At 52.4% G+C, this 57671-nt stretch carries 52 protein-coding genes, 1 tRNA gene and 1 pseudogene; 25 read left to right on the top strand and 29 right to left on the bottom strand.

The genetic code is table 11. From position 1 onward, the window contains the following. Positions 1-17 precede the first annotated feature (17 nt). The 5 genes from argP to FDW97_RS21525 all read left to right on the top strand — a co-directional run bounded on the left by argP (position 18) and on the right by FDW97_RS21525 (position 6564). On the top strand, positions 18-911 hold the full coding sequence (argP, locus tag FDW97_RS21545; protein WP_032940465.1) for a DNA-binding transcriptional regulator ArgP: 894 nt from the start codon (positions 18-20) through the stop codon (positions 909-911). Between the two features lie 233 nt (positions 912-1144). Then, positions 1145-3289, top strand: coding sequence for a methylmalonyl-CoA mutase (gene scpA, locus FDW97_RS21540; protein WP_087856782.1), 2145 nt, complete (start codon positions 1145-1147; stop codon positions 3287-3289). Then, on the top strand, positions 3282-4277 hold the full coding sequence (meaB, locus tag FDW97_RS21535; RefSeq protein WP_038633531.1) for a methylmalonyl Co-A mutase-associated GTPase MeaB: 996 nt from the start codon (positions 3282-3284) through the stop codon (positions 4275-4277). Before scpA ends, meaB begins: the two co-directional genes overlap by 8 nt. A 10-nt stretch (positions 4278-4287) precedes the next feature. Then, the gene (gene scpB, locus FDW97_RS21530; protein WP_110496893.1) at positions 4288-5073 is read left to right on the top strand and encodes a methylmalonyl-CoA decarboxylase; all 786 of its coding nucleotides are present in this window, start codon (positions 4288-4290) and stop codon (positions 5071-5073) included. 24 nt (positions 5074-5097) lie between these two features. After that, on the top strand, positions 5098-6564 hold the full coding sequence (locus FDW97_RS21525; protein ID WP_038633535.1) for an acetyl-CoA hydrolase/transferase family protein: 1467 nt from the start codon (positions 5098-5100) through the stop codon (positions 6562-6564). On the opposite strand, the gene FDW97_RS21520 is transcribed toward FDW97_RS21525, so the two are convergent. From FDW97_RS21520 to tkt, 9 genes are all read right to left on the bottom strand, one after another. Beyond that, entirely contained in the window at positions 6561-7457 is an 897-nt protein-coding gene (locus tag FDW97_RS21520) for a LysR family transcriptional regulator (RefSeq protein ID WP_038633537.1), read from the bottom strand. The genes FDW97_RS21525 and FDW97_RS21520 overlap by 4 nt on opposite strands. A 123-nt stretch (positions 7458-7580) precedes the next feature. Continuing rightward, positions 7581-8327 carry an oxidative stress defense protein gene (locus tag FDW97_RS21515; RefSeq protein ID WP_003027002.1) on the bottom strand — a complete coding sequence of 249 codons (747 nt, stop codon included), beginning with the start codon at positions 8325-8327 and terminating at the stop codon, positions 7581-7583. Between the two features lie 93 nt (positions 8328-8420). Further along, positions 8421-9056, bottom strand: coding sequence for an arginine exporter ArgO (argO, locus tag FDW97_RS21510; RefSeq protein WP_038642859.1), 636 nt, complete (start codon positions 9054-9056; stop codon positions 8421-8423). Positions 9057-9264: 208 nt separating this feature from the next. After that, positions 9265-10125, bottom strand: coding sequence for a small-conductance mechanosensitive channel MscS (locus tag FDW97_RS21505; protein ID WP_038633539.1), 861 nt, complete (start codon positions 10123-10125; stop codon positions 9265-9267). A gap of 192 nt (positions 10126-10317) precedes the next feature. Continuing rightward, a complete protein-coding gene (gene fbaA, locus FDW97_RS21500; RefSeq protein WP_038633542.1) occupies positions 10318-11397 on the bottom strand; it encodes a class II fructose-bisphosphate aldolase in 1080 nt (359 codons plus the stop codon). A gap of 88 nt (positions 11398-11485) precedes the next feature. Further along, on the bottom strand, positions 11486-12649 hold the full coding sequence (pgk, locus tag FDW97_RS21495) for a phosphoglycerate kinase (RefSeq protein WP_006686863.1): 1164 nt from the start codon (positions 12647-12649) through the stop codon (positions 11486-11488). A 39-nt stretch (positions 12650-12688) separates the two neighbouring features. Further along, a complete protein-coding gene (epd, locus tag FDW97_RS21490; RefSeq protein WP_038633548.1) occupies positions 12689-13717 on the bottom strand; it encodes an erythrose-4-phosphate dehydrogenase in 1029 nt (342 codons plus the stop codon). Positions 13718-14028: 311 nt separating this feature from the next. Beyond that, positions 14029-14898, bottom strand: a complete 870-nt coding sequence (locus FDW97_RS21485; RefSeq protein ID WP_085048756.1) for a glycerophosphodiester phosphodiesterase family protein — start codon at positions 14896-14898, stop codon at positions 14029-14031. Positions 14899-15209: 311 nt separating this feature from the next. Further along, positions 15210-17201 carry a transketolase gene (gene tkt / locus FDW97_RS21480; RefSeq protein WP_085048755.1) on the bottom strand — a complete coding sequence of 664 codons (1992 nt, stop codon included), beginning with the start codon at positions 17199-17201 and terminating at the stop codon, positions 15210-15212. Between the two features lie 279 nt (positions 17202-17480). Between tkt and FDW97_RS21475 the strand changes: the two genes are divergently transcribed. Then, positions 17481-18239: a M48 family metallopeptidase gene (locus FDW97_RS21475; RefSeq protein ID WP_137351599.1), complete on the top strand. Its 759-nt coding sequence runs from the start codon at positions 17481-17483 to the stop codon at positions 18237-18239. 189 nt (positions 18240-18428) lie between these two features. Here the strand turns inward: FDW97_RS21475 and speB are convergent, their stop codons facing one another. The 4 genes and pseudogenes from speB to FDW97_RS23735 all read right to left on the bottom strand — a co-directional run. Beyond that, the gene (speB, locus tag FDW97_RS21470; RefSeq protein ID WP_003027056.1) at positions 18429-19349 is read right to left on the bottom strand and encodes an agmatinase; all 921 of its coding nucleotides are present in this window, start codon (positions 19347-19349) and stop codon (positions 18429-18431) included. Between the two features lie 163 nt (positions 19350-19512). Further along, positions 19513-21489, bottom strand: a complete 1977-nt coding sequence (gene speA / locus FDW97_RS21465) for a biosynthetic arginine decarboxylase (RefSeq protein ID WP_072014782.1) — start codon at positions 21487-21489, stop codon at positions 19513-19515. Positions 21490-21497: 8 nt separating this feature from the next. Beyond that, the gene (gene yqgB / locus FDW97_RS21460; protein ID WP_064507034.1) at positions 21498-21629 is read right to left on the bottom strand and encodes an acid stress response protein YqgB; all 132 of its coding nucleotides are present in this window, start codon (positions 21627-21629) and stop codon (positions 21498-21500) included. Positions 21630-21887: 258 nt separating this feature from the next. After that, positions 21888-21989, bottom strand: a pseudogene (locus FDW97_RS23735) (hypothetical protein); the annotation flags it as partial. A gap of 417 nt (positions 21990-22406) precedes the next feature. Between FDW97_RS23735 and metK the strand changes: the two are divergent. The 8 genes from metK (at position 22407) to ruvX (ending at position 29593) form a co-directional block, all read left to right on the top strand. Next, on the top strand, positions 22407-23561 hold the full coding sequence (gene metK / locus FDW97_RS21455; protein WP_006686850.1) for a methionine adenosyltransferase: 1155 nt from the start codon (positions 22407-22409) through the stop codon (positions 23559-23561). 402 nt (positions 23562-23963) lie between these two features. Next, positions 23964-25358: a galactose/proton symporter gene (galP, locus tag FDW97_RS21450; protein ID WP_069324803.1), complete on the top strand. Its 1395-nt coding sequence runs from the start codon at positions 23964-23966 to the stop codon at positions 25356-25358. 78 nt (positions 25359-25436) lie between these two features. Then, positions 25437-25934, top strand: a complete 498-nt coding sequence (locus tag FDW97_RS21445) for a SprT family zinc-dependent metalloprotease (protein WP_137351598.1) — start codon at positions 25437-25439, stop codon at positions 25932-25934. Between the two features lie 94 nt (positions 25935-26028). After that, entirely contained in the window at positions 26029-26736 is a 708-nt protein-coding gene (gene endA, locus FDW97_RS21440) for a deoxyribonuclease I (RefSeq protein WP_137351597.1), read from the top strand. A gap of 74 nt (positions 26737-26810) precedes the next feature. Beyond that, complete coding sequence (gene rsmE / locus FDW97_RS21435) at positions 26811-27542, top strand: 16S rRNA (uracil(1498)-N(3))-methyltransferase (RefSeq protein ID WP_038633593.1); 732 nt, start codon at positions 26811-26813, stop codon at positions 27540-27542. Positions 27543-27554: 12 nt separating this feature from the next. Further along, on the top strand, positions 27555-28502 hold the full coding sequence (gshB, locus tag FDW97_RS21430) for a glutathione synthase (protein ID WP_038633598.1): 948 nt from the start codon (positions 27555-27557) through the stop codon (positions 28500-28502). 111 nt (positions 28503-28613) lie between these two features. Then, positions 28614-29177 carry a YqgE/AlgH family protein gene (locus FDW97_RS21425; RefSeq protein ID WP_032940453.1) on the top strand — a complete coding sequence of 188 codons (564 nt, stop codon included), beginning with the start codon at positions 28614-28616 and terminating at the stop codon, positions 29175-29177. Further along, the gene (gene ruvX / locus FDW97_RS21420; RefSeq protein ID WP_038633601.1) at positions 29177-29593 is read left to right on the top strand and encodes a Holliday junction resolvase RuvX; all 417 of its coding nucleotides are present in this window, start codon (positions 29177-29179) and stop codon (positions 29591-29593) included. The genes FDW97_RS21425 and ruvX overlap by 1 nt, the downstream gene beginning before the upstream one ends. Here the strand turns inward: ruvX and FDW97_RS21415 are convergent. Then, positions 29590-30570, bottom strand: a complete 981-nt coding sequence (locus tag FDW97_RS21415) for a type IV pilus twitching motility protein PilT (RefSeq protein ID WP_137351596.1) — start codon at positions 30568-30570, stop codon at positions 29590-29592. The two genes, ruvX and FDW97_RS21415, sit on opposite strands and share 4 nt — an antisense overlap. Before the next feature lie 17 nt (positions 30571-30587). Between FDW97_RS21415 and FDW97_RS21410 the strand changes: the two genes are divergently transcribed. Genes FDW97_RS21410 through hemW form a run of 5 tightly spaced genes read left to right on the top strand, consistent with a single transcriptional unit; the run spans position 30588 to position 33894 of the window. Further along, positions 30588-31292: a YggS family pyridoxal phosphate-dependent enzyme gene (locus FDW97_RS21410; RefSeq protein ID WP_038633606.1), complete on the top strand. Its 705-nt coding sequence runs from the start codon at positions 30588-30590 to the stop codon at positions 31290-31292. Positions 31293-31310: 18 nt separating this feature from the next. Next, on the top strand, positions 31311-31877 hold the full coding sequence (locus FDW97_RS21405; RefSeq protein WP_038633609.1) for a YggT family protein: 567 nt from the start codon (positions 31311-31313) through the stop codon (positions 31875-31877). Further along, entirely contained in the window at positions 31874-32164 is a 291-nt protein-coding gene (gene yggU, locus FDW97_RS21400; RefSeq protein ID WP_003027101.1) for a DUF167 family protein YggU, read from the top strand. Before FDW97_RS21405 ends, yggU begins: the two co-directional genes overlap by 4 nt. Positions 32165-32171: 7 nt before the next feature. Further along, positions 32172-32765 (top strand): XTP/dITP diphosphatase, encoded by a 594-nt coding sequence (locus FDW97_RS21395; RefSeq protein WP_137351595.1) that lies wholly within the window; start codon positions 32172-32174, stop codon positions 32763-32765. Further along, positions 32758-33894: a radical SAM family heme chaperone HemW gene (gene hemW / locus FDW97_RS21390; RefSeq protein ID WP_137351594.1), complete on the top strand. Its 1137-nt coding sequence runs from the start codon at positions 32758-32760 to the stop codon at positions 33892-33894. The genes FDW97_RS21395 and hemW overlap by 8 nt, the downstream gene beginning before the upstream one ends. Before the next feature lie 116 nt (positions 33895-34010). On the opposite strand, the gene ansB is transcribed toward hemW, so the two are convergent. The 4 genes from ansB to trmB form a co-directional block, all read right to left on the bottom strand. Beyond that, complete coding sequence (ansB, locus tag FDW97_RS21385; RefSeq protein ID WP_038633619.1) at positions 34011-35057, bottom strand: L-asparaginase 2; 1047 nt, start codon at positions 35055-35057, stop codon at positions 34011-34013. Positions 35058-35245: 188 nt separating this feature from the next. Next, positions 35246-35965 (bottom strand): DUF2884 domain-containing protein, encoded by a 720-nt coding sequence (locus tag FDW97_RS21380; protein ID WP_038633622.1) that lies wholly within the window; start codon positions 35963-35965, stop codon positions 35246-35248. A 49-nt stretch (positions 35966-36014) separates the two neighbouring features. Next, on the bottom strand, positions 36015-36341 hold the full coding sequence (locus FDW97_RS21375; RefSeq protein ID WP_038633626.1) for a YggL family protein: 327 nt from the start codon (positions 36339-36341) through the stop codon (positions 36015-36017). Then, entirely contained in the window at positions 36341-37060 is a 720-nt protein-coding gene (gene trmB / locus FDW97_RS21370) for a tRNA (guanosine(46)-N7)-methyltransferase TrmB (RefSeq protein WP_038633629.1), read from the bottom strand. The genes FDW97_RS21375 and trmB overlap by 1 nt, the downstream gene beginning before the upstream one ends. A 160-nt stretch (positions 37061-37220) precedes the next feature. Between trmB and mutY the strand changes: the two genes are divergently transcribed. The 4 genes from mutY (at position 37221) to FDW97_RS21350 (ending at position 41209) form a co-directional block, all read left to right on the top strand. Continuing rightward, the gene (mutY, locus tag FDW97_RS21365) at positions 37221-38273 is read left to right on the top strand and encodes an A/G-specific adenine glycosylase (RefSeq protein ID WP_085048925.1); all 1053 of its coding nucleotides are present in this window, start codon (positions 37221-37223) and stop codon (positions 38271-38273) included. A 27-nt stretch (positions 38274-38300) separates the two neighbouring features. Next, positions 38301-38570, top strand: coding sequence for an oxidative damage protection protein (locus FDW97_RS21360; protein ID WP_003027126.1), 270 nt, complete (start codon positions 38301-38303; stop codon positions 38568-38570). A gap of 86 nt (positions 38571-38656) precedes the next feature. Further along, positions 38657-39742 (top strand): membrane-bound lytic murein transglycosylase MltC, encoded by a 1086-nt coding sequence (gene mltC / locus FDW97_RS21355; RefSeq protein WP_129694833.1) that lies wholly within the window; start codon positions 38657-38659, stop codon positions 39740-39742. Between the two features lie 210 nt (positions 39743-39952). After that, on the top strand, positions 39953-41209 hold the full coding sequence (locus tag FDW97_RS21350) for a nucleoside permease (protein WP_069324795.1): 1257 nt from the start codon (positions 39953-39955) through the stop codon (positions 41207-41209). 56 nt (positions 41210-41265) lie between these two features. Here FDW97_RS21350 and FDW97_RS21345 read toward each other — a convergent pair whose 3' ends face one another. Then, positions 41266-43401, bottom strand: coding sequence for an ornithine decarboxylase (locus tag FDW97_RS21345; RefSeq protein WP_087856921.1), 2136 nt, complete (start codon positions 43399-43401; stop codon positions 41266-41268). Between the two features lie 467 nt (positions 43402-43868). Here FDW97_RS21345 and FDW97_RS21335 point away from each other — a divergent pair, with 467 nt between their 5' ends. Both FDW97_RS21335 and FDW97_RS21330 read left to right on the top strand, forming a co-directional pair. Continuing rightward, on the top strand, positions 43869-44576 hold the full coding sequence (locus FDW97_RS21335) for a DUF554 domain-containing protein (protein WP_038633642.1): 708 nt from the start codon (positions 43869-43871) through the stop codon (positions 44574-44576). Positions 44577-44681: 105 nt separating this feature from the next. After that, positions 44682-44757 (top strand) — tRNA-Phe (locus tag FDW97_RS21330). Positions 44758-44972: 215 nt separating this feature from the next. Here the strand turns inward: FDW97_RS21330 and FDW97_RS21320 are convergent. From FDW97_RS21320 to FDW97_RS21275, 10 genes are all read right to left on the bottom strand, one after another. Further along, positions 44973-46313: a VasL domain-containing protein gene (locus tag FDW97_RS21320; protein ID WP_137351593.1), complete on the bottom strand. Its 1341-nt coding sequence runs from the start codon at positions 46311-46313 to the stop codon at positions 44973-44975. 1 nt (position 46314) lies between these two features. Then, complete coding sequence (gene tssE / locus FDW97_RS21315; RefSeq protein WP_085048745.1) at positions 46315-46758, bottom strand: type VI secretion system baseplate subunit TssE; 444 nt, start codon at positions 46756-46758, stop codon at positions 46315-46317. Further along, positions 46758-47291 carry a type VI secretion system lipoprotein TssJ gene (gene tssJ / locus FDW97_RS21310; protein WP_137351592.1) on the bottom strand — a complete coding sequence of 178 codons (534 nt, stop codon included), beginning with the start codon at positions 47289-47291 and terminating at the stop codon, positions 46758-46760. The genes tssE and tssJ overlap by 1 nt, the downstream gene beginning before the upstream one ends. Further along, positions 47266-48354: a type VI secretion system baseplate subunit TssG gene (gene tssG, locus FDW97_RS21305; RefSeq protein ID WP_121529533.1), complete on the bottom strand. Its 1089-nt coding sequence runs from the start codon at positions 48352-48354 to the stop codon at positions 47266-47268. Before tssG ends, tssJ begins: the two co-directional genes overlap by 26 nt. Beyond that, positions 48315-50081: a type VI secretion system baseplate subunit TssF gene (gene tssF, locus FDW97_RS21300; RefSeq protein WP_137351591.1), complete on the bottom strand. Its 1767-nt coding sequence runs from the start codon at positions 50079-50081 to the stop codon at positions 48315-48317. Before tssF ends, tssG begins: the two co-directional genes overlap by 40 nt. Before the next feature lie 22 nt (positions 50082-50103). Next, positions 50104-51702 carry a type VI secretion system protein TssA gene (gene tssA, locus FDW97_RS21295; protein WP_137351590.1) on the bottom strand — a complete coding sequence of 533 codons (1599 nt, stop codon included), beginning with the start codon at positions 51700-51702 and terminating at the stop codon, positions 50104-50106. Beyond that, positions 51699-55076 carry an ImcF-related family protein gene (locus FDW97_RS21290; RefSeq protein WP_212734251.1) on the bottom strand — a complete coding sequence of 1126 codons (3378 nt, stop codon included), beginning with the start codon at positions 55074-55076 and terminating at the stop codon, positions 51699-51701. The genes tssA and FDW97_RS21290 overlap by 4 nt, the downstream gene beginning before the upstream one ends. Further along, positions 55048-56232 (bottom strand): hypothetical protein, encoded by a 1185-nt coding sequence (locus tag FDW97_RS21285; RefSeq protein ID WP_137351589.1) that lies wholly within the window; start codon positions 56230-56232, stop codon positions 55048-55050. The genes FDW97_RS21290 and FDW97_RS21285 overlap by 29 nt, the downstream gene beginning before the upstream one ends. A 4-nt stretch (positions 56233-56236) precedes the next feature. Continuing rightward, positions 56237-56503, bottom strand: a complete 267-nt coding sequence (locus FDW97_RS21280; RefSeq protein WP_110496860.1) for a PAAR domain-containing protein — start codon at positions 56501-56503, stop codon at positions 56237-56239. Between the two features lie 161 nt (positions 56504-56664). After that, positions 56665-57462 carry a hypothetical protein gene (locus tag FDW97_RS21275; RefSeq protein ID WP_137351588.1) on the bottom strand — a complete coding sequence of 266 codons (798 nt, stop codon included), beginning with the start codon at positions 57460-57462 and terminating at the stop codon, positions 56665-56667. Positions 57463-57671: the final 209 nt, after the last annotated feature.

Genomic DNA, 57671 nt, shown 5'->3' with positions numbered 1-57671 from the left:
AGGAGTGCGCCAAAGCAATGAAACGTCCGGACTACAGAACACTACAAGCACTGGATGCGGTTATTCGTGAACGAGGATTTGAGCGCGCGGCGCAAAAGCTGTGCATCACGCAATCCGCCGTTTCACAGCGCATAAAACAGCTTGAGAATATGTTCGGACAGCCGCTGCTGGTGCGTACCGTACCGCCTCGCCCTACTGAACAAGGGCAGAAACTCCTGGCGCTCTTACGCCAGGTTGAACTGCTGGAAGATGAGTGGCTGGGTGATGAGCAAACTGGCTCCACGCCACTGCTGCTTTCGCTGGCGGTGAACGCCGACAGTCTGGCAACCTGGTTGCTTCCGGCGCTGGCCCCGGTACTGGCTAATTCACCGATTCGGCTGAACCTGCAGGTTGAGGATGAAACGAGAACGCAGGAACGTCTGCGCCGTGGTGAAGTGGTCGGTGCGGTGAGTATTCAACATCAGGCGCTGCCAAGCTGTCTGGTGGATAAACTTGGCGCGCTGGATTACCTGTTTGTGGGTTCAAAAGCGTTCGCCGAGCGCTATTTCCCGAACGGCGTCACTCGCTCTGCCCTGCTGAAAGCCCCGGCGGTCGCGTTTGACCATCTTGATGATATGCATCAGGCGTTCCTGCAACAAAACTTCGATCTGCCGCCAGGCAGCGTGCCGTGCCATATCGTTAACTCATCAGAAGCCTTCGTCCAGTTGGCCCGTCAGGGCACGACCTGCTGCATGATCCCGCACTTACAGATAGAAAAAGAGCTGGAAAGCGGTGAGCTCATCGACTTGACGCCGGGCCTGTTCCAGCGTCGGATGTTGTACTGGCACCGTTTTGCGCCGGAAAGCCGCATGATGCGCAACGTTACCGACGCGCTGCTGGCTTACGGTCACAACGTACTGCGTCAGGATTAAACTGTTTGTAGCCTCTGAGTGCCGGATGGCGGCGTAACGCCTTATCCGGCCTACCCCCTCTTACCGCTTTTTCATGTTATTCCCGCCACGTCTTTGAAATACATCACAAAATAAAACATACCACGCGGCAAAAAACGACGCCCTGTTGGCTATTTTTTGCTGGCGACAAGCCAAATGAAAAAGCTCACCGTATCTCGTAAAGATTCAACTTATTGCGTAATACGGAGCAAAAAATGGCTAACGTGCAAGAGTGGCAAACACTTGCCAATAAAGAACTCAGTCGACGGGAAAAAACCGTTGAGTCGCTGGAAAGACAGACGGCGGAAGGGATTGTCATCAAGCCGCTGTACACCGAGGCTGACCTCGATAATCTGGAAGTCACGGGCACCCTGCCCGGCCTGCCGCCTTACGTGCGCGGCCCACGCGCCACCATGTATACCGCGCAGCCGTGGACCATCCGCCAGTATGCTGGTTTCTCTACCGCCAAAGAATCCAACGCCTTTTACCGCCGCAACCTCGCCGCCGGACAAAAAGGACTTTCCGTTGCCTTTGACCTTGCCACCCACCGCGGCTATGACTCTGACAACCCGCGCGTGGCGGGCGATGTCGGCAAAGCGGGCGTGGCGATCGATACCGTCGAAGATATGAAGGTACTGTTTGATCAGATCCCGCTGGATAAGATGTCGGTGTCGATGACGATGAACGGCGCGGTGCTGCCGGTCCTGGCGTTTTATATCGTCGCGGCTGAGGAACAAGGCGTAACGCCGGAACAGCTCACCGGGACCATTCAGAACGATATTCTGAAAGAGTATCTGTGCCGCAACACCTACATTTATCCACCAAAGCCTTCAATGCGCATCATCGCCGACATCATCGCCTGGTGCTCCGCCAATATGCCGCGCTATAACACCATCAGTATCAGCGGTTATCACATGGGAGAAGCCGGAGCGAACTGCGTCCAGCAGGTGGCGTTTACGCTGGCTGACGGCATTGAGTACATCAAAGCCGCACTGTCTGCCGGGCTGAAAATTGATGACTTCGCCCCGCGTCTGTCATTCTTCTTCGGTATCGGCATGGATCTGTTTATGAACGTCGCCATGCTGCGCGCGGCTCGCTATTTGTGGAGTGAAGCCGTCAGCGGTTTTGGCGCAACCAACCCGAAATCTCTCGCTCTGCGTACCCACTGCCAGACCTCCGGCTGGAGTCTGACCGAACAGGATCCCTACAACAACGTGATCCGCACAACCATTGAAGCACTCGGCGCCACGCTTGGCGGCACCCAGTCGCTGCACACCAACGCCTTTGATGAAGCGCTCGGGCTACCCACCGATTTCTCCGCCCGCATCGCGCGTAATACGCAGATCATCATCCAGGAAGAGTCAGAGATCTGCCGCACCGTCGATCCGCTGGCCGGATCGTACTACGTCGAATCATTGACCGATCAAATCGTGAAGCAGGCGCGCACGATCATTAAACAAATTGATGAAGCGGGCGGCATGGCGAAGGCGATTGAAGCTGGACTCCCCAAACGGATGATCGAAGAAGCTTCGGCGCGCGAGCAGTCGCTGATCGACCAGGGCAAACGCGTCATCGTTGGCGTGAACAAGTACAAGCTGGATAAAGAAGACGAAACGTCGGTACTGGAAATCGACAACGTGAAGGTGCGCAACGAACAGATTGCTTCGTTGCAGCATATCCGCGCCACTCGCGACAATGATGCCGTCAACGCCGCGCTGACGGCGCTGACCCACGCCGCGCAGCATAATGAAAATCTGCTGGCCGCCGCCGTTAACGCCGCCCGCGTTCGCGCCACGCTCGGTGAGATCTCCGACGCGCTGGAAGCCGCTTTTGACCGCTATCTGGTGCCCAGCCAGTGCGTCACCGGCGTGATTGCGCAAAGCTATCACCAGTCCGACAAATCCGCCAATGAGTTCGACGCCATTGTTGCGCAAACCGAACAGTTCCTCGCGGAAAATGGTCGCCGACCTCGGATCCTGATCGCCAAGATGGGCCAGGATGGTCACGATCGCGGCGCGAAAGTGATCGCCAGCGCCTACTCCGATCTCGGCTTCGACGTCGATCTCAGTCCGATGTTCTCCACGCCAGAAGAGATCGCCCGTCTGGCGGTAGAAAACGATGTACATGTCATAGGCGCATCGTCACTGGCTGCCGGGCATAAGACGCTGATCCCTGAACTGGTCACGGCGCTCAAAGGCTGGGGACGCGCAGATATCTGCGTAGTGGCAGGCGGTGTGATACCACCACAGGACTACGCCTTCCTGTACGAGCATGGCGTGGCAGCCATTTATGGCCCCGGCACGCCAATGCTCGACAGCGTCCGCGATGTATTGACCCGGATCAGTCAGCGTCATGATTAACGCCGCCACGCTTGACGATGCCGTCCGACGCTTGCGGCGCGGTGAACGGGCCACGCTTGCCCAGGCGATGACGCTGGTTGAGAGCAGCCACCCGCGCCACCAGCCACTGAGTACGCAATTGCTGGACGCGATAATGCCGTTCACCGGTAACGCGCTGCGTCTGGGCATCACGGGCACGCCGGGCGCGGGCAAAAGCACCTTTCTGGAGGCGTTCGGTATGCTGTTGATCCGTCGGGGATTACGGGTGGCAGTGATTGCGGTCGATCCCAGTAGTCCCGTTAGCGGCGGCAGCATTCTTGGCGATAAAACCCGGATGACGGAACTGTCCCGCGCAGAATCGGCATTTATTCGCCCGGTTCCTTCCAGCGGTCATTTAGGCGGCGCCAGCCAGCGTGCCCGTGAATTAATGCTGTTGTGCGAGGCGGCGGGCTTTGACGTGGTGATTGTGGAAACCGTCGGCGTCGGGCAGTCAGAAACTGAAGTCGCCGGCATGGTGGATTGCTTTATCTCACTGCAAATTGCCGGCGGTGGCGACGATTTGCAGGGCATCAAAAAGGGCCTGATGGAGATGGCGGATCTGGTCGTCATCAACAAGGACGACGGTGATAACCGTAACCAGGTTGCCATCGCCCGCCATATGTACGAATCCGCCCTGCATATTCTGCGCCGCAAGTATGACGAGTGGCAGCCGCAGGTTCTGGCCTGTAGCGCCCTGGAAAAACGTGGCATCGAGGAGATTTGGCAGGCGATAACTGACTTTAAAACGTGCCTTACCGTCAGCGGTCGACTGGAAAAAGTCCGCCAGCAGCAAGCGGTGGACTGGTTACACAAGCAGGCTGAAGAAGAAGCTTTGCATCTGCTGTTTACCCGGACTGATTTCGACCGTTATTTCCAGCAGACGCTGCAGGCCGTCAAAAATAACGACCTTTCGCCGCGTACCGGTCTGCGTCACATCAGTGAATTTATCCAGCATCATTACTTTGAATAAAGAGAACATTATGTCTTATCAATACGTCAACGTAGTCATCATCCAGAAAGTCGCGGTTATTGAGTTCAATTACACCCGCAAACTCAATGCGCTGAGCAAAGTGTTTATCGACGATCTGATGCAGGCGCTGAGCGATCTTAATCGTGCGGAAATTCGCTGCATCATTCTGCGCGCCCCGAGCGGGGCCAAAGTGTTCTCTGCCGGACATGATATTCATGAACTCCCCTCCGGACGTCGCGATCCGCTCTCTTATGACGATCCGCTGCGCCAGATAACCCGCATGATCCAAAAATATCCAAAACCGGTGATCTCCATGGTCGAAGGCAGCGTCTGGGGCGGCGCGTTTGAGATGATCATGAGTTCCGATCTCATCATCGCCGCTGAAACCTCTACCTTCTCGATGACACCGGTCAACCTCGGGGTACCGTATAACCTGGTCGGCATCCACAACCTGACCCGCGATGCTGGGTTCCACATCGTGAAAGAGCTGATCTTTACCGCCTCGCCGATTACCGCTCAGCGAGCGATGGCCGTCGGGATCCTCAACCATGTGGTTCCTGTCGACGAACTGGAGGATTTCACTCTGCAAATGGCGCACCACATCTCGGAGAAAGCGCCGCTGGCCATCGCCGTCATTAAAGAAGAATTGCGCGTGCTGGGCGAAGCGCACACCATGAACTCAGACGAATTTGAGCGTATTCAGGGCATGCGCCGCGCGGTGTACGACAGCGAGGATTATCAGGAAGGGATGAACGCGTTTATGGAAAAACGTAAACCCAATTTTGTCGGCCATTAATCACGCCCGAGGAAGGAGACGGCCATGAAACGGATGAGTGCCGAAGAAGCGGCAGAAATTATCCAGCACGACGATATGGTGGCATTCAGCGGCTTTACCCCTGCGGGTTCGCCAAAAGCATTACCTAACGCAATTGCTCAACTCGCCTGCGAACGGCATCAGGTCGGGCAACCTTTTCAAATCCGCCTGCTGACAGGAGCCTCAATTGGCGCTGCCGCTGATGATGCGTTATCCGCGGCGGATGCCGTTTCCTGGCGGGCTCCCTATCAAACATCATCGGGCCTGCGCGAGAAAATTAATCAGGGTCAGGTGAGGTTTGTCGATCTCCATTTGAGCGAAGTGGCGCAAATGGTCAATTATGGCTTTTTTGGCGAGATCGATGTTGCCGTCATTGAAGCCTCCGCCATTGCGCCAGATGGTCGGATTTGGCTTTCCAGCGGCATCGGCAACGCGCCGACCTGGCTGCTGCGGGCGAAAAAGGTGATTATCGAACTGAATCATTACCATAACCCGCGCGTGGCGGAGTTTGCCGACATTGTGATACCCGGCGCGCCGCCGCGGCGAAACAGCGTACCGATTTTTCACACCATGGATCGCGTGGGCAGCCAGTGTGTGCAGATAGACCCGAAAAAAATTATCGCGGTCGTGGATACCGAACTACCCGATGCCGGAAATGCCGCGGATAAAAGCAACCCGGTCAGCCAGCAAATTGCCGATAACGTGGTGACATTTCTGCTGGCGGAAATGGCGCACAAACGCATCCCAGCGGAATTCCTGCCCTTACAAAGCGGCGTGGGCAATATCAACAACGCGGTAATGGCGCGATTGGGCGAGAACCCGGATATTCCACCCTTTATGATGTATTCCGAGGTGTTGCAAGAATCTGTGGTGCATCTGCTGGAAACGGGCAAGATAACCGGCGCCAGCGCCTCTAGTTTGACCATTTCAGCCCCATCGCTGCAGAAGATTTATGACAACATGGACTTCTTCGCCAGCCGGATTGTGCTGCGCCCGCAGGAGATTTCCAATAACCCGGAAATCATTCGTCGGCTGGGCGTCATTGCGCTCAATGTCGGTCTGGAGTTTGACATCTACGGTCATGCCAATTCCACACACGTAGCAGGTGTGAACCTGATGAATGGCATTGGCGGCAGCGGCGATTTCGAGCGCAACGCCTACCTGTCGATCTTTATGGCGCCGTCGATTGCCAAAGGCGGGAAAATCTCCACCATCGTACCGATGTGCAGCCATGTCGATCACAGCGAACATAGCGTCAAAGTGATCGTTACCGAACAGGGAATTGCCGATCTGCGTGGGTTATCTCCGATGCAGCGGGCGCACACGATTATTGATAACTGTGCGCATCCTCTGTATCGGGACTACCTGCACCGTTATCTGGAACGAGCGCCCGGCGGGCATATCCATCACGATCTCAGCCATGCGTTCGATCTGCATCGTAACCTGATCGAAACCGGATCGATGCTCGTTTAACTTGCCGTACCCTCACGATCTTCAGCAATATGCTGAAGCATCGTGGCGGTATAACGATGGTTTTTCAGCGAATAGAGAAATTCCTGCATATACATAGGGCTGCCGGGCGCATCAAAATATTTCAACGTCGAGGGGTTAACCAGCCGCCAGGCAAAATGGGGGATCACCGTCAAAAACTGCCCACGCTCCACCGCGCTAATCTTGGCCATAAAGCTGTACGGGCGGTAGATAATCGTCGGATGAATTCCGCAGGGCCGCATGTAAGCATCGAGCATCGCCTCAAAGTTGGCGCGATTCTGGAAGCGCATTTGCAGCCATGGCAGCTCACGTAGCAGCTCATGCGGCTGTTTTTCTTCGTAGCGCCGGGAAACGAGAAACCCCAGACGCAGCGGAGACAACTCGCTAATCGCCAGATTTTCCAGTTCCTGCACGCGAGGGGAAACGTGCTGCGGTGAGATAATAAAATCCAGTTTCCGATCGAACAGGTTATCGATCACCCCATTCTCGCTGAATTCAATGGCCTGAGCCGTCACACCATCGTACTTGTCGCCAAGGCTAATCAACTGGTCGAAAATAATCGTTGGATAGGTATTGTCGATGCCGATGACGATTTCTCGCGAGCGGCGAGAGGCGTTATGGATTTCGTTATCAATAGCAGAGAGACGCTGATAAACAGGGAACAGTTTCTGATAGAGCTCCTGCCCGGCTTTATTCAGGCTGATGTTGTTATCTTTGCGGGTAAACAGCGTATAGCCGATTTGATCTTCCAGTGCAGCAATGCTTTTACCGAAAGGCGATGCGGTCATATGGATTTTTTCTGCCGCTCTGGCGATGTTATTGGTTTGCGCCAGCAGAATGAAATTACGCATCTTTTTCGAGATAAAAATATCCATAGCGTCCCCTTAAAAATCGCTATGGCCTATCCTCATTACGGCGAAAAAAAAGACTGGATGTGAGATCTCATTTTTACAGTTGCTCACAGAAAAAACCCGGCTGGAAGGCCGGGTTTGAAAAGATTACTGGGTTTTGGCAGGTGTTGCTGCCGGCTGCCCCGCAGTCGGTTCAATCTGGAAGACCACATCAACCTGATCGTCAAACTGGATAACCGGCTGTTCGTAGGTTTCCTGAGCGGATGCCGCAGGCGCTGCATCTGCTTTCATCATCCGTACCATCGGGCTCGGCTGATAATTGGACACGTGGTAGCGCACGCTATAAACGGGTCCCAGTTTGCTGTTAAAGCCCGCCGCCAGCTGTTCAGCCTGATGAATTGCATCATCAATTGCCGCTTTACGCGCCTTATCTTTGTAGGCATCCGGTTGGGCGACGCCAAGCGATACCGAACGGATCTCATTCAGACCAGCCTTTAGCGCGCCATCAAGCAGAGCGTTGAGTTTGTCCAGCTGACGCAGCGTCACTTCAACGGTACGCACCGCACGATAACCTTTGAGGATGCTTTTGCCGTTCTGGTAATCGTAGTCCGGCTGCGTGCGCAGGTTGGCAGCGCTAATGTCTTTCTTCGCTATCTGATTCTGCTCAAGGAAGGACAGGTATTGCGCCACGCGCTCATCGGCTTGCTTCTTCGCTGAAGCCGCATCCTTCGCAGCAACATTGACTTCAATCGCCAGGGTGGCGATATCAGGCGTTGCATCCACGCTTGCCGTTCCGGAAGTCACGATGTGCGGTCCGTTTGGCAACTCATTTGCCTGTACCGATAGTGCGCTGAATCCGACTAATGCCGCCAGGGCCATTATTTTGAACTTCACGGTCGTTCCTCCATGTTTCATTAATTACCCCGAAACTCAGGGCACATGCAGGCAAGCTTAGCCGATCTCGCTGCGTTGTCCATCAGACAACACTTAGTTGAACAGCGCATGAACATGCGTAACACCTTCTTTTGCCAGCTGAAAAGCAATAAACCACATCACTAATCCTACTAAGATATTGATGATGCGCTGTGCTTTAGCAGTGCGCAGACGCGGCGCCAGCCAGGCCGCCAGCAATGCCAGACCAAAGAACCACAGGAACGAGGCGCTGACGGTACCCAACGCAAACCAGCGCTTAGGTTCAACGTCCAGTTGGCCTCCGAGACTCCCCAACACCACAAAGGTATCCAGATAAACGTGTGGGTTAAGCCAGGTCACCGCCAGCATAGTGGCGATGATTTTCCAGCGCCCCTGCTTCATTACTTCAGCGCTGGCCAGTTCCAGATTACTGCTCATCGCCGTTTTTAACGCACCGAAACCGTACCAGAGTAGAAACGCCACTCCCCCCCAGGTGACCAGCGCCATCAGCCACGGTGACTGCATCAGCAAGGCGCTACCGCCAAAAATCCCCGCGCAAATCAGCACCAGATCGCTGATGGCACAGAGTAATGCAATCATGATGTGATACTGGCGACGAATGCCCTGGTTCATTACAAAGGCGTTTTGCGGACCAAGCGGTAGTATCATGGCCGCGCCAAGCGCAAGCCCTTGAAAATAATAAGATAACACGTTACTCATCCCGAACTATTTCTCTTAGGAGCAGACTATAGCGCGGGAGAATCATTAGCGGAAATTGATAATATTAATCGTAGATTAGAGAAATTAATGAGAGGATATTTTGCCGGATAGCAGCTAACGCCTTCTCCGGCCTACAGTATAGAAATCTGACCAGGCCGGATAAGCGAAGCGCCATCCGGCACCGTGGTGCAGAAAAAGATTACTCTGCCGCGTTCTCTTTCACACGCTTGAAGTTCACATCCATCTGCGGATACGGGAAGCTGATGCCGTTGGCGTCAAACTCGCGCTTAATACGCTCCAGTACGTCCCAATAGACGCTTTGCAGATCGCTGCTGTTGCTCCAGACGCGTACAACGAAATTAATCGAAGAAGCGCCCAGTTCATTCAGGCGCACCGTCATTTCACGATCTTTAAGGATGCGCTCGTCGGATTGGATGATATCGGTGAGGATTTTCTTCACCTGATCGATATCGGAATCGTAGGCCACGCCGATAATGAATTCGTTACGGCGAACCGGTTCGCGAGAGAAGTTAATGATGTTCCCGGCAATGATTTTTCCGTTTGGGATCACCACAATCTTACCGTCTACGGTACGCATGGTGGTAGAGAAAATCTGCACGTTAAGTACGGTTCCCGCTACGCCGCCGAGGTCTACATACTCACCCGCGCGGAACGGACGGAACATCACCAACAGCACGCCTGCGGCAAGGTTGGACAGCGAACCTTGCAGCGCCAGACCCACGGCTAAACCTGCGGCACCGAGAACGGCGATCACGGAGGCGGTTTGCACCCCTACGCGGCCCAGCGCGGCAATCAGCGTGAAAGCGATAATACCGTAGCGCACCAGTGCGGAGAGAAAATCGGCAACCGTTGCATCAATTTTCCGCGACACCATCAGACGGTTAACGGTGTTTGATACGATACGCGCCACAATCATACCGATGATAACAATGGCGATGGCCGCAACGATGTTGACGGCATAGCTCAACAGCAGTTCCTGATTGCGGACCAGCCAGGTGCCCGCCCCGTTTATGCTGTCGACAACATTCAAATCTTCCATTCACTATTCCTTTTTTGCTTACCCAAATGGGAAAAAATAAAGCCGCCCCGCCGGGACTGGCAATCTGACAAGAGTAAACAATAAACCTGATTTTTGCCAAACAGATCACAGAAATCTCTGCCAGCAGCCTGTTGAAATGGCAATAAAAAAGGCCCGCATTGGCGGGCCTCATGTCACGTAGAACGGCGTAAATTACAGAACGTCAACCGCGTTCAGTTCTTTGAAAGCCTGTTCCAGACGGGTGATCATGCTTGTCTGACCAGCACGCAGCCAAACGCGCGGATCGTAGTATTTCTTGTTCGGCTGATCTTCGCCTTTCGGGTTACCCAGCTGGCCCTGCAGGTAAGCTTCGTTTGCTTTGTAGTAGTTCAGAACACCTTCCCAGGTCGCCCATTGGGTATCGGTATCGATGTTCATTTTCACTACGCCGTAGCTTACGGAGTCTTTGATTTCCTGAGCTGTAGAACCGGAACCGCCGTGGAAGACGAAGTTCAGGCTGTTGTGCGGCAGGTTATGTTTCTTAGAAACATAGTCCTGAGAGTCGCGCAGGATGGTCGGGGTCAGAACCACGTTACCCGGCTTGTAAACGCCGTGTACGTTACCGAAGGAAGCGGCGATGGTGAAACGCGGGCTGATTTTGCTCAGCTCGGTGTACGCATAATCAACGTCTTCCGGCTGGGTGTACAGTGCGGAAGCGTCCATGTGGCTGTTGTCCACGCCGTCTTCTTCGCCACCGGTGCAACCCAGTTCGATTTCCAGGGTCATGCCCATTTTGGACATGCGCGCCAGGTATTTGGAGCAGATTTCGATGTTCTCTTCCAGAGACTCTTCAGACAGGTCGATCATGTGAGAAGAGAACAGCGGTTTGCCGGTTGCTGCGAAGTGTTTTTCACCCGCGTCCAGCAGACCGTCGATCCACGGCAGCAGTTTCTTCGCGCAGTGGTCAGTGTGCAGGATAACCGGAACACCGTAGTGTTCAGCCATCTGGTGAACGTGATGCGCGCCAGAGATAGCACCCAGGATTGCAGCGCCCTGAGGCACGTCGGACTTCACGCCTTTACCCGCGATGAAAGAAGCACCACCGTTGGAGAACTGTACGATTACCGGCGCTTTAACTTTTGCAGCGGTTTCCAGTACGGCGTTGATGGAGTCGGTACCAACGCAGTTAACAGCTGGCAGAGCAAAGTTGTTTTCTTTAGCTACCTGGAAAACTTTCTGTACGTCATCACCAGTGATTACGCCTGGTTTTACGAAATCAAAAATTTTAGACATGTTGCGAGTCCTGTATCTTCGGCCTTGGAAAGGGCGCGCGCTCTAAAGCGCGCTAATAATTGGGCAGGTTACCCTGCCCATTAAATGCTTACTTTTTAGCGCGCTCTTCGAGCATCGCTACTGCTGGCAATACTTTACCTTCCACGAATTCGAGGAAAGCGCCGCCGCCAGTGGAGATGTAGGAGATTTTGTCAGCAATGCCGAACAGATCGATTGCTGCCAGGGTATCGCCGCCGCCCGCGATGGAGAACGCTTCGCTGTCTGCGATAGCGTTAGCAACGATTTCAGTACCTTTACGGAAGTTCGGGAATTCGAACACGCCAACCGGGCCGTTCCACAGAATGGTTTTCGCATTCTTCAGGATTTCAGCCAGCTGCTGTGCAGAAGCGTCGCCGATATCCAGGATCTGCTCGTCTTCTTTCACGTCGCTAACGGATTTCAGCGTCGCCGGCGCAGTTTCAGAGAACTCAGTCGCTACGCGAACGTCGGTCGGAACCGGGATATCGCAAGTAGTCAGCAGACGCTTAGCTTCGTCAACCAGGTCGGCTTCGTACAGGGATTTACCGACGTTGTGGCCTTGAGCGGCAACGAAGGTGTTCGCGATACCGCCGCCAACGATCAGCTGGTCAGCGATTTTAGACAGGGAGTCCAGAACGGTCAGTTTGGTAGAAACTTTAGAACCACCAACGATAGCAACCATCGGACGAGCCGGTTCTTTCAGCGCTTTGCCCAGCGCGTCCAGCTCAGCAGCCAGCAGCGGACCCGCGCAAGCTACATCAGCGAATTTGCCGATACCGTGGGTAGAAGCCTGCGCACGGTGAGCCGTACCGAAAGCATCCATGACGAATACGTCGCACAGCGCCGCATATTTTTTGGACAGAGCTTCGTCGTCTTTCTTCTCGCCTTTGTTGAAGCGAACGTTTTCCAGGACCACCAGCTCACCGGCAGCGACTTCAACGCCGTCCAGATAATCTTTTACCAGGCGAACCGGAGCAGACAGTTTGTCTTTCAGGTAGTTAACAACCGGCAGCAGAGAGAATTCTTCGTTGTACTCGCCTTCGGTAGGACGACCCAGGTGGGAAGTTACCATCACTTTAGCACCCTGCTTCAGGGCCAGTTCGATGGTCGGCAGGGAAGCACGGATACGCGCGTCGCTGGTTACTTTCCCTTCTTTAACTGGTACGTTCAGGTCGGCACGGATAAAAACGCGTTTACCAGCCAGATCCAGATCGGTCATCTTAATTACAGACATGGTGAATCCTCTCGTTGATACTTAAAGTTTTGTCGACGCTCAAGCGTCGAGCCTGAAACCAATAGCAGCCATCGCTAACGTTGTGTCGAGCATACGGTTAGCAAAGCCCCATTCATTATCACACCAGACCAGAGTCTTGATCAGGTGAGCACCACTCACGCGCGTTTGCGTACCATCAACGATGGCACTGTGCGGGTCATGGTTAAAATCTACAGAGACCAACGGTAATTCCGTATAGTCAACTATACCATGAAATGCACCTTGTGCTGCCTTTTGCAGCAACTGGTTGACTTCGCTGGCTTTTACCGGTTTTTTCACCGTCACGCTTAAGTCGATCGCCGTCACATTTATGGTCGGTACACGCACCGCGATCGCTTCAAAACGATCGTTAAATTGCGGAAAAATTCGCGTAATACCCGCCGCCAGTTTGGTATCAACCGGAATAATTGACTGGCTGGCCGCTCGCGTACGACGCAGGTCAGGATGATAGGCATCAATCACCTGCTGATCGTGCATCGCAGAGTGGATCGTTGTAACGGTACCAGACTCAATGCCGTAAGCATCATCCAGCAATTTAATGACGGGAATTATACAATTCGTGGTGCAGGAGGCGTTGGATACAATTCGGTGCTCAGCGCGCAGCTGATCCTGATTAACGCCAAATACAACCGTTGCGTCGATGTCGGGACTGCCAGGATGTGAAAAGAGCACTTTTTTTGCACCGGCGGCAATATGCGCCTCGCCGTGTTCGCGGTTACCGAAGACGCCCGTACAATCCAGCACAACGTCAACACCCAGTTCACGCCATGGCAGCGCGTCAAGCGTTCGCTCATGCAAAATGCGGATCGCGTCATCACCAACGATGAGCTGGTCACGTTCCTGACGAACATCCCAGGCAAAACGCCCATGGCTGGTGTCATATTTCAACAAATGCGCCATGCCTGCAGCATCCGCCAGTTCGTTGATTGCCACCACGGTGATTTCCGCCCGACGCCCGGATTCATACAAAGCACGAACCACGTTGCGTCCGATGCGACCGAAACCATTAATCGCTACGCGTACGGTCATAGGTCTCCTGCAAGGATTTCTCAGAAACGATGTGGCAGACAGAGTAATGCAGCAAATCGCTCAGGGAAACCTTACCTGTCGCAAACTGCGACTAATTGGTTAATTGTCGAACATTTAATCGACTGAAACGCTTCAGCTAGAATAAGCGAAACGCGGAATAAAAGGAATGATTGTCCAGCGACAGAACGCAGTTATCTGACTTATGTCACATTTTTACCGCAACACCCCCATTAAAACTGCCTCAGCGTCATAATAACGCTCGCCATCCGATGGAATAATGTTCCCCCCGGATGGCTTATTGCCTACAACCGCTATTTCAACCCGGCAATCATCAATGGAGAATTGACGAGAACGCCGTCAGCTCCAAGTTTCACAGCCTGCTGGTAGCTCTCGGCATCGTTGATGCCAAGTAGAATGATATGTGCGCCCGGCTGTGAACGGAAGCAGGACATCGCTTCGTCATCCCAGCGCATTGTTGCTTTAGAGCGCCCCTCTCCCAGCGTGAATTTTTCAACCACCTCAACCTGGCTCTGAAGCTCCAGGCCATACCAGCGCTCCCGAGAATCTTCGGCAGTAATTCCGCACTGGTGACCCATGGTAACATTGGCCAGTAACGTACGCGTTATATCCCGGCTTTCGAAACGGGCCACATCCGGAGGCAGCGCCGCTAAAAAGCGTGAATCCGTCGAATAGATACGCGTACGTTGTAGCGCCTTGCTGCTGCTCAAAACGCGGTGGATTGCATTGGCAATATCGGCCGGTACTGCATCCGGGGATTTTATATCCAGATAGAAGAACGTATCTGGCCAGCGCGTTAGCGCCTGTTTCAACGTGGGAATACCGATATTTTTATTACGATAAGGGGAGTCAGGGGTACCAAAATTAATGGCCGCATCGGCTTTCGCTAGCTGCTCGGCGGTAAATTCAGAGACCTTGCCTTTTAAATTTGTCAGGCTGCTAAGATCGGAAGGACGATACAACACAGGCACACCATCCTTACTTAGCTGGACGGTTATCCAGATGGCATCAGCATGGTTATTCAACGCTTTTTCAATAGCGGGTAAGGTATTTTCTGGCGCATCCCCGGTCCCTCCTCGATGTGCAATTACTTGAGGTGCAGCCTCCACGGCTGCAGCGCAGAACAGGAGAAAAGCGGCGCTAACGTGTTTAATATTCATCATACTCCCTTAATATAAAGACATTGATAAAAATGAACTTAAAAGACGGAATAATTAAAATTCAATACAGACCTACTCAAATAATAAATGCAATGAATGCATTTAATTTGAAATGTATTTCAAATTTATGAAAACGCACAAAAAACCAGTGCATTCACGTCAGTTTTTATCGATAAAATATAATAGATTCAGCCGGACACTTATATTAAATGAAAAATAGATGAAAGATAAAATGCTTAACACACTTTTCTGCCGCAATCAGTGTCCAAAAAAAACGGGCCGCCTAAGCGACCCGTTTTCATCTGTAACCGTAATTACAGCAGTTCTTTTGCTTTCGCGACAACGTTGTCTACGGTGAAACCGAACTCTTCAAACAGCAGCTCAGCCGGAGCAGACTCGCCAAAAGTGGTCATGCCGACGATAGCGCCGTTCAGGCCCACGTATTTGAACCAGTAGTCAGCAATCCCCGCTTCGATTGCCACGCGTGCAGAAACGGCTTTCGGCAGTACGGATTCACGGTAAGCGGCATCCTGTTTGTCGAACGCGTCGGTGGACGGCATGGAAACCACGCGCGCCTTCACGCCTTCAGCTGTCAGTTTGTCCCACGCAGCCACAGCCAGCTCAACTTCAGAACCGGTCGCAATGAAGATCAGTTCCGGCTGACCAGCGCAATCTTTCAGCACGTAGCCGCCGCGAGCGATGTTCGCCAGTTGCTCTTCGGTACGTTCCTGCTGTGCCAGGTTCTGACGGGAGAGGATCAGCGCGGTCGGGCCGTCCTGACGCTCAACACCGTATTTCCACGCCACGGCGGATTCGACCTGGTCACACGGACGCCATGTGCTCATGTTTGGCGTCACACGCAGAGACGCAACCTGCTCTACCGGCTGGTGAGTCGGGCCATCTTCGCCCAGACCGATGGAGTCGTGGGTATAGACCATCACCTGACGCTGTTTCATCAGCGCAGCCATACGCACCGCGTTACGGGCATATTCTACGAACATCAGGAAGGTAGAGGTGTACGGCAGGAAACCACCGTGCAGGGAGATACCGTTAGCGATAGCGGTCATACCGAATTCACGCACACCGTAATGGATGTAGTTACCGGCGGTATCTTCGTTGATCGCTTTAGAACCAGACCACAGAGTCAGGTTAGAAGGTGCCAGGTCAGCAGAGCCGCCAAGGAATTCCGGCAGCAGAGGACCGAATGCTTCGATCGCGTTCTGAGACGCTTTACGGCTGGCGATCTTGGATGGGTTCGCCTGCAGCTTAGCAATAAACTCGTTCGCTTTCGCGTCGAAATCAGCCGGCATGTCACCTTTCATACGACGGGTGAATTCAGCCGCTTCCTGCGGGAAGGCTTTCGCATATGCGGCGAACTTCTCATTCCACGCAGCTTCTTTTGCCTGGCCTGCTTCTTTCGCATCCCACTGGGCATAAATTTCAGACGGGATTTCGAACGGCGCGTATTTCCAGCCCAGCTGTTCGCGGGTCAGTGCGATTTCAGCATCGCCCAACGGCGCACCATGAGAGTCATGGGTACCCGCTTTGTTCGGAGAACCGAAACCGATAATGGTTTTGCACATCAGCAGAGACGGTTTGTCGGTCACTGCGCGCGCTTCTTCAACTGCGCGTTTAATCGCGTCAGCATCGTGACCATCAACGCCACGAACCACATGCCAGCCATAAGCTTCGAAACGCTTAGCGGTGTCATCGGTGAACCAGCCTTCAACGTGACCATCGATAGAGATGCCGTTGTCATCGTAGAACGCAACCAGTTTGCCCAGCTTCAGCGTACCGGCCAGAGAACATACCTCGTGAGAGATACCTTCCATCATGCAGCCGTCGCCCATGAAAGCGTAGGTGAAGTGGTCAACGATGTCATGACCTGGGCGGTTAAACTGCGCCGCCAGCGTTTTTTCAGCGATAGCCATACCGACTGCGTTCGCAATACCCTGGCCCAGAGGACCCGTCGTGGTTTCAACACCTGCGGTGTAACCCACTTCCGGGTGACCCGGTGTTTTGGAATGCAACTGACGGAAATTCTGCAGTTCAGACATCGGCAGGTCATAACCGGTGAGGTGCAGCAGGCTATAAATCAGCATGGAGCCGTGGCCGTTAGACAGTACGAAGCGGTCACGGTCAGCCCAGGACGGGTTAGTCGGGTTGTGGTTCAGGAAATCACGCCACAGGACTTCGGCAATGTCAGCCATACCCATCGGGGCACCCGGGTGACCGGATTTGGCTTTCTGTACTGCGTCCATGCTCAGCGCACGAATAGCATTGGCAAGCTCTTTACGTGAGGACATTTTGACTCCAGATCGGATAATGAAGGCCACGCCCTAAACGACTTGACGACAGCGCGTTTTGGGCTACGCCGGAAAAAAGTGCCAACAATGTAACCCAAGCCGCGTGTCATGTACATGGAGCATCCTTTTACCGCTTCAGAAATCTCTGGATCATGCACGCATGTTGCGCAATCTTCTCGCCCGCTTATTGTTCTTTTCTTTATACTTATGCTGAGCGTCGGTTAACCTGCAAACGACGCATTTTTTAGAATAATCCTGACTTTGTGCGGAAGAGAAAAAATGAAAATTCGCGCTTTACTGCTTGCTACGAGCATGGCGGCGGCATTGGCCGGCTGCCAGAACATGGACTCAAACGGACTGCTTTCCTCTGGCGCAGAGGCTTTTCAGGCCTACAGCCTGAGCGATGCTCAGGTAAAAGCGCTGAGCGATCAGGCCTGTAATGATATGGACAGCAAAGCTACCATCGCCCCGGCTGGCAGCGAGTATGCAACGCGTCTTGGCAAAATCGCCTCCGCGCTTGGCGATAACATTAACGGCCAGCCGGTGAACTACAAAGTCTATATGGCGAAAGATGTAAATGCTTTTGCCATGGCGAACGGCTGTATCCGTGTATACAGCGGCCTGATGGATATGATGACGGATAACGAAGTCGAAGCGGTGATCGGCCACGAAATGGGCCACGTCGCGTTGGGTCACGTGAAAAAAGGCATGCAGGTTGCGCTGGGCACGAACGCGGTGCGTGCAGCGGCGGCCTCCGCTGGCGGCATTGTCGGCAGCCTGTCGCAGTCGCAATTGGGCGATCTTGGCGAGAAACTGGTGAACTCACAGTTCTCCCAGCGTCAGGAATCCGAAGCGGATGATTACTCGTATGATTTGTTGCGCAAACGCGGGATCAATCCGGCAGGCTTAGCCACCAGCTTTGAGAAACTGGCAAAACTGGAAGCCGGACGTCAAAGCTCCATGTTTGACGATCACCCGGCATCCGCCGAACGTGCGCAGCATATTCGCGATCGCATGAGCGCGGACGGAATTAAGTAATCTTCAAGCAGTGCCGGATGGCGGCGTGAAGCCTTATCCGGCCTACAGATTTCATCCCATTATCGGACGTAATTGGCGAAGTCAGTTTGGGCCCGGCCAGCGCACAGCCACCGGAGCGTACACGTAGTACGTGAGGATGGCGAGCACTGCCCGGACCCAAAATGACGAGTAAAATAGTCCGACTATTATTTATTCGCCTTTCTTCGCCGCCTGAATATACAGCATTTCCAGTGCTAACGTCGCCGCCGCCAGCGCGGTGATCTCAGACTGATCGTAAGCCGGTGCCACTTCCACCACGTCCATCCCCACGATATTCAGATCCTTCAGACCCCGTACCAGCTTGATCGCACGATCGGACGTCAGGCCGCCGATCACCGGCGTGCCGGTCCCTGGCGCAAACGCAGGATCCAAGCAGTCGATATCAAAGGTCAGGTACACCGGCATATCGCCGACGATCTGCTTAACCTGGGCGATGATGTCGTCCACGCTGCGATCGTTCACCTGGCAGGCATCCAGTACGGTAAAGCCATTATCTTTGTCGAACTCAGTGCGAATACCGATCTGTACAGAGTGATTCGGATCGATCAGCCCTTCATTTGGCGCAGTATAGAACATGGTGCCGTGGTCGAATTCGCAGCCGTTAGCGTAGGTGTCGGTGTGGGCATCAAAATGCACCAGCGCCATCTTACCAAAGTGCTTTGCGTGCGCGCGCAGCAGCGGCAGCGTGACGAAGTGGTCGCCACCGAAGGAAAGCATGCGCTTACCTGCAGAAAGCAGTTTCTCTGCGTGTGCCTGCAGTTTCTCACTCATTTCACGGGCATCGCCAAACGCATACACCAGATCGCCGCAGTCCACCACGTTCAGGCGCTCGCGCATATCGAAGTTCCATGGGAAGCGGTTGTGCTCCCACGCCAGGTTGGTAGAAACCTGACGGATTGCTGCCGGGCCATGGCGACCGCCCGCGCGGCCAGACGTTGCCATATCAAACGGTACGCCGGTGATCACCCAGTCGGCGTCGCTATCGTACGGCATGAAGTTCATCGGCAGACGCAAAAAACCAAAGGCGTTAGAAACCAGGGAGTTGTCGTATTGATGACCTAAGGTGCTCATGTGCTGACCTCTTGTAAAATCGGTGAAAAAAATCCCCTCCGCGTCGTTAAGCCCGACGAGGAAGGGATTGATTTACGTGACTACTTGTATAGGCGAATTATCGCCGTTAATTTGTACGGATTCAAGTGAGCGCCGCAAACGCAGCGCCACCGGGAATTTACCGTTATTCATCTTCCAGATAGGTGTATCCGTACAGCCCTGCTTCAAATTCTTCGAGGAACTGTTGTTGCAACTCGGCGTCCAGATCGGTGTTTTTCACCTGATCACGGAACTGCGTCAGCAGCGTTTTCGGATCCAACTGCACATACTGCAGCATGTCCGCCACGGTATCGCCTTCGTCAGACAGCTCAACTTCCACGCTGCCGTCAGGGAAGACAAACACGTCAACGGCTTCGGTATCGCCGAACAGGTTGTGCATGTTACCAAGGATCTCCTGATACGCGCCGACCATAAAGAAGCCCAGCATCGGCGGGTTCTCCGGGTCGTATTCCGGCATCGGCATGGTGGTGGCAATACCATCCCCGTCAACGTAATGGTCGATAGCACCATCAGAGTCACAGGTAATATCCAGCAGCACCGCGCGGCGCTCAGGCGCTTGGTTCAGCCCTTCCAGCGGCAGCACCGGGAACAGTTGGTCGATCCCCCACGCATCCGGCATTGACTGGAACAGTGAGAAGTTGACGTAAATCTTATCCGCCATCCGCTCCTGCAGCTCATCGATAATCGGGCGGTGCGCGCGATTGCTCGGATCGAGTTGTTTTTGCACATTATGGCACATGTTCAGATAGAGCTGCTCTGCCCACGCACGTTCCTGCAGGCTAAAGGTGCCAGAAGAGTAGCCAACGTGAATATCGTGCAGGTCCATCTGGCTGTCGTGCAGCCATTCACGCAGCGAACGACGCGTGCCCGGCTCGTGCATCTCCTGCCAGGTTTCCCACATGCTTTGCAGGGAGCGCGGCGCGTTGTCTGCCGGCGGCGTCGCTTCGGTAATTTCGCTACGCTCAACGCCAATGATGTTGGAGACCAGCACGGTATGGTGCGCGGTAACGGCACGACCCGATTCAGTGATCACTGTCGGGTGCGGTAGACCATGCTCTTCACAGGCATCGCCAATCGCCCAGATAATGTTGTTGGCGTATTCGTTCAGGCCGTAGTTTACGGAGCAGTCGGACTGCGAGCGGGTACCTTCATAGTCCACGCCCAGGCCGCCGCCCACGTCGAAGCACTGAATATTCACGCCCAGCTTGTGCAGCTCGACGTAGAAACGGGCCGACTCACGCACGCCGGTGGCGATATCGCGAATGTTCGCCATCTGCGAGCCAAGGTGGAAGTGCAGCAGTTGAATGCTGTCCAGACGGCCGCGCTCACGCAGAATTTCTACCAGTTGCAGTACCTGGTTTGCCGCCAGGCCGAATTTGGATTTTTCACCACCGGAGGACTGCCACTTGCCGGAACCCTGCGACGCCAGACGCGCTCGCACGCCCAGACGCGGAACGACATTCAGGCGTTCAGCTTCATCCAGCACGATGGCGATTTCAGACATCTTCTCGATAACCAGATAGACCTTATGGCCCATCTTCTCGCCAATCAGCGCCAGACGGATGTATTCACGATCTTTATAGCCGTTACAGACGATCACGCTACGGGTCATTCCGGCATGAGCCAGAACGGCCATCAGTTCAGCCTTGGAACCCGCTTCCAGTCCCAACGGTTCGCCGGAGTGGATCAGTGATTCAATCACGCGACGGTGTTGGTTGACCTTGATCGGGTAAACGAGGAAATAGTCACCGTTGTAGCCGTAGGATTCACGGGCGCGTTTGAACGCGGCGTTAATCGAACGCAGTCGGTGTTGCAGGATCTGCGGGAAACAGAACAAAGCAGGCAGACGCTGGCCCTGCGCTTCACGGGCTTTCACCAACTCAGCAAGGTCAACACGCGCTTCTGGTACGTCCGGATCCGGGCACACGCTGATGTGACCCAGTTCATTGACGTCATAGTAGTTATTACCCCACCAGGCAATATTGTAAGTACGCAGCATCTTGCTGGCTTCCTCGGAACTCATTGCAACCTCCTGCATGGAGCGTAGTACACCGTGTTCGCCTGCTGACGAAGGCGAACCCAAAGAAATGTCGTCAGACATAGCGAACCTCAAATTTTATTAACAAGTGTAAAACAGTTGACTACTATCGCAATCCAAAGACGCGATAACAACCCAAATACAGGCAGAATTTCCAGCAGATAGTGCTGACGCTCCGACTGTGCGACCGGTTTCTTTTTCATATCATTGTAAACACGTAACCGAACGTACTGCTGACAGTTCGGCGAAACCACGAGAAAACTCTTGTTTACCAAGAGCGCCCTTGTTCAGTTCTTAGTGACCGTTACCGGCTCTTGAGTCCTGAGATACGCCGAGATGGGTATACACTTCATCCTTCATGCAGCCTCTTTGTTGGCTACGCGCATTCGCCCCAGTCACGTACTACTCGTACGTTCAGGGGACTCATTCATTTGCCGCCTCGACGCAGCATAAATGATTTTGTGTATATAACATCGACAGGTATGCAAAACAGAGATGCAGATTGCGGGGGACATATGTACACCAGAACGGTGCGACAGATTCAGCAGAATACAACGGTTCATTATCTCGTATCACCTCCACGGTTGCTCCTCACGGAGAACCCACAAGCCAAAGCTATAGTTTTAACCCGGCTGGAAGTGGCAACACGATGAAAATGTCGTGTGCTTTTTGTATGAGCCGCGCGCCGCGTTTTATACCGACAACAGTACGAAAAAGCAAAAGATAAATGCACACATTGCCAGCACCGTCAGGAAAAATTTCCAGTTACATTTTCAGTACAATGCGACCTCAATCAAAAAAAGCTGGAAATCAGGCGAAGAACTGTCCTAAAATAGCCGTCCAGATGTTAATCCATCTATACCGATTAACACTCAGACTGCCAGTGTCCGTCATCTGCAGACTCATGGTAGAATCTTCTACACATGGCTATCCCACTCGACAGTTTGAGCTAACCAAATTCTCCTTAGGTGAAATTAAATATGGCAAAACACCTTTTTACGTCCGAGTCCGTATCAGAAGGGCATCCTGACAAAATCGCTGACCAAATCTCTGATGCCGTGCTGGATGCAATCCTGGAACAGGATCCGAAAGCACGCGTTGCCTGCGAAACCTACGTCAAAACCGGTATGGTTTTAGTTGGCGGTGAGATCACCACCAGCGCATGGGTCGATATCGAAGAGATCACCCGTAACACGGTGCGCGAAATTGGCTATGTGCATTCCGACATGGGTTTTGACGCCAACTCTTGTGCGGTACTGAGCGCAATTGGTAAGCAGTCTCCGGACATCAACCAGGGCGTTGACCGTGCCGATCCGCTGGAACAGGGCGCGGGCGACCAGGGCCTGATGTTTGGCTACGCCACCAACGAAACCGACGTGCTGATGCCAGCCCCGATTACCTATGCTCACCGTCTGGTGCAGCGTCAGGCTGAAGTGCGTAAAAACGGCACCTTATCCTGGCTGCGCCCGGATGCAAAAAGCCAGGTTACCTTCCAGTATGACGACGGCAAAATCGTCGGTATTGATGCGGTCGTTCTGTCGACTCAGCACTCTGAAGATATCGATCAGAAATCGCTGCAAGAAGCCGTTATGGAAGAGATCATCAAGCCGGTACTGCCGACTGAATGGCTGAATGCTTCTACCAAATTCTTCATCAACCCAACCGGTCGTTTCGTTATCGGCGGCCCAATGGGCGACTGCGGTCTGACCGGTCGTAAGATTATCGTTGATACCTACGGCGGTATGGCTCGTCACGGTGGCGGCGCATTCTCTGGTAAGGATCCGTCTAAAGTTGACCGTTCCGCAGCCTATGCGGCCCGCTACGTCGCGAAAAACATCGTTGCCGCTGGCCTGGCTGACCGTTGTGAGATTCAGGTTTCCTACGCAATCGGCGTGGCTGAACCGACCTCTATCATGGTAGAAACGTTCGGTACCGAAAAAGTGCCTTCAGAACAGTTGACCCTGCTGGTGCGTGAGTTCTTCGACCTGCGCCCGTATGGTCTGATTCAGATGCTGGATCTGCTGCACCCAATCTACAAAGAAACCGCAGCCTATGGTCACTTTGGTCGTGAGCATTTCCCTTGGGAAAAAACCGACAAAGCGCAACTGCTGCGTGACGCTGCCGGACTGAAATAATTCAGTCACGACTGAACGCTTATGCTTCTTAAGACCAGCCTCGGCTGGTCTTTTTTATGCCCATCTTCTCTCTGCCTCCCCTTTCCATAACAGCGCTATTAATCCTCTTTTTGAACGAAAATGAAAGCGATTACATTAAGCTGTGTTTCCTCCCTCTTCTAATTAACATAACCTGGCCATCTCTTGTGCATCATTGTTACATTACTTTTCAGTATTGTCTTAATTCCAGGCAAATAACTGTATCGTATTATTATAAAAACCTTATCTTTCAAGATCATAATTAATAATCGCCACGAATGCCAATGTAAGCGATTACACTAATGTGATGTGATTCGCATTTTTTTACCCCGTACTCACCTACCCTTAACATCAACAAAACTAGCTACCCAACCGGAGGGCATCATGCCTGACAATAAAAAAACGGGGCGTTCCAACAAAGCCATGACATTTTTTGTCTGCTTTCTTGCAGCCCTGGCTGGATTACTTTTTGGCCTGGATATCGGTGTTATTGCCGGCGCTTTACCGTTCATCACCGACGAGTTTCAAATTACCCCGCACACTCAGGAATGGGTGGTGAGCTCAATGATGTTTGGTGCGGCTGTAGGCGCTGTCGGCAGCGGCTGGCTCTCCTTCAAACTGGGGCGTAAAAAGAGCCTGATGATTGGCGCGATCCTGTTTGTTGCCGGTTCATTGTTCTCCGCCGCGGCACCAAACGTTGAAGTGCTACTGGTTTCCCGCGTTCTGCTGGGCCTGGCCGTTGGCGTTGCGTCTTATACCGCGCCGCTGTACCTGTCCGAAATCGCACCGGAAAAAATCCGCGGCAGCATGATCTCGATGTATCAGTTGATGATCACCATCGGGATCCTCGGCGCTTACCTCTCCGATACCGCGTTCAGTTATAGCGGCGCATGGCGCTGGATGCTGGGCGTAATCATTATCCCTGCTCTGTTACTGCTGATTGGCGTTATCTTCCTGCCGGACAGCCCGCGTTGGTTTGCAGCTAAACGTCGTTTTGTCGATGCCGAGCGCGTTCTGTTGCGTCTGCGTGATACCAGCGCTGAGGCCAAACGCGAACTGGATGAAATTCGTGAGAGTCTGCAGGTTAAACAAAGCGGCTGGGCGCTGTTTAAAGAAAACAGCAACTTCCGTCGCGCAGTGTTCCTTGGCGTGCTGTTACAGGTGATGCAGCAGTTCACCGGGATGAACGTCATTATGTATTACGCGCCAAAAATCTTTGAACTGGCGGGTTATACCAACACCACCGAGCAGATGTGGGGAACGGTTATCGTTGGCCTGACCAACGTGCTGGCAACCTTTATCGCCATTGGCCTGGTTGACCGCTGGGGCCGTAAACCTACGCTGATTCTTGGCTTTATCGTTATGGCTGTAGGTATGGGCGTACTGGGCACCATGATGCATGTGGGTATCCACTCCGCTGCCGCCCAGTACTTTGCCGTGCTGATGCTGCTGATGTTTATCGTTGGCTTCGCGATGAGTGCCGGTCCGCTGATTTGGGTACTGTGTTCTGAAATTCAGCCGCTGAAAGGCCGCGATTTCGGCATCACCTGCTCTACCGCAACCAACTGGATTGCTAACATGATCGTCGGCGCAACCTTCCTGACGATGCTGAACTCGCTGGGCAGCGCTAACACCTTCTGGGTCTACGGCGGCCTGAACGTCCTGTTCATCTTCCTGACCCTGTGGCTAATCCCGGAAACGAAAAACGTCTCTCTGGAACACATTGAACGTAACCTGATGAAAGGTCGTAAACTGCGCGAAATTGGCGCACACGACTAATCACTCAAGGCTTCCTCCCCAAGCGGGAGGAAGCCTTCCTCTTGCAGTCCCTTCCCTGTCGCACTATCCTCTGGCGTTATGAAAACCTCCCGACTTCCCATCGCCATCCAGCAAGCCGTTATGCGCAGCCTGCGGGAAAAACTCGCCCAGGCCAATCTCAAGCTGGAACGTCATTACCCGGAGCCAAAGCTGGTTTACCAACAGCGCGGAACCGCCGCAGGTACGGCGTGGCTACAAACTTACGAAATCCGCCTCAACCCGGTGCTGCTGATGGAAAACATCGATGCGTTCGTTAACGAAGTGGTCCCCCATGAACTGGCGCATTTGCTGGTGTGGAAGCACTTTGGCCGCGTCCCGCCGCACGGAAAAGAGTGGAAATGGATGATGGAGAGTGTGCTGGGCGTCCCGGCCCGACGCACGCATCAGTTTGAGCTGCAATCCGTGCAACGTAAAACCTTTGCTTACCGCTGTAAGTGCCAGGAACATCACTTGACCGTTCGCCGCCATAACCGTGTTGTTCGCGGTGAAGCTACCTACCGCTGCGTCCATTGCGGCGAACCACTGGTTGCAGAATAATATTCAGAATTATCAGGAACCTTTCTGATCTCGCTGATTGCATACAAGAACAACTTTCGCTACGTTGCGGGCTCGTTTTGACACGGAGTTCGTGATGTACCGTAATCTTTCTTTTGCCGCGGTCATGTTAGCCGCTGCGTTTTCTGGCCCGGTGTTAGCCGAAGGTATCAACAGTTTTTCTCAGGCGAAAGCAGCAGGCGTCAAAGTTAACGCCGATGCGCCGGGCGATTTCTACTGCGGTTGTAAAATTAACTGGCAAGGTAAAAAAGGGGTCGTTGACCTTGAATCCTGCGGCTATAAAGTGCGAAAAAACGAAAACCGCGCCAGTCGTATCGAATGGGAACATGTTGTCCCTGCCTGGCAGTTTGGCCATCAGCGCCAGTGCTGGCAGGACGGAGGACGTAAAAACTGCGCCAAAGATCCAGTCTATCGCCAGATGGAAAGCGATATGCATAACCTGCAGCCTGCAGTGGGTGAAGTAAATGGCGATCGCGCAAACTTTATGTACAGCCAGTGGAACGGTGGCGAAGGCCAGTATGGACAGTGCGCCATGAAGGTTGATTTCAAAGAGAAAGTTGCCGAGCCGCCAGCCCGCGCCCGCGGCGCTATCGCACGCACCTATTTTTATATGCGCGACCAATACAACCTGACGCTCTCCCGCCAACAAACCCAGCTTTTTAATGCCTGGAACAGGCAATATCCGGTTACCGACTGGGAGTGTGAGCGCGACGAACGCATTGCGAAGGTACAGGGGAACCATAATCCCTATGTGCAACGCGCTTGCCAGGCGCAAAAGAGCTAACCTACACTAGCGGCAATATTTTTAACCATGCCCTGGCCTTTCGCAGCCCAGGGCCATGACGCGGATGTTTAACTATGCGCATTCCTCGCATTTATCACCCTGAACCACTCGCTTCCGGCAGCCAAATTTCACTGTGTGAAGATGCCGCCAACCATATCGGTCGTGTGCTGCGTATGGGACCAGGCCAGGCGTTACAGCTGTTTGACGGCAGCAATCAAATCTTTGACGCCGAAATCACTCACGCCAGCAAGAAAAGCGTTGACGTGAAGGTGCTTAACGCCGAACTCGACGATCGTGAATCGCCGTTGCACATCCATCTGGGCCAGGTGATGTCGCGCGGCGAAAAAATGGAATTTACTATCCAGAAATCGATCGAACTGGGTGTAAGCCTCATTACGCCACTTTTTTCTGAGCGCTGCGGCGTTAAACTGGACAGTGAACGCCTGAACAAAAAGCTCCAGCAGTGGCAGAAAATCGCCATTGCCGCCTGCGAACAGTGCGGTCGTAACCGGGTGCCTGAAATTCGCCCGGCAATGGATCTGGAAGCATGGTGCGCTGAGCAGGACGAAGGGTTGAAACTGAACCTGCATCCTCGCGCCAGCGCCAGCATCAATACGCTGCCGCTGCCGGTAGAGCGCATCCGCTTGCTGATTGGCCCGGAAGGTGGGCTGTCGGCAGATGAAATTGCCATGACCGCACGTTATCAGTTTACTGATATTCTGTTAGGACCTCGCGTTCTGCGTACTGAGACAACTGCGCTCACCGCCATTACCGCGCTACAGGTGCGTTTTGGCGATCTGGGCTAACGGAGAAGAACAATGATCAAGCTCGGCATCGTGATGGATCCCATCGCAAGCATCAACATCAAGAAGGATTCCAGCTTCGCTATGCTGCTGGAAGCACAACGTCGTGGTTACGAAATTCACTATATGGAGATGGCCGATCTTTATCTGATCAACGGTGAAGCCCGCGCCCGTACGCGGACCCTGAGCGTAGAGCAGAACTACGACAAATGGTATGAGTTCAAGGGTGAGCAGGATCTCCCGCTGGCCGATCTGGATGTGATTCTGATGCGTAAGGATCCGCCATTTGATACTGAGTTCATTTACGCGACCTATATTCTGGAACGTGCAGAAGAAAAAGGGACGTTAATCGTCAACAAACCGCAGAGCCTGCGCGATTGTAACGAAAAACTTTTTACCGCATGGTTTGCCGACCTGACGCCAGAAACGCTGGTCACCCGTAACAAAGCGCAGCTAAAAGCCTTCTGGCAAAAACACAGCGACATCATTCTCAAGCCGCTGGACGGCATGGGCGGCGCATCTATTTTCCGTGTGAAGGAAGGTGACCCAAACCTCGGCGTTATTGCCGAAACGCTGACCGAACATGGTACTCGCTACTGCATGGCGCAGAACTATTTGCCAGCGATTAAAGACGGCGACAAACGCGTACTGGTCGTGGATGGCGAACCCGTTCCGTACTGCCTGGCGCGTATTCCGCAGGGTGGTGAAACCCGTGGCAACCTGGCCGCCGGTGGTCGTGGCGAGCCGCGTCCATTAACCGACAGCGACTGGGAAATTGCCCGCCGCATTGGCCCAACGCTGAAAGCGAAGGGATTAATTTTTGTCGGTCTGGATATCATTGGCGATCGCCTGACGGAAATTAACGTCACCAGCCCAACCTGTATTCGTGAGATTGAAGCAGAATTCCCGGTTTCAATTACCGGTATGCTGATGGATGCCATTGAGGCTCGTTTGCAAAAATAAAAGAACTCGCCGGTAGAAGGGATCCTACCAATACTCATAGTGACAGCGCTCGTATTTGTACGCATACTGGGCGCTGTTGCTTTTTTGAACCAGGAAACAGAACCTCTGACAATGAATTTACAGCATCACTTTCTTATTGCCATGCCTGCTCTCCAGGATCCGATTTTCCGCCGTTCCGTGGTGTATATCTGTGAACACAATGAGAACGGAGCAATGGGGATTATCATCAATAAACCTCTGGAAAACTTACAAATTGAAGGGATTCTGGAAAAGCTGAAAATTACTCCTGAAGCGCGCGATCCGGCTATTCGTCTGGATAAACCGGTGATGCTCGGCGGACCGCTGGCGGAAGACCGTGGGTTTATTCTGCATACCCCGCCGTCACGCTTTGCATCCAGTATCCGCATTTCAGATAACACCATCATCACCACCTCCCGCGATGTATTAGAAACCTTAGGTACGCAGGAGCAACCCTCTGAGGTGCTGGTTGCGCTAGGCTATTCATCATGGGAAAAAGGCCAGCTCGAACAAGAACTGCTGGATAACGCCTGGCTTACAGCCCCCGCCGATCTCAACATCTTGTTTAAAACGCCGATTGCCGACCGCTGGCGCGATGCGGCGAAACTTATCGGGATAGATATTCTGACCATGCCTGGCGTGGCGGGACATGCCTGATGAGCGGAACATTACTCTCTTTCGACTTTGGTACCAAAAGCATTGGCGTTGCGATTGGTCAGCGTATTACCGGTACCGCGAGACCCTTGCCCGCGATCAAAGCACAGGACGGTACGCCGGACTGGAATTTGATTGAACGTCTGCTGAAAGAGTGGCAGCCGGACGAAATCATTGTCGGCTTACCGCTCAATATGGATGGCACCGAACAACCCCTTACCGCACGCGCACGCAAGTTCGCTAACCGTATTCACGGTCGTTTTGGCGTTACCGTGACGTTGCATGATGAGCGTTTGAGTACCGTCGAAGCCCGCTCCGGCCTGTTTGAGCAAGGTGGGTACCGGGCACTGAATAAAGGTAAAGTGGACTCCGCTTCTGCCGTTATTATTCTCGAAAGCTATTTCGAGCAGGGCTACTAAAGCCGTCCCTGCGCCTGGCGCTGCTGCAGGCTTTGCGTAAACGTCTGCATGCCTGTCTGTTGCCCGGTTTGCATTACGCCGGGTAGCTGATGCGTTTTCCCTTCACGGATCAGGTTACCGACGGCGGGCGTGTTGATGAGCAGTTCGAATAGCGCCACGCGTCCTCCCTGCTTATCTTGTTCCAGCTTTTGCGAAAGCACTGCCCGCAGGCTGTCTGCCAGCTGATTACGCACCGGATCTTTCTCCGGTGCGGGAAAAGTATCCACCAGCCGCGCAATCGCCTGAGCCGCCCCTCGCGTGTGTAACGTTGCCAGCACCAGATGCCCGGTTTCCGCAGCCGTTAACGCCAGACGAATGGTTTCCACGTCGCGCAGCTCGCCCAGCAGAATGACATCAGGATCTTCGCGTAGCGCGCCGCGCAAACCGGCGGCGAAAGAAGCGCAGTGTACGCCCACCTCCCGTTGTTGAATGAGACAACGCTGGCTGGTGTGACGATATTCAATGGGATCTTCCAGCGTCAAAATATGTCCCGCGACGTGCTGATTAAGATATGCCACCATCGCCGCCAGGGTCGTTGATTTACCGCTGCCGGTAGCGCCGGTCACCAGAATTAATCCATTTTCACTGTGCAGCAGCTCAGGTAAGGCGGCGGGAGTCTGGAGATCATCCAAACATGGGCAATCAAGCGGCAATAGCCTTAGCGCCAGAGAGATTCCCTGCTGATGAACAAATGCGCTCGCACGCAGACGCCGTGAGTTCGCCAGCGTAATGGCAAAATCCAGCTGCCCCTGTTTCTGACACTGTACCTGTTGTTGCTCACTGAGCCAGCACATCAGCAACGTCTCTACGTCAGGCGTGGTAAACGGCGCGATTTCGACATTTCCGCGTATGCGCCAGCGCGCGGGCCATGCATTGCACAGGTGTAGATCCGACACGTTATGCTTTACACTAAGGGCCACTATTTCTTCCATATTCATATGAACATCCTCGGAAAATGAACGATATCGCGCATAACCTGGCACATGTCCGGGACAAAATCTCAGCCGCCGCGACGCGTTGCGGGCGGTCTTCAGAAGAAGTTACATTGCTTGCAGTCAGTAAAACCAAACCTGCGAGCGCCATCGAAGATGCCATTGCCGCAGGTCAGCGAGCCTTCGGTGAAAATTATGTTCAGGAAGGGGTGGATAAAATTCGCTACTTCCGGGAACAAGGCGTCAACGATCTGCAGTGGCACTTTATCGGCCCACTGCAGTCCAACAAAAGCCGTCTGGTCGCTGAACATTTTGACTGGTGTCATACGATTGATCGTCTGCGCATCGCTACCCGTCTGAGCGAGCAGCGCCCGGCGGAACTACCGCCGCTGAATGTGCTGATCCAGATTAATATCAGCGATGAAAACAGTAAGTCAGGTATTCCGCTGGCAGAGCTTGATGCACTGGCCGCTGAAGTCGCCGCATTGCCGCGTATTAACCTGCGTGGTCTGATGGCAATTCCGGCGCCTGAGTCAGATTATGTAAGGCAGTTTGAAGTTGCACAGCAAATGGCTGTAGCATTTACCGGGTTGAAAACACGCTACCCAGGCATCGACACCCTCTCACTGGGGATGTCTGATGATATGGATGCCGCAATTGCGGCGGGTAGCACGATGGTGCGCATTGGCACCGCCATTTTTGGTGCTCGTGATTACACTAAAAAATAAGGAAAACTAAGGAACACCATGAATACGTTGACCTTCCTGCTCTCAACGGTAATTGAGCTGTATACCATGGCGCTGCTGCTACGCGTGTGGATGCAATGGTCTCGCTGCGATTTTTACAACCCGTTCTCGCAGTTTATAGTGAAAATCACTCAGCCTGTTATTGGGCCGTTACGCCGTGTGATTCCCCCGATGGGGCCGATTGACAGCGCCTCGGCATTAGTTGCGCTCGTTCTCAGCTTTATCAAAGCCATCGTGCTGTTTAAGGTGGTCACGTTCCAGCCGATTATCTGGATCGCCGCCGTACTGATTGTCCTCAAGACCATCGGACTGCTGATTTTCTGGGTACTGCTGGTGATGGCGATTATGAGCTGGGTCAGTCAGGGCCGCAGCCCTGTTGAATATGTGTTGATCCAACTGGCGGACCCACTGCTGCGTCCTATTCGTCGTATCCTCCCGGGTATGGGCGGCATCGATTTCTCGCCAATGATTCTGGTTCTGCTGCTCTACGTGATTAATATGGGCATCGCGGAAGTGTTACAGGCGACAGGCAATATGCTGCTGCCGGGGCTGTGGATGGCGCTATGAGTGCCGTTACACCCTGCGACGACGGTCTGGTTTTACGGCTCTACATTCAGCCTAAAGCCAGCCGTGACAGTATTGTGGGTTTGCATGGCGACGAAGTAAAAGTCGCCATTACCGCCCCGCCGGTGGATGGGCAAGCGAACAGCCATCTGGTGAAATTTCTCGGCAAACAGTTCCGTGTGGCAAAAAGCCAGGTCGTTATTGAGAAGGGCGAGCTTGGCCGTCACAAACAGGTTAAAATCATTCATCCGCAACAGATCCCGCCCGAAATTGCGGCACTAACTGATTAGGTATCCCATGCAAAAAGTTGTCCTCGCGACCGGCAATGCCGGTAAAGTGCGTGAACTCGCCTCTCTTCTGAGTGATTTCGGACTTGATGTCGTTGCCCAAACGGATCTGGGTGTTGATTCTGCAGAAGAGACCGGGCTGACGTTTATTGAGAATGCCATTCTGAAGGCGCGTCATGCCGCGCAAATTACCGGACTGCCGGCCATTGCTGATGACTCTGGTCTGGCGGTGAACGCCCTGGGCGGCGCGCCGGGCATCTATTCGGCCCGTTATTCCGGCGAAGATGCGACCGACAGGCAGAACCTGGAAAAACTGCTTCACACCCTGCAGGATGTTCCTGATGACAAGCGCCAGGCACAGTTCCACTGCGTGCTGGTCTATATGCGCCACGCAGACGATCCAACGCCGGTAGTGTGCCACGGAAGCTGGCCGGGTATTATTACCCGTGAACCTGCCGGAAACGGTGGCTTTGGCTACGACCCGATCTTCTTTGTGCCGACTGAAGGGAAAACGGCGGCTGAACTGACCCGGGAAGAGAAAAGTTCAATTTCTCACCGCGGACAGGCGTTGAAGCTGCTGCTGGATACCCTGCGTAATGGTTAAGCTTCCGCCGCTAAGTCTTTATATTCACATCCCGTGGTGCGTGCAAAAATGTCCCTACTGCGACTTTAACTCGCATGCGCTGAAGGGCGACGTTCCTCATGACGACTATGTGCAGCATCTGCTGAGCGATCTGGATACTGAGGCGGCCCACGCCCAGGGACGTGAAGTAAAGACAATTTTTATCGGTGGCGGTACGCCGAGCCTGCTTTCTGGCCCGGCAATGCAAACACTGCTCGACGGCGTGCGCGCACGCCTGAAGCTGGCCGCGGATGCAGAAATCACGATGGAGGCGAATCCCGGTACGGTGGAAGCCGATCGCTTTGTTGATTATCAACGCGCTGGCGTAAACCGAATCTCCATTGGCGTACAGAGCTTTAGCGTCGCCAAACTTGAGCGCCTGGGGCGTATTCACGGACCGGAAGAAGCCAAACGTGCCGCGAATCTGGCGAGCGGTCTGGGGCTACGTAGCTTTAATCTCGATCTGATGCACGGCCTGCCGGATCAGACTCTGGAAGAGGCGTTGGGCGATTTGCAACAGGCCATCGCGCTCAACCCGCCGCATCTCTCCTGGTATCAGCTGACTATCGAACCCAACACGCTATTTGGTTCACGTCCGCCGGTATTACCGGACGATGACGCGCTGTGGGATATTTTTGAGCAAGGCCACCAGTTGCTGACTGCAGCGGGGTATCAACAGTACGAAACCTCAGCCTATGCGAAACCGGGCTATCAGTGTCAGCACAATCTCAATTACTGGCGTTTTGGCGACTATCTTGGCATTGGCTGCGGCGCGCACGGCAAAATCACTTTCCCGGACGGACGCATCCTGCGCACCACCAAAACGCGGCATCCACGCGGATACATGCAAGGACGTTACCTGGAAAGCCAGCGTGATGTCGCCGAAGCCGACAAGCCGTTCGAGTTCTTTATGAACCGTTTCCGGTTACTGGAGGCCGCGCCGCGTGCAGAATTCACGCAATACACCGGGCTTGCCGAAGACGTTATTCGTCGACAGATTGATGCAGCTATCGCCCAGGGTTACCTGAGTGAATGCGATGAATACTGGCAGATTACCCAACACGGTAAGCTGTTTTTGAATTCGCTGCTGGAGCTGTTTCTAGCGGAGTAATACGGTAACGATGTAGGCCGGATAAGGCCTTGAGCCGCCATCCGGCAAATTGCCTGATGGCGCTGCGCTTATCAGCCCTACAGGGTTAGGGCGATAAGCGCAGCCACCTGCATCGATTAATACTGATTAAACATTTCCTGGATCTGCTTAGGATCCTTGGTTTGCGTCAGCGCAAGCTGCAGCAGAACACGCGCTTTTTGCGGGTTCAGAGAACCTGAAGCCACAAAGCCGTATTTCGCATCATCAACTTCAGCATCCTGCGTGGTGGAGCCGGTTGGTACACGGGAGGAACGCACCACGACGGTACCTTTATGCGCGGCAGTGGCCAGCGTATCGAATACCGTTTTATACAAGTTGCCGTTACCTACACCCGCACTGACGATACCCGCATAACCCGCGTCGACCAGCGCTTTGGCTGGCAGATCCGAGGCGTTAGCGTAGTTGTAAACAATCCCCACTTTCGGCAGTTCGGTCAGCTTAGACACATCGAACGGAGTAGACGTGGTGTGCTTACGCGCAGGCGTACGCTGGTAGTCAATCTTGCCGTTATGGATGTAGCCCAGCGGGCCATAGTTAACGGATTTGAAGGTGGCTACATCGGTAGTGTTGGTTTTGGTCACGTCGCGACCATCCATCACGGTGTCGTTCATCACCACCAGCACGCCACGGTTGGCAGAGGCTTTGTCTGCAGCCGTCACCACTGCGTTATACAGGTTGAACGGGCCATCGGCGCTCATCCCTGTAGACGGACGCATTGCACCCACCAGCACTACCGGCTTGTTGCACTTGACGGTCAGATCGAGGAAATAGGCGGTTTCTTCCATGGTATCCGTACCATGCGTCACCACAAAACCATCGGTTTTATCACACTCGGTGTTAATCTTTTTCGCCAGCGTTAACCAGACGTCGTCATTCATATCCTGAGAGCCGATGTTCACCACCTGCTCGCCTTTAACAACCGCGATGTCTTTCAACTGAGGTACGGCTTCAACCAGATTCTCTACGCCTACCTTGCCTGCCGTGTAGTTAGATTTTGTCGCGGAATCACCACCGCCGGCAATGGTCCCGCCGGTTGCTAAAATAGTGATGTTTGGCAGTGCAAGCGCCGCGCCGCTGAAACCCATAACCAGTGCGGCAAGTGCCGTTTTCTTGAAAAACTCCATGTTATTTCTCCAGTTACTTGAATTTGCAGCATTATGTCTATCTTACAGATGAATAATGTGACGGTATCCAATTAACCAGATTTATATCTCCATCAAATTGCCATTCTTAGAGATGGATATCAAAAAAACAGAAAGATACAAAATAAAACGGCACAGAATGTTTCTGTGCCGTTAAAAAGAGGTGAAAATTATTTCAGCGTGCTAACCAGCGTTTTACGATCGTTTTCCAGCGTCACGACGCGGGCGCAAACATCTTTGCCAAACTGCTGGAAGTCTTGTTCCTGATTCTTCCATTCGTTCTGAATTGACGTTTGCAAACCACCGAGGCTCCCGAGCACGCCCTGCAGCGGGTTACCGCCGCCTTTGAGCACAGCTTTGGCACCCATCTCGTTGATGCTGTCCTGCAAAATGCCGCCCATCGCCTGATTCACTAATTGCTGCCCGTCGGCGCGGACCTGGTCAATCGCCTTATAGTGGAAGGTCAGCCCATCAGTACGATGTTCAATGATGCGGTTCATCTGCGCTTTCAATTGCGCATCCAGCTTGGTTAAGCGGCCACGCATGTTGCTGCTTTCACCGACCTCTTTGGCGATGATTTTGTCCAGCGCCACGCGACCTTTCTCTACGCGCGCTCTGGCACCTTCGTCAATCCACGGCAGGCTGCTACGCAACGCGGCCTGATAATCTTTAGCCTGCTCACGCTGTGCGGCGTTCAGGTTGTACTGCTTACCGTTAAAGGTGACATCGCCGGCCTGGGTAATAACCAGATCGCCGTTTTCGCCTTTCACCTGCACCGTTTGTGGGTTCAAAATCACATCGTCACGTGGGGTGACGCTGCACTGATAATCGGCATGTGCGGCCATCGCCGTGAACGTTAGGACTGCCGCCAGCAGCGTTTTGCGCATCATATCTTTCCCTCAATACAAATCGGGCCGGCATTTGCCGACCCTGTGCTACTTAGTCCCACCAAATATCGAAAAGTTCGCTGGTGCGCACTTCTTCAAGTTTATGCTCTTCCAGCCACTTACGGACGATTGCCTGATGTTCTTCGGTGCATTTGCCGATTTCCTGCAGACAGATCAGACCTTCCCAGGCCAGATAGCCGCTGCCGTCAAAGGCCAGTTTGTTCGGTTCGATAACCTCATCGATAAAGTCATCAACGATTTTATCGACCTGCTCTCCAGATGTACCTTCCGGGAAACGCCATGCAACCGAAAATCCTATTTCCTGGAATTCGTCGATATGCATTTTTTTACGCAAACGACGGCTACGGTTCTTTGCCATTATTTCACCCTCTCGAACATTAAGTCCCATACGCCGTGGCCAAGACGATGACCACGTTGTTCAAATTTGGTTACCGGGCGCGATTGTGGGCGCGGTACATAATCGTTACTCTCTGACTGGTTTTTATACCCGTCGATAGAGGACATCACTTCCAGCATGTGCTCCGCATACGCTTCCCAGTCGGTTGCCATATGGAACACGCCGCCCAGCTTCAGCTTACTTAAGATATGCTCAGCAAACGGTACCTGAACGATACGGCGTTTATTATGACGTGCTTTATGCCACGGGTCAGGGAAAAACAGCTGAACCATAGATAAAGAATTGTCAGGAATCATTTTATGCAGGACTTCAACGGCATCATGGCACATGACACGCAAGTTCTCGACGCCCTCTTCATGGGCTGAAGCCAGACACGCGCCAACGCCCGGCGAGTGAACCTCGATGCCGAGGAAATTCTGTTCCGGACGCGCTTTCGCCATCGCCACCAGCGAAGCCCCCATCCCAAAACCAATTTCAAGCGTGACTGGCGCATCGCGACCAAACAGCGCAGCGAAATCTACAGGCTCTTCGCTGAACTCAACGCCCATCACCGGCCAGTAGTTTTCCAGCGCGTGTTCCTGCCCTTTCGTCAGTCGCCCCTGGCGACGAACAAAACTACGAATCCGGCGCAGAGGGCGGCCGTTTTCATCAAATTCCGGTGAAATGACGTCGTTCTTCATAAAAGTTTAGTCTGCTGTGTTTGAGTTCTGAAAACGGGCATTATCCAAAGTTAGTTGCCGGATGCAAGTAAAGGAAGAAAGTGAGCAGCGGAAAGTTCCGGTTTACACCCCGTTGCCGCTGTGCTGCAATCTTGCCCCCGGCAATAATGAAACGGTAATCATGCAAGCCTCTCAATTTTCAGCTCAGGTTTTGAGCTGGTACGACAAATACGGGCGCAAGACGCTGCCCTGGCAAATTGACAAGACGCCTTACAAAGTATGGCTCTCTGAGGTGATGCTGCAACAAACTCAGGTTGCCACCGTTATCCCCTATTTTGAGCGCTTTATGGCGCGCTTTCCGACGGTAACGGATTTGGCCCATGCGCCGCTGGATGAAGTTCTGCATTTATGGACCGGGCTGGGCTATTACGCCCGTGCGCGCAATTTACATAAAGCCGCGCAGCAGGTTGTGGCGCTGCATGGCGGTACTTTTCCGCAAACCTTTGATGAAGTCGCCGCCCTGCCAGGCGTTGGACGCTCGACCGCAGGCGCTATCCTTTCACTCTCTCTGGGTCAGCATTTTCCGATTCTTGACGGTAACGTCAAACGCGTGCTGGCTCGCTGTTATGCTGTAAGCGGCTGGCCGGGGAAAAAAGAGGTCGAAAAGAAACTGTGGGAACTGAGCGAGCAGGTTACGCCTGCCCACGGCGTTGAGCGTTTTAACCAGGCGATGATGGATTTAGGCGCTATGGTTTGTACACGTTCAAAGCCTAAATGTTCGCTGTGTCCGCTAGAGAATGGCTGTGTAGCGGCCGCCAATGCAAGCTGGGCGCTGTATCCTGGTAAAAAACCCAAACAGACGTTACCGGAACGTACGGGCTATTTTTTACTGCTGCAGCATGATGACGAGGTGTTGCTATCGCAGCGTCCGCCCAGCGGCTTATGGGGTGGTTTATACTGTTTTCCTCAGTTTGACGACGAAGATGGGCTGCGTAAGTGGCTGGCGCAACGGCAAATTAACACAGATAATCTGATCCAACTTAATGCGTTTCGCCATACCTTTAGCCATTTCCACTTAGATATTGTGCCTATGTGGCTTCCCGTGTCTTCATGCACCTCATGCATGGATGAAGGCAACGCGCTCTGGTATAACTTAGCGCAACCGCCATCTGTTGGGCTGGCGGCTCCCGTGGAGCGTTTGTTACAGCAATTACGTGCCGGTACACAGGTTTAACGTAGCGGTCGAAAGAGAGGATTTTTTATGAGCAGAACGATTTTTTGCACTTTCCTGCAACGCGAAGCAGAAGGTCAGGATTTTCAGCTGTACCCAGGCGATCTGGGAAAACGCATTTATAACGAGATTTCTAAAGAAGCCTGGGCGCAATGGCAGCACAAGCAAACCATGCTGATTAACGAGAAGAAACTCAATATGATGAACGTCGAGCACCGTAAACTGCTGGAGCAGGAGATGATCAACTTCCTGTTTGAGGGTAAGGACGTGCATATTGAAGGCTATACACCAGAGTCATAAGAACCGTTGCCGGATGGCGCTGCGCTTATCCGGCCGACGATTTAATCTGGTCCTTGCATATAACAAACACAACACGCACTCCCGGAATGATGAAAAAATATCTCGCGCTTGCCGTTATTGCGCCGTTGCTCATCTCCTGTTCCAGTTCGACCAAAAAAGGCGATTCCTATAACGAAGCCTGGGTCAAGGATACCAACGGTTTTGATATTCTGATGGGGCAATTTGCCCATAACATTGAGAATCTGTGGGGATTTAAGGAAGTGCTGATTGCGGGTCCGAAGGACTACGTAAAGTATACCGATCAGTACCAAACCCGCAGCCACATCAACTTTGATGACGGTACGATAACCGTCGAGACCATTGCCGGAACAGATCCTGCCGGGCACCTGCGTCGGGCGATTATCAAGACGTTGCTGATGGGCGATGATCCGGGTTCTATCGATCTCTATTCCGATGTCGACGACATTAAGATTTCCAAAGAGCCGTTCCTGTACGGACAGGTGGTCGATAATACCGGCCAGCCAATTCGTTGGGAGGGACGTGCCACCAACTTTGCCAACTACCTGCTGCAAACGCGACTTAAAAGCCGCAGCAATGGCCTGCGTATCATTTATAGCGTAACGATCAATCTGGTACCAAACCACCTTGATAAGCGCGCGCATAAATACATCGGCATGGTGCGTCAGGCATCGCGTAAGTATGGCGTTGACGAATCGCTGATTCTGGCCATCATGCAAACCGAATCCTCGTTTAACCCGTATGCGGTCAGCCATGCCGATGCGCTGGGACTGATGCAGGTGGTACAACACAGCGCCGGGAAAGATGTTTTCCGCTCGCAAGGGCGCTCAGGCACACCTAGCCGCAGCTTCCTGTTTGACCCGGCCAGCAACATTGATACCGGCACGGCTTATCTGGCCATGCTCAACAATGTCTATTTGGGCGGCATTGATAATCCAACCTCGCGTCGCTATGCGGTGATCACCGCGTATAACGGCGGTGCCGGCAGCGTGCTGCGCGTGTTCTCGAATGATAAAATTCAGGCCGCGAATATCATTAACAGCATGTCCCCTGGGGACGTTTATCAAATCCTGACCACCCGACACCCATCAGCTGAATCACGCCGATACCTTTACAAGGTCAATTCCGCACAAAAATCATATCGACGCCGCTAATGTATCCCTCTTCTGGCCCCTTAAACGAGGTTCAGAAGAGGGAAAAGTGTTAACTCCATCACTCTTTTGCCTTGCAATTAGAAATTGTTTGCAAATATTTGTCACAGGTAACAAAAAAAGAGTGCTGCTCGTTGATAGAATCACATCATATAGCCACGGCAAATGTGCCTTTTAAAACATTCATCCGCATTACGGTGTGAGGAAATTAACATGAATCTTAAGCTGCAGCTGAAAGTTCTCTCGTTTCTGCAGTTCTGCTTATGGGGTAGTTGGCTGACTACTCTCGGCTCCTATATGTTTGTCACCCTTAAATTCGATGGTGCATCCATTGGCGCGGTGTATAGCTCGCTGGGGATCGCCGCCGTGTTTATGCCTACGCTATTAGGGATCGTAGCCGACAAATGGGTCAGTGCGAAATGGGTATACACCATTTGTCACCTGGTCGGTGCCGCAACGCTGTTCGCCGCAGCCGAAGTCACCACGCCAGGCGCCATGTTCTTTGTGATTTTGCTTAACTCGCTGGCCTATATGCCAACGCTGGGGCTCATCAACACCATCTCCTACTATCGTCTGCAATCAGCCGGGATGGATATCGTTACCGATTTCCCGCCAATTCGTATCTGGGGCACCATCGGCTTTATCATGGCGATGTGGGGCGTAAGCTTCTCCGGCTTTGAACTGAGCCATATGCAGCTGTATATCGGTGCGACGTTGTCTGTGGTACTGGCGCTGTTCACTCTGACGCTGCCGCATATTCCGGTCGCCAATCAGCAGAAAAACCAGAGCTGGTCGTCTATGCTGGGTCTGGATGCCTTTGCGCTGTTTAAAAACAAGCGCATGGCGATTTTCTTCATCTTCTCAATGATGCTGGGCGCGGAGCTGCAGATTACCAATATGTTTGGTAATACCTTCCTGCACAGCTTCGACAACAACCCGCTGTTCTCTGGTAGCTTTATCGTTGAACACGCATCGGTGATGATGTCGATTTCACAGATTTCTGAGACCCTGTTTATCCTGACCATCCCATTCTTCTTAAGCCGTTACGGTATTAAGAACGTGATGCTGATCAGTATCGTCGCGTGGATGCTGCGCTTCGGCCTGTTTGCCTACGGCGATCCGACGCCGTTCGGTACCGTACTGCTGGTTCTGTCGATGATTGTTTACGGCTGCGCCTTCGACTTCTTCAACATCTCTGGCTCAGTGTTCGTGGAGAAAGAAGTTCGCCCTGAAATTCGTGCCAGTGCACAGGGTATGTTCCTGATGATGACCAACGGCTTCGGTTGTATTCTGGGCGGTCTGGTGAGCGGCAAAGTGGTTGAACACTATACGCTGAACGGTATTACCGACTGGCAGACCGTGTGGCTAATCTTCGCAGGTTACTCGCTGGTTCTGGCATTTGCCTTCGTTGCGCTGTTTAAATACAAACACGTGCGCGTTCCGGCAGGCACGCAGACCATCGCACACTAATCTTTATAATGAAAGAAGGTCACCATCAGGTGACCTTCTTTTTGGCCAGATGGCGCTTATTTCACAACATATCCATACAGACGCTTAATGCCGTCTGCATCCGTCTCACTGTAAACGCCTTGCAGCTCCGGCGAGAAGCCAGGCAGCAGGTTTACACCCTCTTCCAGCGCCAGGAAGTATTGTTGCACCGCCCCGCCCCAGACTTCGCCAGGCACCACGCACAGCACGCCCGGAGGATAAGGCAGCGCACCTTCCGCCGCAATGCGGCCAGCAGCATCACAAATACGCACCAGTTCAACATCACCACGAATAAAAGCGCTGTTGGCATCCTGCGGATTCATCGCCACGGCAGGCAGACTCTCCTGACGGAACATCGCTTTTTGCAGATCTTTCACATTAAAGCTGACGTACAGTGAGTGCATCTCCTGACACAGTTCACGCAGCGTGTAATCCCGGTAGCGCACCGGATACTTGTTGAAGATGGTGGGCAGCACTTCAGCCAGCGGCGTGTCATTCTCAATGTGCTGTTCAAACTGCGCCAGCATCGCCACCAGTTGCGCCATTTTCTCTGCGCTTTCAGCCGGGGTCAGCAGGAACAGAATCGAGTTGAGGTCGCATTTCTCCGGCACAATGCCGTTTTCACGCAGGTAATGCGCCAGAATCGTCGCCGGAATACCAAACTCAGTATATTGCCCGGTTTGCGCATCAATGCCCGGGGTAGTTAACAACAGCTTGCAGGGATCGACAAAATACTGGTCGCGCGCGTAACCGGAAAAACCATGCCACTTCGCGCCAGGCTCAAAGCTAAAGAAGCGACGCTCGCTGGCAATCACCGCCGTCGGATAGGTTTCCCACGGTTTGCCATCAACCACCGGGGGAATAAACGGCTGAATCATCTTACAGCGAGCAATTATCGCTTTACGGGCCTCGATTCCCAGCGCCACGCACTCAGCCCATAGCCGACGACCGCTCTCGCCTTCATGAATTTTGGCGTTAACGTCCAACGCCGCAAACAGCGGATAAAACGGACTGGTGGAAGCATGCAGCATAAACGCGTTGTTCAGCCGCTTATGCGGGCAGAACCGCGCCTGGCCGCGAATGTGGTTATCCTTTTTGTGGATCTGCGAGGTTTGCGAAAACCCAGCCTGTTGTTTGTGTACTGACTGCGTCACAAAGATCCCCGGATCGTTAGCATTAAGCTCCAACAGCAACGGTGAGCTATCGGCCATCATCGGGATAAATTGCTCGTAGCCGACCCATGCGGAATCAAACAGGATGTAATCACACAAGCTACCGATCTTGTCGATCACCTGCCGGGCGTTGTAGATCGTGCCGTCATAAGTGCCGAGTTGAATGATCGCCAGACGGAACGGACGCGGCTGGTCAGCCTTTTGTGGCGCAACTTCACGGATCTGCTGACGCAGGTACTGCTCATCAAAGCAGTGCTCATCAATGCCGCCGATAAAACCAAACGGATTACGCGCCGCTTCCAGATAAACCGGCGTGGCGCCCGCCTGGATCAGCGCGCCGTGGTGGTTCGACTTATGGTTGTTACGGTCAAAAAGCACCAGATCCCCACGCGTCAGAAGCGCATTGGTTACCACTTTATTGGCCGCAGAGGTTCCGTTCAGCACAAAGTAGGTTTTATCCGCGTGGAAAACTTTCGCGGCAAATTTCTGCGCATGTTTCGCTGACCCTTCATGAATCAGCAGATCGCCAAGCTTAACGTCAGCGTTGCACATGTCCGCACGAAACAGATTCTCACCAAAGAATTCGTAGAAATGCCGCCCCGCAGGATGCTTCTTAAAAAACTCACCGTGTTGGTGTCCCGGGCAGGCAAACGTGCTGTTCCCCATTTCGACATACTGGGTCAGCGTGTCGTAGAACGGCGGCAGTAGATCGTCTTCATACTGACAGGCAGCAGTCTCCAGCTCCAGCCACTCCTGAGCCTGACCACGAATGACCGCATTTACTCCCGCTGGCACCTCCACATCGGATTCCGCGAACAGAAACACGGGTAAATGAAAACCTGTGCGTTTAAGCAAAGCAAGGATCCCGCTGCGGCTGTCCGCAACGGTAATGACGACTGCCGCAACGTCAGTAAAATCAGTGCTGTCCAACGAGACCACCTGACGATGGCTGGACAGACGAGAGACCAGTTCACCACTGGCGGCAATTTTCATTGATTTCATAAGCGCAATAACCCGTTTCGGGAAAATCAAAAGTCCCGGCAAAGCCGCACTGCTTTGCCCACGAAATGACAGGTCAAACTGGTTACCAGCCCCGACCGCCAGACATCAGTAAAAGCAGATAGCCTCTGATCTTACTGTTATCCTGCAGTGAGCGTGCGCTTACCTCACCGCATGGTGGAAGCGTGAAGATATGTTGCAGGAAGGGGCAAGCGTCGCGCAAAAAGGCGATATGGAAGGCGATGTAGGGGGAATAATTTCATCCCAGGCAGCCCCATTCAGACAGGAGAAAATTCGCGCAATCATGGCACCTTTCACTGACAGGCGCAAGATAAAATCCGGCGCTAAAACCTCACAGATAAACAAACATTTTGTCTGAAATTAGCGGCATAATAATGCAATCTGAAACATAATTTCACCCAGTCAATTGCCTTCAGGATCAAGACGATAATGGGTATGCAGGAGCAAACGTGGTAATCGGACCCTTTATTAATGGCGGCGCCATTTTATTTGGCGGCGTTTTCGGCGCACTACTTAGCCAGCATTTACCGGAGCGCATTCGGGTCTCGATGACCTCCATATTCGGCCTGTGCTCTTTGGGAATTGGTATCTTGCTGGTTATCAAATGCGCCAACCTGCCGGTAATGGTTCTGGCAACGCTGGTTGGCGCGTTAATTGGCGAATTCTGTCATCTGGAGAAAGGGATTAACGCCGCCGTAGCCAAAGCACAGCAGCTTTTCACCCGTTCGGACGCCAACGCAACGCATGAATCATTTATCCAAAGTTACGTGGCCATCATCGTGCTGTTTTGCGCCAGCGGAACCGGGATCTTCGGGGCGATACATGAAGGCATGACCGGCGATCCAAATATATTAATCGCGAAATCGTTTCTTGATTTCTTCACGGCCATCATTTTTGCCTGTTCGCTGGGGATCGCGGTCTCTGCCATTTGTGTACCGATGCTGGCAATCCAGTTGACGCTTGCCGCCTGCGCGGCGCTGATTTTACCCCTGACCACGCCTGCGATGATGGCTGATTTCAGCGCTGTAGGCGGACTATTGCTGCTGGCAACCGGTTTACGTATTTGCGGCATCAAAATGTTTGCCGTCGTAAATATGCTTCCGGCCCTGCTGCTGGCAATGCCGCTTTCTGCCGCGTGGACGGCATTTTTTGCCTGAGAATGCGTGCAATAGCAGCAATGTGGTGATAGATTGTGCAGTCTGCATTGATTTGAAGAAATTTCGTTGACGAAGCGAAGCGAATCGGGTTTAATGCGCCTCGTTGCCCGGATAGCTCAGTCGGTAGAGCAGGGGATTGAAAATCCCCGTGTCCTTGGTTCGATTCCGAGTCCGGGCACCACTATTTAAAGAACCCGCCCAAACGGCGGGTTTTTGCTTTTGGAGAAGCGGACTCTCCATCGAACTCCGTTCGATTATTCGCCGCCAGCGGCTCACCCCTTCGGGGCCAGCGCGACAAGCACGCTGTTCAACGCCTACGGCGTTAGTCCGAGTCCGGGCACCACTATTTAAAGAACCCGCCCAAAAGGCGGGTTTTTGCTTTTTGGGGAATAGAATCTAATCCCTTCCCGTAGCGCTTTCTTTCAATAGCATATAGCGATTAAGAAGCTGATTAATCCGCATATCGAGCTGCTGATACAAAGCGGGTGATACACTCCCCTGCTTTTTTAATTCGTCATCTATTTGACGCAATAACTCTTCTGTCGGCGGCGTTTGGTCAAGCTGGCGGCGGATAGTGAAAATGGCTGATTTCAGCTCCGACCCCGTCAGATATTTACCTTTGCGTTCATCAAGCATATTTAGCCGGGCGGTTAACGCGTCCAGACCCTGCTGGGCATCATGCCAGTTTTGCAGAGCGCTTTCCGGCAATGCTTCCGTGGTTAACGCTTTCTGTAACCCACTAACGAATGTCGTTGTCTGCGATTCCTCCGGCCACAGGGTGACTAACTGCTGCGCTAATGATGCGGCATATTCTCTCGACCACAAAGGTGACAGGTCATGTAAAACGTCCAATTGCCCTTGCGTTGCGGCAATTATTTCCTGCTTCTGTTCCTTCAAATCTGAAGATTGCCTCAACGTGGACAATTGCTCTGGCGTCAGCATCTGCGGCAATGGCTTCACCAGTTCATATCCGTCGGCGCGCATATGAGTGATACCAAGAAAAGCGCCTGTACTTACGACCGCAGTCACCATGACACCGATAGCAAACCCCAACCACATCCGTCGGGTTCCATGTGCGGTTTGAGTAGCAAAAACCGTTGTGCTCGATTGCTCTGATGACACAGGTTCATTAACCACAAAGACCAACTGTGGGACTGACGTTTCAACGTTAATGGTCGCACCTGAAGCCGGTATCATCACAGCGCCCGCTCCCGAATCCGCTTCAGCCTTCTCCAGACGCAAAGCAGCATTGTGCATCCAGGTAACCACTGCCTCCAGTTTACTCAGCGCTTTCAACTCAAGTCGCTGCAGCACTTCGCAGGCATGTTTTAAACTCTGTTCAACCCGATACACCATTGATAAATCAGCATATGACAGCGTCAGCGTACGCAATTCTTGCTGTAAACGGGCAGACAGCCAAGCCAGAACCTCAACGCGGGCATGCGTCTGCTGCGGCCATATAGCACTCCAGTGATGCGTCAATAAGGCTTCCATAAGTTCCGCGCCTTCGGCAAGCCCTACCAGGCCCGCATTACGTATTCTGCCGACGGTATACCAGGCCAGGGTTTGCAGTTCGACGCCGTTATGACGAAACAATGTCAGGCTTAACTGTTCAACCTTGTGCCAGTCAACATCCGGGCGCGCGGGGTGAGTCAGTTTGCTGATTTCATCGCGTAACTGCCCGAACTCCGTAAAAGCACGCGGGTCGCCACCGGTGATGATGCGATTCTTTTCCATGTCAGTACACTCTCGTCTCAAGCCAGCCCTGCTTCTTAAGATGACGAATAAGCACCCGCCCCTCAGGGGTAAAGTCAGTGCCATAGCGAACAATGCCCAGGTCCTGCAGTTCAGCATCGATTGCATAACGCAAATGCCCCGGCGCTTCCTGCTCCTGCATCGTTACCTGAATACCTTTTAGTCGCGGTTCATATTTCAATAAAACCTGAGAAAGTATGCTGATAAGCTGATGCGCCGTTCCTGGCATCCCCTGGAGGATTTTGGTCATATCCGGCAGACCGTAGTCGGGCAAATGTTTGAGGCTACCGGCACGAGTATTCAAAATCCGCTGCATATTATCGAGGACGGACAAAATGACCTGCGTGTTTTCACTAACTGCGTGCAAAGGAAAACCACCGGAAAAATTACCCAGCAAGATGTCATAAAGAGAAGGCCGTTTAGTCATTACTCGTCCTCCTGCGTCAGGAGAATCAGAGCCTGAGAATTTAATTCAATCACTCGCGCCTTATCAGGATCGAGATCTTCACGACCTAACACAACACGCCATGAATCCTCAGACTGATCGGGAGAAATGAACATTCCCGCCACGCCAACATATTGCGCTTCCTTTTCGAGTGGAATATCGACTGTTACGCTTTCACCAGGACGTACCCGAATATCTTTCTGAGCCAATAAATCTGCTTTCACCGCCGTGCTGTCTTGCGCAAATAAAGACTGATAGTTTGCCGAATCAAATGCTTTACGATCTCTGAGTTGGTAAATACGTACGACAGTTGAAAGCGCGATACCCTGCGCATTTTTATTAGCGGCTTCTCTGGCGGAAAAATCCAAATGCAATGTTTTAATTTCCTTATAAAAAATTGACTTCGTTAATGACACTGCGCCTTCAGATACTTTTTGTGTCAGACCACATCCGGTTACCAGACTGGTCATTGCGGTTACTACGGCAAAATTAATAGCGATAATCGCCAGTCTCATCGGCTTCCCTCCGCTGATCGTGTTGACTAAGGCTCTGCCAAAGCCCAAGTGTAATCGTTATGAGTTGATTCTTCGTTTCCGGATTATCCAGACGCATTACAGCCGTTCGGCCGAGCAGTACTGCGCGTTCGCTTTTATTACTGGTAAGTTGAGCATCCGGAAGCGCCGAGCGAGGAATCCGTAATTGCAGCCTCGCATTCACTCTGGCACCTAAATAAACGTGCATCAGCGCGAGAAAATCATGGTAAAGCTGACCACCGGGTAACCAGTCACGAACCTCATCGGGAGCATCCGTTGTCAGAGTAATTAGCACCTGGCTGTTAATATCTACGGCGCTATGCCCCATCACCGGACGAGAATGAAGGCTAACGGGTTGCCGTGTACTCATTTTTAACGCCTTATCCAGCAGGATTAAGCGTTTATCATGAGGGGTCACGGTGATATTTGTTGTTGGTGATAATAAAGAAACCAGCGCGGATATTCCTTCCGCCGTGCGAGTTGGCATTCTCATTATTCCTAACAGCGCCAAAAAACGCGATAACGGGGTCTCGGTTTGTTTACCACATCCCGGAATCCCCAACCCGGTTAGCCCCAGTAAATATTGCGATGTTTCATCTGTACCGCCCGGGCGAAAGGTCGCTGGATAGCTATATTTACGCCAGACTCGATAAAACTGCGTAATTAAGCGGTGATTAAAAATATCCAGAAACTCAGCGGCAACGTCTGAGCCTTCCTGACGCTGGGCGATATCATCCTGATAGGTTGTCGGCAGCGGCGATTCCACACCATACAACCCCATAAAAGTGACCCGAACCGTTGGCGGCAGTGTGGGTTGTTGCGGATCATATACTGCACTTTTTAGCTCCCCCGCCGGGAAGCCCATTCCCGGATGAGGGCGAAAACGAACGGCATCGAAGCGCGGGCTTTGTTGGCTTCCGGGACAGGGTGCTTGTGGACCCCACTGTTCCAGCAACTGGCAGAAACGATAAAAATTGGTACGGGGCAGGTTTTCACCAAGGCTATTTAGCAGCCGGGTAGCCGCTGATTGTGATTCTCTTTCCATCGCAAGCTTTTCCCTGCCGGCTGTATGATTAAAGTAAGCTGATTAAACAAATGAATATCCGCATACAATGCAAAAAAGCGGTTAAGCATTTCTCCAAACAGATGGATATCGCCCTCACCGGTAAATCCGTTCTCATCAAGCGTTATTTCGATGTCCACCCCTCGTAGTAGAAATCCTTTTTCAAAGCGCTGTATTTCATGTTGTTGAACATCCATGATCGCATCCAGACGACGATAATTAAGCTCATCATCCTGCCAGTTATAGAGAGACAACGTTCCTTTGAGCACTTCAGCGCTGGCCATCATATTCAGAAAGCTGGATCCCAGGTGACTCAACACTCGCCAGTGAAAACGATCCTCAGCGGGAGGGTAAGCGGGGAGAGTCGGTTTACACAGATTACGCACGGCAAGCGGCGTCTGGAGGATCTGCTCGCAACGATTAAGCAATGAACTCTGCAACGCTCGTCTGGGTAGCTGACCGTTTGTGCCGGTCACTTTCAAAAACACGGTTTCATACTCAGCCAGACGATCCCGCTCCCAGGCATCTCCTCCGAGTATCAGCCAGGTATCATACAATCCGGATACGCCGCGTCTGACGCGAGTATGGTAGTAACGTTCAGGCGCATTACGGCGCATCATGCCTCCCTTGTGGCGAAAGCTGGTAAAGGGGACATAGACGGCATTACGCGTTCGCTGCGAACCTGAAACCGCATCCACCGAATAAATTTCCGTGTGACCATCCTGCAATCTGCGCGGACGCAGCAAATATTCGCTTTCAAGCCCATTAACCACCAGCGGATCGGCTTCCAGAGTGAAGAGATTAATAACCGGAACGCAATGAAGACGGATGTTTTCACTCCCCAGAGGAAGCTCAGAACTCCACTGTTGAGTCAGTACAGCTTCTATTTCAAAACACGCTATACCGGCAGGAAACGTTACCTTTTCCAGGCCGTTAAGATGGACAAACATAAATTTTTCGCGGAACGTAAAATACTCAAGCAATAATTGCCAACCGCCAAACGCCGTATCGCCTTTTGCCCATAAACTGTCTTCACTGGCAAATCCGCCCGGGGAAAAATACCCCTCCAGTCGAATACGTTCTACGCTATTGGGGAGTCTCAAATAAAGAGAGGCCAGACGCTTTGTCAAAGCAAGGTGCAGCGCGTGGGTCACCGGTGCGTCGCCGCTCAGATAAAGACTGAGGCGCGTCAGATCGGTTTGCGACCAGTCCATCTGTGGATTGCACTTTATTCGCATACGGATGGCCGAGCGTCCGTCAGGTTCAGCATCAATATTCACCACCGTGACAGACAGTGGATTGAGCGTGACGGGCTGAGTAGTACGATACTGACATACCGTTTTTTTAGGGCCAACTGGCTGGGACAATACACCAAACCCCGCATTGATCCGTTCGCTCACTTTCAGTACATCAATATCAGGTAAAAGCTCGACAATACTTAAGGAGGGAATGGTACGTAAATAATGTGGCCACAGCAGGCTCATTAAGCCTTCGGTAAATTCAGGGAGATGATCATCGATTTTGGCGCGCAAGCGTCCCATCGAAAATGCAAAACCTTCAAATAATCGCTCCACATACGGATCGGGAATGCCGACTTTATCCAGATCCAGCATCGCTGCACGATCCGGATGCGCCTGCGCAAACTCTTTTGCCGCTTCCCTTAAATAACGCATTTCCGCGTCATAATAACGCAGAGTTAAATCTTCCATTTTACAGTTCGCTTTTTTAGTTTTAGCCACACAAGACGGCGGCTCTGGCGGGATCAATGGCGACCAAACCGGACAACAGAGAGTCCATCTCTGGCGCCAGACGCGCTTTGTCACTTTCACTGCGGTTGGCTTTTAAACGCAGAAGTTTCAGCCGTCGCGCTTTGATTTCAAACAGCAGTTCAGGCTCCCATTGTTTGAGGGTGAGAGCGTGTGCTGTCGTATTCAATTCGCCAAGCAAATGCAGCGCGAGATCGTTGCGCCCACATTGTTCGGTCAGACGGGCCATCAACAACTGGCGTAACCAACGCTGTCGAGGTGAAATAATGCCGGGGCGAGTCTGAAGCCAGGCAAGCGCTGCTTCAATGCCTTCGCTATCCGCCAGCGCCAGCGCCTCGCTTTCAAGGAGCAGAATATCGTCATCCACCCCAGCGGTAGTCGCAGCGACTTTTTCCGTCCGCCAGTCGCTTTCCTGCAGCACGTCACGGGCTATCCACTCGCGGGTGACATCGTCAGCAAAGGGAGTTCCATCGTTAAAAGCCAGTGTTTCCAGACCCGGCATCCGATGTAGCAGCATTTTCAGATCGCTGATGATAATCGTGGCATTTTTATCCCATGGCGACCCCGCCCTGGTTAGCGCCTGATGAAGGTACCACTGCACGTCCAGCCAGAAATGATTCACTCCCTCGACAAATAAGCTGTCAGTTAACTCAATCAGTTCAGTCCAGTTTTGCTGCAAATACAGACGTTTGAGCTGAGCGCGGTAATCACTCTTGGGCGGTACCAGGCGTGTACGTCCGGCGCCATCTGGCGGAGGAAGCTGGCTGACCGTATCGAGGCGCACGCTTTTCATCAAATGATGCGCCGCCAGCCAGCCTTCTGGCTGATCGCTTAAGTATTTTGCCAACACCCGTGCCTGTTCCAGCAGCTCACGGCCAGAAGCAATACTTTTGAGGACGGGGGGTTCTGCGCTGTGTCGACTGGGTTGAGCGCTGATATTTTGCGGTACCAATGCCTGAGCGCCGCCAGACTGCGCCAGCCGATTTTCCAGCGCGCTATACAACGCCCCAAGCCCTGGACGAATACTCTCTTCTCGCTGACTAAACTGCTGCTCCAGCAGCATCAGCGCACCGGCGATCCGTTGCGTGTCAGGTCGTGAAACCTCGGGAAAACGCGCCAGACTATCCAGCATCCGCTCGCCTGCCAGCCATTCAAGGGCGGCCTTATGGCTGTTGGCTCTTAAGGGATGGAGAGAATCGCCATATTGCTGCATCAGGCCAGCCAGCAAAATCAGACCATCCGCCAGACCGGACTCACCATCCTGATGTAAACGCGCCCATGTGTAGTAGGTGACAACACGGACATCTTTACTGGTATGGGTCAGAATTTTTTCCGCAAGCTCAATGATGAGCTCCGTTTGCGCGCCAGACAGTTTATTCACCTCCTCTCGCATACGCTGAAAATCATCGTCATAGCCAGGATCTTCACCACCAGGGTTGGCTGCTGAAATGGGCAATAGCCAGTTTTGCCATAGCGCAGTCTGCGTTTGCGCCTGTTCAATTAGTTGCCGTTGTTCATCTGGCGAAGCCGTGCTGGCAGCCAGTAGACGTTTCAGAGCGCTCATTCTTCTTCCTCTGAGGAAATCTTGCTGCTAACAACAAAAATTGCTTCTGGTAGTTCAAAGTCGCGGAGTTTGAGTAATACGAGCGGGCCTTCACCTGCTTCCGTTCGCAGGGTGTAGTTCAGCGGCAATCCATCCTGCGCTGTCCAGCGCAGGTTAAAACCGCTGTTTACGCCAGCGTTATCGGTTATCTCCGCTTTCTCAAGCAGTCGTATCCACCCCCAGGTACCGGGGTTATCTGAGTAGATTCGGGTTCCCGTATTGGTGCTCACCCAGCTTAGGGTTGCCCCTGACGCTTGCGTATCGGCAGGCCAGACAACGTTTTTCCACGCTGGCATCTGATTAACGTAGGTGAGTTTCTGCCCATCCAGTACGAGGTCGGTCTGCATGACATCCCGCGCCGTTCCAGGACGCAGCTCAAAACGCATCCCGGCTTCTCCACGAATAAATGCGACATCCGCAATTTGACTGAGCTGGTCCATCGCCTCAAGGAACGCCGGATTAAACACCAGTCCCTGAGCATTCACCGTGTCGGCAACCCAGTGACGTCCCTGTTTATGCAGCACACCACTTAAATGGCTTTCGAGAAAATGCGGGATCCGACCATTATCGCTTCGCAGATATTGCGCCAGCAGCGGCAGAGAAGCCTCGCTGCCAACATCGCGAAACGGATATCGTCCGCCGAATGCGCTGTTCCAGTCATTCACAATCAGCGCCTTCCATTGCGCATTCAGGCCCGCCGCGGTCGGTTGCAATACCTGCTGCCATGACTGTTCCAGCGGCTGAATAAACATAGTTTGACCAAATCCACTCCATGCTTGCCCCAGACTGGCCGCCACCAGATTGCCATAGTCACGCGTGGTGGTGAGATCGATGGTTTTGCCCTGAAACACCGTTTGCGCCAGGGCCTGACTCATTCCCTGCGGATCGGCAGCGTTAGTAATCTGCTGGAGTTTCAGCCTGACCTGCGTTACCCGGGTCAGGTAGGTTTGCAGACTCAGGTGGCTGATATCCTGCCCGGCAGATTGTTCATCCATCAAGGCCAGGATTGGCGAGAAGGTACTCGCCATAGGGCCTTCTTCCCGCGCATGCTGGTCAATGGTTTGATTTTCTTTAGTGTTAAATAGATCCTTTGCCGACTTCACCAATGAGTCCGACAGCGCTTCACCGGTTAACCCTGTGCGTCCCTGAACGACGAGCGTATTCATTAACGCAATCAGAGGAGACTGACGGATATCGGCAATCAACGTGAGTTGATCGATAGCATCGCTTAGCGTCTGGGTGCGCTTCCAGCGAATACTGTTGAGAAAATCGAGCCAGTTGTCGGCAAAATCCGTGAAGTAACGCTCGCTAAGACGCGTCTTTAATGCCTGGGGAGAAAGAGGATCGCTTGCAGAATGCGTATCATCCCCCAGCACCTGATCCATTTCTTCCCGGCGGTTGTTTACGATTTTCTCTATGGCGGGCAAAACCTCCTCTTCCCAGGCTTTGCGGGTATACACGCCAGCAACCGAACTGCGGGTATAAAATACGTGCTCTGCCCGGGTATCGCCGGTCATGTCTTCCAGACGAAGATCGGTGTAATGCGGAGTTACCTGTTCAATGATTTTCTGATACAGGGCAGCTTCGCCATTGCGGATCCCCATCTGACGAATTAACAGCGTTCGCACCTGGCTAATAAGATTTTTATCGGCTGCTATTTTCCATTCAGGATGCGCCTGAAGGTGTTCTCCCCAGAATTGCCAGAGGCCAGGCCCAACGCCCTGCCATGATGCACGCGAAATACCCGCTCGCTCCGGCCAGTCTTGCATCAACGCCTGACTAAAAAATGACGCCTCCATCTGTTCAGGCCGGGAGAGCATCAGATACATTTTCAGCTGGTTGTAGGCGATCTTTGCCTGGGCAGCAAACTGCGGGCTGTCTGGAGCCAGCCGGGTTAAAGCCGTTAATTCCTGAGTAAGATGTTGAGCGGCTTCATCACGCAGGAGCGGAATAGCGATACGCGTATAACGCGGCCATAGCGCATCCAGCAGAGCATCATTTTGACTTAAACCGAAGCGGTAGTACCACGGCACTCCATTCTGCTGACGCCAGCGAAGCATGCCTGGCGTTTGCTGAAGAGCGGAAAGCGCCGTAAGACGCTCGGCGAGCGGTTTATCCGGGCCGCCTGCCAGTCTCGCCTGATCCAGACTTTCGCCGATCAGATTGCGATTCGCCAGGAAAGACACCACCATTCCCGCCCCCCATAGCAGTATCAAACCGGCTGTACAGACTGCCAACACCCCCATCCCTGAACGGCCTGTACGCTGTGCCTTAAGTTCAACTGGTAACGCAGGGAGTGAATCAAGCAGCGCACGCCAGCGCTCATCACGCCTCCAGGCATGCGCAACGCCCGATGAGGTACTTTCCGCATACTGGCTCAAGATGACCGCCGCCAGCGGCAATGGCCGATGCGGGCTAAAAAAAGTGGACAACGATTCGCTGATGGCTTCTGCGCCAGGCATCAGCAAATTAGCCATTTTCAGTAAGAAGTTATCGCGGATATTGCGCGTAACCTGCTGTGTGCCCTGCTCCGCCATCTGTATTGCGAACGAGGTCAACTGCGAACGACATAAAGCCGTGGTGCATCCTGCAGGAAACAAACACGTCGCAGAGTGTAGGGTTACGTCATCCCGTGTGCCATGCAGCGACCAAAGGTACAACGGTACTCGCCAGCGAAGCGTGGTAAAAACAGCCTGAAGATGGCGGACGGCATTATCTGCTTGTTCTGCGCTTAAAGAGACAACAGGTGTTGATTGAACCAATGCCTGCTGGTGCTGAAAGGTGGGGGTTACCCATACAATCCCATCCAGCGGGCGCCGATGCAGCTTGCGTATCGCATCAAACAGCGTGACATCTGGCGTTTCAGTGAGCCCACCTCCCCAGATTAACACCACGCCATCCCCTTCAACCCAGCGCAGAGAGGTGAGTTTTGGCACCAGCAGCTCAACCTGAGAGGCATCCCCCATCACCAGCAGAATACGCGTTTTGGCGCGCCAGCGGCGGCCGTAATGCTCTTTTAGTGCATCACGAATTTCTCCTGTCCGTATATTCCTGGAGAGTATTTCCTCTATTCGGGATTCATTTTCAGGAAAAACGCCGACATTTTCCTCGCTTACGCGAAACAGATGCTCCCTTGCATAAAGGCTGATATACGGATACAGGCGAATCAAAATAATTAAAATTGCCGTGGCTACAACTAAGAGAAATTTCTTCGTAGGTGAATCTGCACCCAGATACTCACCAAAGCGATTCGCCAGCCATGATAATCCCGCCAGGATTACCAAAAACAACACAGCCTGACTTCCCCTACTCCATAGATGGCTTGTCGTATTCATTATCACTCCAGGGTAAAACGGTACAGATATATGGCTGTTGTTCCTGAACAGAAACGATCAAATATGGTGCTGAGTGATGCTTTGACATATCAGCGGTCACACCAGCACATAGCCAACCGGAAAATGGACCGGGGATCCCCATGAATCGTTCAAGAACAATGGTGTTTTCAACCTGCCAATGAACACCATTCTCATGAGCAATTGGATAGAGTTGCGTACTCAACGAAGCAATTGACTGGTAATCAGACACAATGGCCCTGGTTTTTTTCGCACTGACCTGTGTAGTAAAAAAAGTGGTTAAATCTTGCGACAAACACGATTTATCCAGAGGCATTGGACGCAATAAGCGACATTTTCCTTCCAAACCGTAATTGCGCGCAACATCATCACTGGCTAAAAGAAAAACAGCCATTCCATCAGAATATTTATCGTGCCCATTAAATTGCAAAATCAGAAAAAGATCGCTTCTGACTTCAGCATCTTTCAGGTTCGTATCCAGTTGGTGGCACGGAAACTCAATGACAATCCGTACAGAGGAAGGCTGCGGCTTGGCAGGTAAACTTGTCTGCCAGATGCGATGAAAGTTGGATTGTAGTAAGCAAATTTCTTCAGTTGAACCATCCGTGACGAGGGTTACATGCAACGGAATGCCAGTCGGTAATATGCTCAGAGACTCAGCTATACTGTTAAGCAAAACAGCCGCGGCATGGCATTGATTTTTGACCTGAGGTAAGTAATTGATACGATTAACCAAATCATATTGGTTTGCGATATTCTTTGAATTACCAGCAATAATTGCAACGGTAATTTTCTCTGGTAACAATACGCAGCTATTCATCACGACAATAGAGCGCTGTCCCCAAGACTGCCATTCACGCTGAGAAATCAATATTTCTTTTTGCAAAAACTCATAATATTCAAGCGCCCGCCCATATAAATACCCTCTAATACTGGCAATTATTAACCACAGGAACACTGGAAAAAGTGAAACCAGCCAGATGTTGACATCATTAATAAAAAACAGATGCTCTGTTGCATGCAATACAAAAAGTAAGATGCTTACTATCACTGATAATATACCGACCAGTATCCATCGCCAGAGAGAAAGAGGTTCAGGAGCTACGGGCGTGATAATTCTATGGCGTTCCCAGCCCATGGTTTCATCCTATTGATGCTTCCGGCGCACTTGAAATAACCTGACATCCACACAAACTGTGGCATCCATCGACAACTATCGGTTTACCATCAGAAAACCATTCTGATGAGCCTTCAATAATAGGATTAATGCCATGGAAGGGTATCGGGCAACTGACCATATCCCCCAGAAGAACTACTTTTTTCCCTTGAACAAACATGGTTGAAGATGCAGATATTACACTTCCACCATGAGTCGTTTTATCACCAAGCAAAACAAAACCTTTTGACATAATGAACCTCCTAATAAAATATCTATTAAATAGTCTCACTAATCATTTAATATAATGATTGTATTGGGAACCACTATAAACATTGAAGAGCTAGCAATGTTTGGCATAATCCTTGATTAAATTAACTGTTACACTTTTGGCAAATCTATATCTACTGAGTGTTAGTTTGCAGATGCCTTGCGTTCACTACTGATTTTCTGCAGCCGTTCGAAATCAGGTTCAGTTTCTCCAAGCTCGACTGAACCATCCGGATAAACCAGTTTTACCTGTTCACCATGCCCCCAGGTTAAAGGATCTATCCAGGTAACCACTTCATTAAAATGTATAACCGGCCTGAAAATGACACGTTCAATATCGCTATCAAGCCTGTATGCGTAGAAATTTTTCCGTCCTGTAAATGAAAGCGTTACCAGATTTCCGGCTAAATGGTTTTCCTTTTTTCGAGGGTAAAACTCCTCATTAATTACTTTATTTATCCCTGGCAGGGGTTGAGATCGTCCATTTGCAGCTCGGGGATAATGTTCATCAAACACAAACGTGATTCTTTTAAAAATTGTCTTATCAATTCCCTCAAGAATTTTACTGCCTTTTTTATACTTCAGCTTAAATTCAACATTACTCAGTTTCCAGTCACAGTACCAGCCCTTTTCCACCGGCACCGTGACGCTATAAATATTACTGTTCTTTTCCCGCTCCGGCTCATAGGTAGTGACACTGGAATCATCTTCGTAGTGTTTTTTAAAATTACCATCACGCCGGGTGCGCTGGCATTTATGTGAGCGATAGGTCACGGAGAACCACGGTTTCTCAAGAAGGTCCGGCGTATCCATTGCTATGGTGACTTTTCTGACATCAGATGAAAAGAAACTGCCGTCACATCCGGACAGCAGCAGATAAAAGATGGTGAGAAGCAGACGTTTATTGTGTCTTATTCTTATATAACCATGTGGATAACTCATAAATGATATATACCTCTGACACTCTGATATGAATTAGAATGTTTATATTTATTTCACCAGATAAGATAGTGATTACGTTTTTTTGATAAAATTTATCATTGTTGAACATTGCATTAATCACTGCTTTGTTGGCGCTCGCGCCTGATTTTCTGCAATCGTTCGAAATCAGGTTCAGTTTCACCAAGCTCGACTGAACCATCCGGATAAAC

This window comes from Citrobacter sp. wls708, assembly GCF_005281255.1.
GTDB lineage: Bacteria > Pseudomonadota > Gammaproteobacteria > Enterobacterales > Enterobacteriaceae > Citrobacter > Citrobacter werkmanii.
The sequence above is the reverse complement of the archived record's forward strand: the minus strand, read 5'-3'. Positions and strand labels throughout refer to the sequence as shown.

What these genes read in the sequence shown, in the direction of transcription:
- argP (WP_032940465.1), top strand. Translation starts at nt 18, where the DNA reads ATGAAACGTCCGGACTACAGAACACTACAAGCACTGGATGCGGTTATT.
- scpA (WP_087856782.1), top strand. Translation starts at nt 1,145, where the DNA reads ATGGCTAACGTGCAAGAGTGGCAAACACTTGCCAATAAAGAACTCAGT.
- meaB (WP_038633531.1), top strand. Translation starts at nt 3,282, where the DNA reads ATGATTAACGCCGCCACGCTTGACGATGCCGTCCGACGCTTGCGGCGC.
- scpB (WP_110496893.1), top strand. Translation starts at nt 4,288, where the DNA reads ATGTCTTATCAATACGTCAACGTAGTCATCATCCAGAAAGTCGCGGTT.
- FDW97_RS21525 (WP_038633535.1), top strand. Translation starts at nt 5,098, where the DNA reads ATGAAACGGATGAGTGCCGAAGAAGCGGCAGAAATTATCCAGCACGAC.
- FDW97_RS21520 (WP_038633537.1), bottom strand. Translation starts at nt 7,457, where the DNA reads ATGGATATTTTTATCTCGAAAAAGATGCGTAATTTCATTCTGCTGGCG.
- FDW97_RS21505 (WP_038633539.1), bottom strand. Translation starts at nt 10,125, where the DNA reads ATGGAAGATTTGAATGTTGTCGACAGCATAAACGGGGCGGGCACCTGG.
- fbaA (WP_038633542.1), bottom strand. Translation starts at nt 11,397, where the DNA reads ATGTCTAAAATTTTTGATTTCGTAAAACCAGGCGTAATCACTGGTGAT.
- pgk (WP_006686863.1), bottom strand. Translation starts at nt 12,649, where the DNA reads ATGTCTGTAATTAAGATGACCGATCTGGATCTGGCTGGTAAACGCGTT.
- epd (WP_038633548.1), bottom strand. Translation starts at nt 13,717, where the DNA reads ATGACCGTACGCGTAGCGATTAATGGTTTCGGTCGCATCGGACGCAAC.
- FDW97_RS21485 (WP_085048756.1), bottom strand. Translation starts at nt 14,898, where the DNA reads ATGATGAATATTAAACACGTTAGCGCCGCTTTTCTCCTGTTCTGCGCT.
- tkt (WP_085048755.1), bottom strand. Translation starts at nt 17,201, where the DNA reads ATGTCCTCACGTAAAGAGCTTGCCAATGCTATTCGTGCGCTGAGCATG.
- FDW97_RS21475 (WP_137351599.1), top strand. Translation starts at nt 17,481, where the DNA reads ATGAAAATTCGCGCTTTACTGCTTGCTACGAGCATGGCGGCGGCATTG.
- speB (WP_003027056.1), bottom strand. Translation starts at nt 19,349, where the DNA reads ATGAGCACCTTAGGTCATCAATACGACAACTCCCTGGTTTCTAACGCC.
- speA (WP_072014782.1), bottom strand. Translation starts at nt 21,489, where the DNA reads ATGTCTGACGACATTTCTTTGGGTTCGCCTTCGTCAGCAGGCGAACAC.
- yqgB (WP_064507034.1), bottom strand. Translation starts at nt 21,629, where the DNA reads ATGAAAAAGAAACCGGTCGCACAGTCGGAGCGTCAGCACTATCTGCTG.
- metK (WP_006686850.1), top strand. Translation starts at nt 22,407, where the DNA reads ATGGCAAAACACCTTTTTACGTCCGAGTCCGTATCAGAAGGGCATCCT.
- galP (WP_069324803.1), top strand. Translation starts at nt 23,964, where the DNA reads ATGCCTGACAATAAAAAAACGGGGCGTTCCAACAAAGCCATGACATTT.
- FDW97_RS21445 (WP_137351598.1), top strand. Translation starts at nt 25,437, where the DNA reads ATGAAAACCTCCCGACTTCCCATCGCCATCCAGCAAGCCGTTATGCGC.
- endA (WP_137351597.1), top strand. Translation starts at nt 26,029, where the DNA reads ATGTACCGTAATCTTTCTTTTGCCGCGGTCATGTTAGCCGCTGCGTTT.
- rsmE (WP_038633593.1), top strand. Translation starts at nt 26,811, where the DNA reads ATGCGCATTCCTCGCATTTATCACCCTGAACCACTCGCTTCCGGCAGC.
- gshB (WP_038633598.1), top strand. Translation starts at nt 27,555, where the DNA reads ATGATCAAGCTCGGCATCGTGATGGATCCCATCGCAAGCATCAACATC.
- FDW97_RS21425 (WP_032940453.1), top strand. Translation starts at nt 28,614, where the DNA reads ATGAATTTACAGCATCACTTTCTTATTGCCATGCCTGCTCTCCAGGAT.
- ruvX (WP_038633601.1), top strand. Translation starts at nt 29,177, where the DNA reads ATGAGCGGAACATTACTCTCTTTCGACTTTGGTACCAAAAGCATTGGC.
- FDW97_RS21415 (WP_137351596.1), bottom strand. Translation starts at nt 30,570, where the DNA reads ATGAATATGGAAGAAATAGTGGCCCTTAGTGTAAAGCATAACGTGTCG.
- FDW97_RS21410 (WP_038633606.1), top strand. Translation starts at nt 30,588, where the DNA reads ATGAACGATATCGCGCATAACCTGGCACATGTCCGGGACAAAATCTCA.
- FDW97_RS21405 (WP_038633609.1), top strand. Translation starts at nt 31,311, where the DNA reads ATGAATACGTTGACCTTCCTGCTCTCAACGGTAATTGAGCTGTATACC.
- yggU (WP_003027101.1), top strand. Translation starts at nt 31,874, where the DNA reads ATGAGTGCCGTTACACCCTGCGACGACGGTCTGGTTTTACGGCTCTAC.
- FDW97_RS21395 (WP_137351595.1), top strand. Translation starts at nt 32,172, where the DNA reads ATGCAAAAAGTTGTCCTCGCGACCGGCAATGCCGGTAAAGTGCGTGAA.
- hemW (WP_137351594.1), top strand. Translation starts at nt 32,758, where the DNA reads ATGGTTAAGCTTCCGCCGCTAAGTCTTTATATTCACATCCCGTGGTGC.
- ansB (WP_038633619.1), bottom strand. Translation starts at nt 35,057, where the DNA reads ATGGAGTTTTTCAAGAAAACGGCACTTGCCGCACTGGTTATGGGTTTC.
- FDW97_RS21380 (WP_038633622.1), bottom strand. Translation starts at nt 35,965, where the DNA reads ATGATGCGCAAAACGCTGCTGGCGGCAGTCCTAACGTTCACGGCGATG.
- FDW97_RS21375 (WP_038633626.1), bottom strand. Translation starts at nt 36,341, where the DNA reads ATGGCAAAGAACCGTAGCCGTCGTTTGCGTAAAAAAATGCATATCGAC.
- trmB (WP_038633629.1), bottom strand. Translation starts at nt 37,060, where the DNA reads ATGAAGAACGACGTCATTTCACCGGAATTTGATGAAAACGGCCGCCCT.
- mutY (WP_085048925.1), top strand. Translation starts at nt 37,221, where the DNA reads ATGCAAGCCTCTCAATTTTCAGCTCAGGTTTTGAGCTGGTACGACAAA.
- FDW97_RS21360 (WP_003027126.1), top strand. Translation starts at nt 38,301, where the DNA reads ATGAGCAGAACGATTTTTTGCACTTTCCTGCAACGCGAAGCAGAAGGT.
- mltC (WP_129694833.1), top strand. Translation starts at nt 38,657, where the DNA reads ATGATGAAAAAATATCTCGCGCTTGCCGTTATTGCGCCGTTGCTCATC.
- FDW97_RS21350 (WP_069324795.1), top strand. Translation starts at nt 39,953, where the DNA reads ATGAATCTTAAGCTGCAGCTGAAAGTTCTCTCGTTTCTGCAGTTCTGC.
- FDW97_RS21345 (WP_087856921.1), bottom strand. Translation starts at nt 43,401, where the DNA reads ATGAAATCAATGAAAATTGCCGCCAGTGGTGAACTGGTCTCTCGTCTG.
- FDW97_RS21320 (WP_137351593.1), bottom strand. Translation starts at nt 46,313, where the DNA reads ATGGAAAAGAATCGCATCATCACCGGTGGCGACCCGCGTGCTTTTACG.
- tssE (WP_085048745.1), bottom strand. Translation starts at nt 46,758, where the DNA reads ATGACTAAACGGCCTTCTCTTTATGACATCTTGCTGGGTAATTTTTCC.
- tssJ (WP_137351592.1), bottom strand. Translation starts at nt 47,291, where the DNA reads ATGAGACTGGCGATTATCGCTATTAATTTTGCCGTAGTAACCGCAATG.
- tssG (WP_121529533.1), bottom strand. Translation starts at nt 48,354, where the DNA reads ATGGAAAGAGAATCACAATCAGCGGCTACCCGGCTGCTAAATAGCCTT.
- tssF (WP_137351591.1), bottom strand. Translation starts at nt 50,081, where the DNA reads ATGGAAGATTTAACTCTGCGTTATTATGACGCGGAAATGCGTTATTTA.
- tssA (WP_137351590.1), bottom strand. Translation starts at nt 51,702, where the DNA reads ATGAGCGCTCTGAAACGTCTACTGGCTGCCAGCACGGCTTCGCCAGAT.
- FDW97_RS21290 (WP_212734251.1), bottom strand. Translation starts at nt 55,076, where the DNA reads ATGAATACGACAAGCCATCTATGGAGTAGGGGAAGTCAGGCTGTGTTG.
- FDW97_RS21285 (WP_137351589.1), bottom strand. Translation starts at nt 56,232, where the DNA reads ATGGGCTGGGAACGCCATAGAATTATCACGCCCGTAGCTCCTGAACCT.
- FDW97_RS21280 (WP_110496860.1), bottom strand. Translation starts at nt 56,503, where the DNA reads ATGTCAAAAGGTTTTGTTTTGCTTGGTGATAAAACGACTCATGGTGGA.
- FDW97_RS21275 (WP_137351588.1), bottom strand. Translation starts at nt 57,462, where the DNA reads ATGAGTTATCCACATGGTTATATAAGAATAAGACACAATAAACGTCTG.